The sequence below is a fragment of the Allobosea sp. RIT-PG3_2 genome (genome assembly GCF_057321085.1).
The window spans coordinates 282,418-338,318 of the sequence record NZ_JBXWCA010000004.1; the positions used below are offsets into that span (position 1 = coordinate 282,418).

Annotated in this window: 51 protein-coding genes, 1 tRNA gene and 1 pseudogene (1 of these 53 running past the window's edge); 17 read left to right on the top strand and 36 right to left on the bottom strand. The window is 66.9% G+C overall.

Annotated features, from left to right (window positions below):
- Positions 1-23 precede the first annotated feature (23 nt).
- From AC2FAN_RS14610 to AC2FAN_RS14625, 4 genes are all read left to right on the top strand, one after another.
- Positions 24-584 carry a glyoxalase superfamily protein gene (locus tag AC2FAN_RS14610; protein WP_485174979.1) on the top strand — a complete coding sequence of 187 codons (561 nt, stop codon included), beginning with the start codon at positions 24-26 and terminating at the stop codon, positions 582-584.
- Between the two features lie 572 nt (positions 585-1,156).
- Complete coding sequence (locus AC2FAN_RS14615) at positions 1,157-2,302, top strand: type III PLP-dependent enzyme (protein WP_485174981.1); 1,146 nt, start codon at positions 1,157-1,159, stop codon at positions 2,300-2,302.
- A gap of 282 nt (positions 2,303-2,584) precedes the next feature.
- On the top strand, positions 2,585-3,121 hold the full coding sequence (locus tag AC2FAN_RS14620) for a GNAT family N-acetyltransferase (protein ID WP_485174983.1): 537 nt from the start codon (positions 2,585-2,587) through the stop codon (positions 3,119-3,121).
- A 145-nt stretch (positions 3,122-3,266) separates the two neighbouring features.
- Complete coding sequence (locus AC2FAN_RS14625; protein ID WP_485174985.1) at positions 3,267-4,703, top strand: homospermidine synthase; 1,437 nt, start codon at positions 3,267-3,269, stop codon at positions 4,701-4,703.
- A 62-nt stretch (positions 4,704-4,765) separates the two neighbouring features.
- Here AC2FAN_RS14625 and AC2FAN_RS14630 read toward each other — a convergent pair whose 3' ends face one another.
- The 4 genes from AC2FAN_RS14630 to AC2FAN_RS14645 form a co-directional block, all read right to left on the bottom strand.
- On the bottom strand, positions 4,766-6,169 hold the full coding sequence (locus tag AC2FAN_RS14630) for an MFS transporter (protein ID WP_485174987.1): 1,404 nt from the start codon (positions 6,167-6,169) through the stop codon (positions 4,766-4,768).
- Positions 6,166-6,837 carry an LON peptidase substrate-binding domain-containing protein gene (locus AC2FAN_RS14635; protein WP_485174989.1) on the bottom strand — a complete coding sequence of 224 codons (672 nt, stop codon included), beginning with the start codon at positions 6,835-6,837 and terminating at the stop codon, positions 6,166-6,168. Before AC2FAN_RS14635 ends, AC2FAN_RS14630 begins: the two co-directional genes overlap by 4 nt.
- A 23-nt stretch (positions 6,838-6,860) precedes the next feature.
- Positions 6,861-7,760 (bottom strand): thioredoxin, encoded by a 900-nt coding sequence (gene trxA, locus AC2FAN_RS14640; RefSeq protein WP_485175248.1) that lies wholly within the window; start codon positions 7,758-7,760, stop codon positions 6,861-6,863.
- Between the two features lie 79 nt (positions 7,761-7,839).
- The gene (locus AC2FAN_RS14645) at positions 7,840-8,418 is read right to left on the bottom strand and encodes a prolyl-tRNA synthetase associated domain-containing protein (protein WP_485174991.1); all 579 of its coding nucleotides are present in this window, start codon (positions 8,416-8,418) and stop codon (positions 7,840-7,842) included.
- Positions 8,419-8,621: 203 nt separating this feature from the next.
- Here AC2FAN_RS14645 and AC2FAN_RS14650 point away from each other — a divergent pair.
- Positions 8,622-8,696: transfer RNA gene (locus tag AC2FAN_RS14650), tRNA-Gly, on the top strand.
- 182 nt (positions 8,697-8,878) lie between these two features.
- Here AC2FAN_RS14650 and AC2FAN_RS14655 read toward each other — a convergent pair.
- The 9 genes and pseudogenes from AC2FAN_RS14655 to AC2FAN_RS14695 form a co-directional block, all read right to left on the bottom strand.
- A pseudogene (locus AC2FAN_RS14655) lies at positions 8,879-9,000 on the bottom strand (HNH endonuclease); the annotation flags it as partial.
- A gap of 150 nt (positions 9,001-9,150) precedes the next feature.
- Positions 9,151-9,936, bottom strand: coding sequence for an SDR family oxidoreductase (locus AC2FAN_RS14660; protein WP_485174993.1), 786 nt, complete (start codon positions 9,934-9,936; stop codon positions 9,151-9,153).
- A complete protein-coding gene (locus tag AC2FAN_RS14665; protein WP_476806533.1) occupies positions 9,936-10,865 on the bottom strand; it encodes a dihydrodipicolinate synthase family protein in 930 nt (309 codons plus the stop codon). The genes AC2FAN_RS14660 and AC2FAN_RS14665 overlap by 1 nt, the downstream gene beginning before the upstream one ends.
- Before the next feature lie 8 nt (positions 10,866-10,873).
- On the bottom strand, positions 10,874-12,298 hold the full coding sequence (locus tag AC2FAN_RS14670) for an FAD-binding oxidoreductase (RefSeq protein WP_485174995.1): 1,425 nt from the start codon (positions 12,296-12,298) through the stop codon (positions 10,874-10,876).
- 3 nt (positions 12,299-12,301) lie between these two features.
- Positions 12,302-12,985: an aspartate/glutamate racemase family protein gene (locus tag AC2FAN_RS14675; RefSeq protein WP_485174997.1), complete on the bottom strand. Its 684-nt coding sequence runs from the start codon at positions 12,983-12,985 to the stop codon at positions 12,302-12,304.
- Positions 12,982-13,650, bottom strand: coding sequence for a flavin reductase family protein (locus tag AC2FAN_RS14680; RefSeq protein WP_476806536.1), 669 nt, complete (start codon positions 13,648-13,650; stop codon positions 12,982-12,984). The genes AC2FAN_RS14675 and AC2FAN_RS14680 overlap by 4 nt, the downstream gene beginning before the upstream one ends.
- 4 nt (positions 13,651-13,654) lie before the next feature.
- Positions 13,655-14,899, bottom strand: coding sequence for a hydantoinase/carbamoylase family amidase (locus AC2FAN_RS14685; RefSeq protein WP_485174999.1), 1,245 nt, complete (start codon positions 14,897-14,899; stop codon positions 13,655-13,657).
- Between the two features lie 7 nt (positions 14,900-14,906).
- Positions 14,907-16,256 (bottom strand): dihydroorotase, encoded by a 1,350-nt coding sequence (locus tag AC2FAN_RS14690; RefSeq protein ID WP_485175001.1) that lies wholly within the window; start codon positions 16,254-16,256, stop codon positions 14,907-14,909.
- 48 nt (positions 16,257-16,304) lie between these two features.
- On the bottom strand, positions 16,305-17,402 hold the full coding sequence (locus AC2FAN_RS14695) for an S-methyl thiohydantoin desulfurase family protein (RefSeq protein WP_485175003.1): 1,098 nt from the start codon (positions 17,400-17,402) through the stop codon (positions 16,305-16,307).
- A gap of 118 nt (positions 17,403-17,520) precedes the next feature.
- Between AC2FAN_RS14695 and AC2FAN_RS14700 the strand changes: the two genes are divergently transcribed.
- The 5 genes from AC2FAN_RS14700 to AC2FAN_RS14720 all read left to right on the top strand — a co-directional run bounded on the left by AC2FAN_RS14700 (position 17,521) and on the right by AC2FAN_RS14720 (position 21,588).
- Positions 17,521-18,447 carry a LysR family transcriptional regulator gene (locus AC2FAN_RS14700; protein ID WP_476806539.1) on the top strand — a complete coding sequence of 309 codons (927 nt, stop codon included), beginning with the start codon at positions 17,521-17,523 and terminating at the stop codon, positions 18,445-18,447.
- Between the two features lie 143 nt (positions 18,448-18,590).
- The gene (locus AC2FAN_RS14705; RefSeq protein WP_265050577.1) at positions 18,591-19,466 is read left to right on the top strand and encodes a substrate-binding periplasmic protein; all 876 of its coding nucleotides are present in this window, start codon (positions 18,591-18,593) and stop codon (positions 19,464-19,466) included.
- A gap of 14 nt (positions 19,467-19,480) precedes the next feature.
- Positions 19,481-20,230: an amino acid ABC transporter ATP-binding protein gene (locus AC2FAN_RS14710; protein ID WP_485175250.1), complete on the top strand. Its 750-nt coding sequence runs from the start codon at positions 19,481-19,483 to the stop codon at positions 20,228-20,230.
- A gap of 9 nt (positions 20,231-20,239) precedes the next feature.
- Positions 20,240-20,914 carry an amino acid ABC transporter permease gene (locus AC2FAN_RS14715; RefSeq protein WP_265050575.1) on the top strand — a complete coding sequence of 225 codons (675 nt, stop codon included), beginning with the start codon at positions 20,240-20,242 and terminating at the stop codon, positions 20,912-20,914.
- On the top strand, positions 20,914-21,588 hold the full coding sequence (locus tag AC2FAN_RS14720; protein ID WP_265050574.1) for an amino acid ABC transporter permease: 675 nt from the start codon (positions 20,914-20,916) through the stop codon (positions 21,586-21,588). The genes AC2FAN_RS14715 and AC2FAN_RS14720 overlap by 1 nt, the downstream gene beginning before the upstream one ends.
- A 176-nt stretch (positions 21,589-21,764) precedes the next feature.
- Here AC2FAN_RS14720 and AC2FAN_RS14725 read toward each other — a convergent pair whose 3' ends face one another.
- Entirely contained in the window at positions 21,765-22,616 is an 852-nt protein-coding gene (locus tag AC2FAN_RS14725; protein WP_485175006.1) for an NHL repeat-containing protein, read from the bottom strand.
- A 74-nt stretch (positions 22,617-22,690) separates the two neighbouring features.
- Between AC2FAN_RS14725 and hydA the strand changes: the two genes are divergently transcribed.
- A complete protein-coding gene (gene hydA / locus AC2FAN_RS14730) occupies positions 22,691-24,133 on the top strand; it encodes a dihydropyrimidinase (protein ID WP_485175008.1) in 1,443 nt (480 codons plus the stop codon).
- Between the two features lie 18 nt (positions 24,134-24,151).
- Here the strand turns inward: hydA and AC2FAN_RS14735 are convergent, their stop codons facing one another.
- Positions 24,152-25,099, bottom strand: a complete 948-nt coding sequence (locus AC2FAN_RS14735) for an N-carbamoyl-D-amino-acid hydrolase (RefSeq protein WP_485175010.1) — start codon at positions 25,097-25,099, stop codon at positions 24,152-24,154.
- A gap of 340 nt (positions 25,100-25,439) precedes the next feature.
- On the opposite strand from AC2FAN_RS14735, the gene AC2FAN_RS14740 reads away from it, so the two are divergent.
- Positions 25,440-26,387 carry a sugar-binding transcriptional regulator gene (locus AC2FAN_RS14740; protein ID WP_485175012.1) on the top strand — a complete coding sequence of 316 codons (948 nt, stop codon included), beginning with the start codon at positions 25,440-25,442 and terminating at the stop codon, positions 26,385-26,387.
- A 53-nt stretch (positions 26,388-26,440) separates the two neighbouring features.
- On the opposite strand, the gene AC2FAN_RS14745 is transcribed toward AC2FAN_RS14740, so the two are convergent.
- The 8 genes from AC2FAN_RS14745 to AC2FAN_RS14780 all read right to left on the bottom strand — a co-directional run bounded on the left by AC2FAN_RS14745 (position 26,441) and on the right by AC2FAN_RS14780 (position 34,828).
- On the bottom strand, positions 26,441-27,232 hold the full coding sequence (locus AC2FAN_RS14745) for an inositol monophosphatase family protein (RefSeq protein ID WP_485175014.1): 792 nt from the start codon (positions 27,230-27,232) through the stop codon (positions 26,441-26,443).
- Entirely contained in the window at positions 27,225-28,070 is an 846-nt protein-coding gene (locus AC2FAN_RS14750; RefSeq protein ID WP_485175016.1) for a phosphodiesterase, read from the bottom strand. The genes AC2FAN_RS14745 and AC2FAN_RS14750 overlap by 8 nt, the downstream gene beginning before the upstream one ends.
- 81 nt (positions 28,071-28,151) lie before the next feature.
- A complete protein-coding gene (locus tag AC2FAN_RS14755; protein WP_485175018.1) occupies positions 28,152-29,423 on the bottom strand; it encodes an extracellular solute-binding protein in 1,272 nt (423 codons plus the stop codon).
- Between the two features lie 98 nt (positions 29,424-29,521).
- Positions 29,522-30,400, bottom strand: coding sequence for a carbohydrate ABC transporter permease (locus AC2FAN_RS14760; protein WP_485175020.1), 879 nt, complete (start codon positions 30,398-30,400; stop codon positions 29,522-29,524).
- The gene (locus tag AC2FAN_RS14765) at positions 30,400-31,323 is read right to left on the bottom strand and encodes a carbohydrate ABC transporter permease (RefSeq protein ID WP_265050565.1); all 924 of its coding nucleotides are present in this window, start codon (positions 31,321-31,323) and stop codon (positions 30,400-30,402) included. The genes AC2FAN_RS14760 and AC2FAN_RS14765 overlap by 1 nt, the downstream gene beginning before the upstream one ends.
- Positions 31,324-31,325: 2 nt before the next feature.
- A complete protein-coding gene (locus AC2FAN_RS14770) occupies positions 31,326-32,510 on the bottom strand; it encodes an ABC transporter ATP-binding protein (protein WP_485175022.1) in 1,185 nt (394 codons plus the stop codon).
- 80 nt (positions 32,511-32,590) lie between these two features.
- Entirely contained in the window at positions 32,591-33,412 is an 822-nt protein-coding gene (locus AC2FAN_RS14775; RefSeq protein WP_485175024.1) for a metallophosphoesterase family protein, read from the bottom strand.
- Positions 33,413-33,586: 174 nt separating this feature from the next.
- Positions 33,587-34,828, bottom strand: coding sequence for an MFS transporter (locus AC2FAN_RS14780; protein ID WP_265050562.1), 1,242 nt, complete (start codon positions 34,826-34,828; stop codon positions 33,587-33,589).
- Between the two features lie 382 nt (positions 34,829-35,210).
- Between AC2FAN_RS14780 and AC2FAN_RS14785 the strand changes: the two genes are divergently transcribed.
- Both AC2FAN_RS14785 and AC2FAN_RS14790 read left to right on the top strand, forming a co-directional pair.
- Complete coding sequence (locus AC2FAN_RS14785; protein WP_265050561.1) at positions 35,211-35,921, top strand: orotate phosphoribosyltransferase; 711 nt, start codon at positions 35,211-35,213, stop codon at positions 35,919-35,921.
- Positions 35,922-35,925: 4 nt separating this feature from the next.
- A complete protein-coding gene (locus AC2FAN_RS14790; RefSeq protein WP_485175026.1) occupies positions 35,926-36,561 on the top strand; it encodes a TIGR00725 family protein in 636 nt (211 codons plus the stop codon).
- 36 nt (positions 36,562-36,597) lie between these two features.
- Here AC2FAN_RS14790 and AC2FAN_RS14795 read toward each other — a convergent pair whose 3' ends face one another.
- Positions 36,598-37,092 carry a MarR family winged helix-turn-helix transcriptional regulator gene (locus tag AC2FAN_RS14795; protein WP_485175028.1) on the bottom strand — a complete coding sequence of 165 codons (495 nt, stop codon included), beginning with the start codon at positions 37,090-37,092 and terminating at the stop codon, positions 36,598-36,600.
- 45 nt (positions 37,093-37,137) lie between these two features.
- On the opposite strand from AC2FAN_RS14795, the gene AC2FAN_RS14800 reads away from it, so the two are divergent.
- Complete coding sequence (locus AC2FAN_RS14800; RefSeq protein ID WP_476806549.1) at positions 37,138-38,028, top strand: alpha/beta fold hydrolase; 891 nt, start codon at positions 37,138-37,140, stop codon at positions 38,026-38,028.
- A gap of 189 nt (positions 38,029-38,217) precedes the next feature.
- Here AC2FAN_RS14800 and hemH read toward each other — a convergent pair whose 3' ends face one another.
- A complete protein-coding gene (gene hemH, locus AC2FAN_RS14805) occupies positions 38,218-39,282 on the bottom strand; it encodes a ferrochelatase (RefSeq protein WP_485175031.1) in 1,065 nt (354 codons plus the stop codon).
- A 175-nt stretch (positions 39,283-39,457) separates the two neighbouring features.
- Between hemH and AC2FAN_RS14810 the strand changes: the two genes are divergently transcribed.
- Together AC2FAN_RS14810 and ung are read left to right on the top strand one after the other, a co-directional pair.
- Positions 39,458-40,978, top strand: a complete 1,521-nt coding sequence (locus AC2FAN_RS14810; RefSeq protein ID WP_485175033.1) for a bifunctional metallophosphatase/5'-nucleotidase — start codon at positions 39,458-39,460, stop codon at positions 40,976-40,978.
- The gene (gene ung, locus AC2FAN_RS14815) at positions 40,975-41,673 is read left to right on the top strand and encodes a uracil-DNA glycosylase (protein ID WP_485175035.1); all 699 of its coding nucleotides are present in this window, start codon (positions 40,975-40,977) and stop codon (positions 41,671-41,673) included. The genes AC2FAN_RS14810 and ung overlap by 4 nt, the downstream gene beginning before the upstream one ends.
- A 115-nt stretch (positions 41,674-41,788) precedes the next feature.
- Here the strand turns inward: ung and AC2FAN_RS14820 are convergent, their stop codons facing one another.
- The 11 genes from AC2FAN_RS14820 to AC2FAN_RS14870 all read right to left on the bottom strand — a co-directional run.
- Positions 41,789-43,021, bottom strand: coding sequence for a phenylacetate--CoA ligase family protein (locus AC2FAN_RS14820; protein WP_265050554.1), 1,233 nt, complete (start codon positions 43,019-43,021; stop codon positions 41,789-41,791).
- Between the two features lie 170 nt (positions 43,022-43,191).
- Positions 43,192-44,037: an ABC transporter ATP-binding protein gene (locus AC2FAN_RS14825; RefSeq protein ID WP_265050553.1), complete on the bottom strand. Its 846-nt coding sequence runs from the start codon at positions 44,035-44,037 to the stop codon at positions 43,192-43,194.
- Positions 44,038-44,226: 189 nt separating this feature from the next.
- Positions 44,227-45,558, bottom strand: a complete 1,332-nt coding sequence (locus tag AC2FAN_RS14830; protein ID WP_476806554.1) for an ABC transporter substrate-binding protein — start codon at positions 45,556-45,558, stop codon at positions 44,227-44,229.
- A 124-nt stretch (positions 45,559-45,682) separates the two neighbouring features.
- The gene (locus AC2FAN_RS14835; RefSeq protein ID WP_485175038.1) at positions 45,683-46,762 is read right to left on the bottom strand and encodes a branched-chain amino acid ABC transporter permease; all 1,080 of its coding nucleotides are present in this window, start codon (positions 46,760-46,762) and stop codon (positions 45,683-45,685) included.
- A 166-nt stretch (positions 46,763-46,928) separates the two neighbouring features.
- Entirely contained in the window at positions 46,929-47,843 is a 915-nt protein-coding gene (locus AC2FAN_RS14840) for a branched-chain amino acid ABC transporter permease (RefSeq protein ID WP_265054933.1), read from the bottom strand.
- 337 nt (positions 47,844-48,180) lie between these two features.
- Positions 48,181-48,981: an ABC transporter ATP-binding protein gene (locus AC2FAN_RS14845; protein ID WP_442865039.1), complete on the bottom strand. Its 801-nt coding sequence runs from the start codon at positions 48,979-48,981 to the stop codon at positions 48,181-48,183.
- An 11-nt stretch (positions 48,982-48,992) separates the two neighbouring features.
- Positions 48,993-50,978: an AMP-dependent synthetase/ligase gene (locus AC2FAN_RS14850; RefSeq protein WP_485175253.1), complete on the bottom strand. Its 1,986-nt coding sequence runs from the start codon at positions 50,976-50,978 to the stop codon at positions 48,993-48,995.
- A gap of 329 nt (positions 50,979-51,307) precedes the next feature.
- Positions 51,308-51,613 carry a hypothetical protein gene (locus tag AC2FAN_RS14855; RefSeq protein ID WP_265050549.1) on the bottom strand — a complete coding sequence of 102 codons (306 nt, stop codon included), beginning with the start codon at positions 51,611-51,613 and terminating at the stop codon, positions 51,308-51,310.
- A gap of 79 nt (positions 51,614-51,692) precedes the next feature.
- Complete coding sequence (locus AC2FAN_RS14860; protein ID WP_265050548.1) at positions 51,693-51,902, bottom strand: hypothetical protein; 210 nt, start codon at positions 51,900-51,902, stop codon at positions 51,693-51,695.
- A gap of 79 nt (positions 51,903-51,981) precedes the next feature.
- Positions 51,982-52,656: a Crp/Fnr family transcriptional regulator gene (locus tag AC2FAN_RS14865; RefSeq protein ID WP_485175041.1), complete on the bottom strand. Its 675-nt coding sequence runs from the start codon at positions 52,654-52,656 to the stop codon at positions 51,982-51,984.
- Between the two features lie 186 nt (positions 52,657-52,842).
- Positions 52,843-55,901: the 3' portion of an indolepyruvate ferredoxin oxidoreductase family protein gene (locus AC2FAN_RS14870; protein WP_485175042.1), read on the bottom strand. 499 nt of this gene lie beyond the right edge of the window; only the last 3,059 of its 3,558 coding nucleotides appear in the window; its start codon lies beyond the right edge, outside the window; its stop codon occupies positions 52,843-52,845.

Here is a 55,901-nt window from a genome sequence, read left to right on the forward strand (position 1 = left end):
TCCGAGCGAGAAGGATCACGACGATGCGTAGCTTCCGCGATGCGAAGCAGATGGCGAAAAGCCTGCGCGAGACCATGGCCGCAAGGCAGGTTCCGCTGTCCCACTCCGAAACCCTCGAGATCGTCGCCCGCCAGTTCGGCTATGACGACTGGAACGTGCTGGCGGCGAAGATCGGCGAGTCCGGGCTAGGAGCACCGGAGGATCAGCCCAATGAAGCCGTCCGGCTTCAGATGGGCATTCCGATCCTCAGGATCTTCGACGAGGCCAAGGCGAAGGAGTTCTATCTCGATTTCCTCGGCTTCACGATGGACTGGGACCACCGCTTCGGGCCGAACATGCCGCTCTACATGCAGGTTTCGCGGTCGGGCCTGCAGCTTCATCTCTCGGAGCATCATGGCGACGCCAGCCCGGGCTCGACCGTCTTCGTCTGGATGCAGGGGGTCGACGCCTTCCGCGCCGAGCTCATCGGCAAGCGCTATACCTATTCGAAACCCGGCATCCAGGAGGAGGGGCCGGGCGGGCGGACACTCGAGGTTCCCGACCCGTTCGGCAACCGGATTCGCTTCTGCGAGAAGCGCAGCTAACCCATAGCCGGCGAAGCGCTTTCCGCCGTCAACCCGCTTCCGGATAAGCGCAGATCGGCCCTGCAAAAAAATGCGGCTCCGGACTCACAAAACACTTGTGGTCCGGGGTCTGCATCCGTATATCGCGTTCACCCAATTCGCACGTGCCTGTGGCCGCGTGCTGGTCGGTGGGCATCCGGACAAGAGGCCGGACAGCCGCCAGGGGTTGGAGGACGGATGGAGGGGATGGACATCCCTCAAATCACGCCTCCCAGTCTCCGCAAGGAGATTGTTCCCCGACACAGACCAGCAGCCGGAGGCAAAACCGGCGAACCCCGAATCTCCACGGGGGACGCAGCTTAAAGCAACGACGGAGCGGGCTTTTTTGGTCTCGCCGGCTTTCCACAGGCCGGCACCGAAGAGGCTTGTCCTTCATTGCCGGCCGTGCGGGGTCTTCCCCAATCGAACGGTGTTTCGGGTCCGGACGGTTCGTCCGCTGGAGCAGGCGTCTCCAAAGCGCCTCGCGACTGCGACGATTCATTCCGGCGATACATCGCATCGACGCCGCTTGCGTCGAAGGGGAGTCGCGTCTCATGACCGACCGCATCCGTGAGTTTCTTCGTACCCGCCGCGAGGACGGGCCCTGCGTCGTCATCGACACCGATGTCGTGCGCGAGAACTATCATGCCTTCGCCCGCGCTCTGCCCGACACCCGCGTGTTCTACGCGGTGAAGGCGAACCCGGCGCCGGAGGTGCTCGCGCTGCTGGCCAAGCTCGGCTCCTGCTTCGATTGCGCCTCGGTCGTCGAGATCGAGCTCGCGCTCGCTGCCGGCGCCACTGCCGACCGCATCTCCTTCGGCAACACCATCAAGAAGGAGCGCGACGTCGTGCGCGCCATGGAGCTCGGCGTGCGCCTCTTCGCCGTCGACTGCACGGCCGAGGTCGAGAAGGTCGCCCGCTCGGCGGACAAGACCGGCACGAAGGACGCGCGCATCTTCTGCCGCATCCTCTGCGACGGCGCCGGCGCCGACTGGCCGCTTTCGCGCAAGTTCGGCTGCGTGCCCGAGATGGCCGCGGACGTGCTCGAGCACGGCTATCGCCTGGGGCTGACCGCCTATGGCATCTCGTTCCATGTCGGTTCGCAGCAGGCGAACGTGAACGCCTGGGATTCGGCGCTCGCTTCGGCTTCGGCGATCTTCAAGGAGTGCGCCACCCGCGGCATCTCGCTATCGATGGTCAATCTCGGCGGCGGCTTCCCGGCGCGCTACCTGAAGCCGATTCCGGGCGTGCCGTCCTATGGCGACGCGATCTTCCGGGCGCTGTCGAAGCATTTCGGCAACCAGCTGCCCGAGACGATCATCGAGCCGGGCCGCGGCATGGTCGGCGAGGCCGGCCTGATCGAGGCCGAGGTCGTGCTGATCTCGAAGAAGGCCGAGAGCGACGAGGTGCGCTGGGTCTATCTCGACATCGGCAAGTTCAACGGTCTCGCCGAGACCATGGACGAGGCGATCCGCTATCCCATCCGCACCGCCCATGATGGCGATGCGACCGTCCCGTGCGTGCTCGCCGGCCCGACCTGCGACTCGGTCGACGTCATGTACGAGAAGACCCCGTACATGCTGCCCTTCTCGCTGGAGATCGGCGACAAGGTGCTGATCGAGGGCACGGGCGCCTATACGACGACCTATTCGGCCGTCGCCTTCAACGGCTTCCCGCCGCTGAAGCAGTACGTCATCTGACGTCGGAAGGGGCGAGAGCCCCTTCCCAACCCATCGGGTCCGGCGAAGCGCCCTGCCAGAATTCGGCAGGCTGCCCGGCGAAATCCGGGCGGAGCGTGCGCATCTCCAAGAATGGAGCATGCGGGCGTGGCTCCCGCCGGACCCCCTTCCACACAACCCATCCGCTTGTGGCCGCGCTTGCGCGGCGCCGGGAAGGTTCGTCGGTTTCTTGCGCGAATTCTGATCGCCGGCCGTTCCGGCCGGCGGAAAGCGCGAGGCGAACGCTCCGGCAGGAGGTACGTCATGATCACGATCCGCGACGAGATCGCCACCGATATCCCCGCCCGCGAGGCGCTGCTCGACCGTTGCCTCGGCGAGCGCCGCACCGCGAAGTCGAGCGAGCGCCTGCGCGAGGGCCGGATCCCGGCCGAAGGCCTGGCGCTCACGGCCGAGCGTGACGGCGACGTGCTGGCGACGGTTCGTCTCTGGCATGTCGAGGCGAACGGGGTGCCCGCGCTGCTGCTCGGCCCGCTGGCGGTCAAGCCCGAGCTGCAGGGCGAGGGCCTCGGCAAGGCGATGATGCGCGAGGCGCTCTGGCGCGCCGCCTGCCGCGGCCATGGTGCCGTCATCCTCGTCGGCGATGCGCCTTACTATGCCCGCTTCGGTTTCGATCCGGCGCTGACGCGCGATCTCGCCATGCCCGGCCCGGTCGAGCGCGAACGCTTCCTCGCCATCGAGCTGCGCGATGGCGCGCTCGACGGCGCTGAGGGCGTGCTGGCCGCCGCCGGCGCGCCGATCCCGGCCACCGCCGAGGCGGCGGAGGTGGCGCAGGCCGCCTGACATTCACGACCCGTCATCGCGCCGTCATCGCCCGGCGCTTTCCATGCGATGGCCGCGTGGAGAGCGCCGCGGCGATTGACGGCGCGATTTTGCGCCCATACGACCCTTTTTACCGCTTTCCCCACGAACCCAGGAGTTTGGAAGAATGACGAATTGGCCCGTCTACGGCGAGATCACCGGCCCGATCGTGATGATCGGTTTCGGCTCGATCGGCCGCGGTACGCTGCCGCTGCTCGAACGGCACTTCAAGTTCGACAAGAGCCGCTTCGTCGTCATTGCTCCAGATGATTCCAATCGCCACCTGCTCGACGAACGCGGCATCCGCTTCGTCCAGGAAGCGCTGACGCCGGCAAACTACAAGGACATCTTGGAGCCGTTGCTGACCGCCGGCGGCGGGCAGGGCTTCTGCGTGAACCTGTCCTGCGACACCGGCTCGCGCGACCTGATGGAATTCGTCTCCAGCCTCGGTGCCCTCTATATCGACACGGTCAACGAGCCCTGGCTCGGCTTCTATTTCGACGACAGCAAGGGCGCGGCCGAGCGTTCGAACTACGCGCTGCGCGAGATGACGCTGGCGGCCAAGCGCGCTCGTGCGCCGGGCTCGCCGACGGCCATCTCCTGCTGCGGCGCCAATCCCGGCATGGCCTCCTGGCTGGTGAAGCAGGCGCTGATGAACATCGCCGGCGAGATGCGCCTCAACGCGCCGGAGCCGACCACCCGCGCCGAATGGGCGGGGCTGATGCAGCGCGTCGGCGTCAAGGGCATCCATATCGCCGAGCGGGACACGCAGCGCTCGCGCAACCCCAAGCCGCCGGGCGTCTTCGTCAACACCTGGTCGGTCGAGGGCTTCATCGCCGAAGCCGTGCAGCCTGCCGAGCTCGGCTGGGGCACGCATGAACGCTGGATGCCGGCGAATGCCCATACGCATGAGGTGGGCTCGCAGGCCGCGATCTATCTGATGCAGGCCGGCGCCGAGACCAAGGTGCGCAGCTGGTGCCCGACGCCGGGACCCCAATACGGCTTCCTGGTGACGCATAACGAGTCGATCTCGCTCGCCGACTACTTCACCGTGCGCGACGAGAGCGGCAAGGCGGTCTATCGCCCGACCTGCCACTACGCCTATCATCCGACGAACGATGCGGTGCTCTCGCTGCACGAGATGTTCGGCAATGTCGGCCGCCCGCAAAGCGAGCATCACATCCTCGAGGAGGGCGAGATCGTCGACGGCATCGACGAGCTCGGCGTGCTGCTCTACGGCCACGAGAAGGGCGCCTACTGGTACGGCTCGCAGCTCTCGATCGAGGAAGCGCGCCAGCTCGCGCCCTATCAGAGCGCGACCGGCCTGCAGGTGACGTCTTCCGTGCTCGCCGGCATGGTCTGGGCGCTGGAGAACCCGCGCGCCGGCATCGTCGAGGTCGAGGAGATCGACTTCAACCGCTGCCTCGAAATCCAGCAGCCCTATCTCGGGCCGGTGAAGGGCTACTACACCGACTGGACGCCGCTCGACGGTCGCCCGGGGCTGTTCCCGGAAGACATCGACACCAGCGATCCCTGGCAGTTCCGGAACATTCTGGTGCGGTGAACGAGGGCGTCATCCCGTGCGCGCTGCGGCATGCAATGCCGCGGCGCGTGCGGGGTGACACGCTACATCCGGCGGACGACCTTCACGCCCGCCAGCAGCCACGCCCCGGCCAGGAAGAAGACGATCAGCACCGCGAGCCCCGCGCGCTGGCTGGCGAAAGCGGTCGTCGCCAGCGCGACCAGCGTCGGGCCCATGAACGACGTCACCTTCCCCGACAGGGCGAACAGCCCGAAGAACTCGCCGATGCGTCCCTCCGGCGCCAGCCGCGCCATCAGGCTGCGCGAGGCCGCCTGCAACGGGCCGGCGACGAGGCCGATCAGAAGGCCGAGCCCGAGATAGACCCGCTCCGGCATCGAGGCGAACAGCCCGTCGCCGGGTGTGGCCGGCGTCGCGGGGATAAAGAAGAACACATGGTCGGCACCGAGCGAGAGGATGCCGAGGCAGGCGAAGAGCAGGCAGGCGATCGAGCCGAGCACCACCGGCTTGCCGCCGATGGCATCGTCGAGCTTGCCGCCGAGCCAGGCGCCGAGCGTGCCGGTGACGGTGAGCAGGATGCCGAAGACGCCGAGCTCGATGGTCTGCCAGCCGAAGACGCCGGCCGCATAGATGCCGCCGAAGGCGAAGAGCGCGACCAGCGCATCCTGATAGATCATGTTGGCGAGCAGGAAGCGGCCGAGCGACGGCAGCTTCGGCAATTCGGCCAGCGTGTCCTTCAGCCGCCCGACGCCGCCCTTGGCAGCCTCGGCGAGGCGCATGCCGGTCGGGGTCGAATCCGGCGTGAACAGGAACATCGGCGTCACGAAGACGATGAACCAGAGCGCCGTGAGCGGGCCGGAGAAGCGGTCGCCCTCGCGTGCGGCGGCATCGAGCCCGAAGATCGGCGCGATGCCCGCCAGCGTCCTGCCGGTCTGCGGGTCGGCCGCCAGCAGGCCCAGCGTGATCGCCAGCGAGAGCAGTCCGCCGAGATAGCCGATCGCCCAGCCGGTGCCAGAGAGCCAGCCGAGCCGCTCGGGCGGCACGAGCCGCGTCATCATGGCGTTGTTGAAGGTGGTGGCGAATTCGGCGCCGATCGTCGCGATGATGAAGCCGGCCAGTGCGATAGGCACGGCCAGCGTGGAACCCGGCACGGAAAACCAGAGCAGCCCCGAGCCGATGACGAGCAGCGCTCCGAACGCGGCGATCCATGGCTTGCGCGGCCCTGTCCGGTCGGCGATGCCGCCGAGCAATGGCGAGAGCAGCGCGATGCACAAGCCCGCAAAGCCGGTGGCATAGCCCCAGAGCGCCTGGCCCTCGGTCGCGTCCCGCGCCAGCGCCGAGGCGAAGAAGGGGGCGAAGACGAAGGTGGTGATCAGCGTGAAGAAGGGCTGCGCCGCCCAGTCGAAGAACAGCCAGGCCGTGACCGCACGGCGCGGCGGATAGCCGGCGGATGGGGCCGCCGGCGCAATGGCGGGAGCGGCGGAATTCACTGGAGCGTCGTATCCGGATCGCCGCCACCGCGGGCGAGCTCGATCTCGGTGATCGCGACCAGAACCTCGGCGCGATCCTTCAGCGTCTGCGCCTCCAGCAGGGCCTGCTTCTCGCGCGGCCCGAACGGGCACATCATCGAGAGCGCGTTGACCAGAGCCTCGTTGGGCGCCTCGTTGACGCCCTTCCAGTCGATCTTGAGATCGTTGGCCTTGGCGAAGTCGCGGAGCGCCTTGAGCAGGCCCTTGCGGTCGACCTCATCCTCGCCGGTGCGGGCGACGAAATCCGTCGCGAAAACCTCGTAATCGACCCGGGCCTGCCGATAGGCCGTCATCGCCGAAAGCTCATCGAGCAGCCGAAACCGGCTGATCCCGGTCAGGGTGACGATGTAGCGGCCATCGCCGGTCTCCGAGAACTGGGTGATGCGCCCGAGGCAGCCGACCTTCAGCAGCGGCGGGATCTCCGGCTGGCGGCCGGTCTCCGGTTCGGGCTGGATCATGCCGATGACGCGCTCCGTCTTCAGCGCGTCGTCGATCATGGCGAGATAGCGCGGCTCGAAGATGTTCAGCGGCATCTGGCCGCGCGGCAGGAGCAGGGCGCCGCTCAAGGGGAAGAGCGGGATCACCTCGGGGCAATCCTTGGCGCTTCCATAGACGGCGTTCATGCCCATCAGCGCTTCCGTCCTCTCGGTGGTCAGGAGAACAACAGGGTCGACAGCTTGCGGCGGCCGGCGACGCTCGCCTCGTCCATCGGGCCCCAGGCTTCGAAGAACTGCAGGAGCTGCTTGCGCGCGCCGTCGTCGTTCCACGTCCTGTCGGCCCTGATGATGGCGATCAGATGGTCGACCGCCTCGTCGCGCCGGTCGCGGGCATTGAGCGCCAGCGCGAGATCAAAGCGGGCCTGATGATCCTTCGGGTCGGCGGCGACCTTCGCTTCCAGTTCGGCGGTGTCGCCGAGCGAGGCGGCCTGCTCGGCCAGATCGATCGCGGCGCGCACGGCCGCGATCGTCGGATCGCCGGCCTTGTCCTCCGGCACCATGGCGAGAATGCCCTTGGCGCCCTCGATATCGCCGGTATCGAGATGCAGCCGCGCCAGCCCGGCGATGGCGGCGAGATTTTCGGGCTCCAGCTGGAGCACGCCGGCATAGAGCTCGCTGGCGCCGGCTGCGTCGCCCGCCTCGGCGGCGGCCTGCGCCTCCGCGATCAGCTCCTCGGTGGCGCCCGGCCCCATCGGCCCGACCAGGCGCTCGATGAAGGCCTTCACCTGGCTTTCCGGCTGGGCGCCCATGAAGCCGTCGATCGGCTGGCCCTGCTTGAAGGCGATGACGGCCGGAATCGACTGGATGCCGAGCTGGCCGGGAATCTGCGGGTGATCGTCGATGTTCATCTTGACGAGCTTGACCTTGCCGCCGGCCGCCTTGACCACCTTCTCGATGACCGGCGTGAGCTGCTTGCACGGGCCGCACCAGGGCGCCCAGAAATCGACCAGCACCGGCTGCTTCATCGATTCAGCCACCACGTCGTCGCGGAACCCCTGCGTCGTGGTGTCCTTGATCAGGCCGGGTTGCCCGGCTGCCTCGCCATTGACCAGCATGGGTCGTCCTTCGTGATGCTCGCTGTGACGCCCGCGTGCCATGTGGCCGCCGGCGCAGTCGCGTCATAGATGGGATGCTTCAGCCGTTCTGTCCATCGGGCGGGACCGGCAAATCGACGATCAGCGGCTCATGGCCGGTCCCCCGGAAGAAGGCGAGGAGATCGTCGCGGCTGACCCGCAGCGTCGCGGTGTTGATCAGCGGGTGGAAATTGACGTCCTCGCCCGTCGCCAGATTGGCGTCGAGGATCATGGTCACGGCCTTCTCCCGATCGTTGATGACGGCGAAGGCGGTGACGGAGCCCGGCGTCACGCCGAGCCTTTCCATCAGCAGCTCGGCAGAGCCGAAGGACAGCCTGCCGCTGGCGCCGATGCGCTCGTGCAGGCGCTTGAGGTCGATCCGCGCGTCGGCTTCGGCGGAGACGAGGAACAGCCGGCCCTTCTTGTCCTTCAGGAAGAGGTTCTTGGTGTGCAGCCCCTGCAGCGGCTCGCGATGGGCTGTCGATTCGGCGACGGTGAAGACCGCCGGATGATCGATGCGATGGAAGGCGATACCCTGCGCGGTGAGATGATCGCAGAGCGCTTCGGGGGTCACGGGGGTGTTCATGGCGAGACGGTCGATGATCGCGGAGGGGCGGCAAACGGTGGGGTCGGTCAGCATGGCGCGATGCCCGGCCTCGATCGGCTGATCGGGCCCGCATGCATGCCACCCCCAATGCCTAGCTTCCCGCAAAGCCGGCGGCAAGGTGTCGCCGAGGCTGCGGTTTCATCAACCGCCGGCAAAAAACTTTCGACAGGCGCTTGCACTCCGACGCGCTTTGGGGCAATAACCCGACCGCGCCGCACGGCGCGACTGTCTCGGATGCGGGTGTAGCTCAGGGGTAGAGCACAACCTTGCCAAGGTTGGGGTCGAGGGTTCGAATCCCTTCGCCCGCTCCAGACAATCTCAAGGCTTGAGAAGCATGCAAGCGTCGGGTTTCCCGGCGCTTTTTGCTTTTTCGGCTCGGATAATTCGCCGCCATTTCTGAAAGTGCCAGAAAGCCCGTGGTTACCCGCGGGTTACAAGTTCTCTCCGGCGCGATTCACACAGCTCACTGTTTGAAGCATTTCTCTCGGTGCCAGGGACGGATGTGAGCTGCAGCGACTTCAGCCCCGCCGCCACTGATCGGCTTTATATCGCGCAGCGTTCGTCGTAAGCGCGCAGGACGATGCGGCGAAGAACGCGATCGAGGACAATCCGGGAAGTCAGAGTGACAGGCAGCGGCGAGGGGCGCCATCGGCGCTTCTCGGAGGCGCTGCCTTACGCCGTTACTTCCTCGCCGCTTCCAGTCTCGATCAAGCTGGCGGAATGCCTGCGCCAACCGCGAGCGAGCTGGCGCAGGCGGATTTGCGCTCAGATGCCCCTGATCAGACCGCCGTCGATCCGGATCTTGGCGCCCGTCACATAGCTCGCCCGCTCGCTGGCGAGGAAGGCGACGACATCGGCGAATTCCTGCGGCTTGCCGTAGCGGCCGGCCGGGATCGCCGCCATCGAGGCTTTCGCCACCGCGTCGCGCGTGCCGCCGCTGCGGGCCGCCGCGGCGTCGTCGAGCTGGTCGACGCGGTCGGTGTGGATGCGGCCGGGCAGGACGACATTGACCGTCACGCCGCTGCCCGCGACCTCCGAGGCCAGCGTCTTCGACCAGCCGATGACGGCGGCGCGGATGCCGTTGGAGAGGGCGAGGCGCGGAATCGGCTGCTCGACGCCGGAGGAGGCGATGGTAACGATGCGGCCGAAGCCACGCTGCGTCATGCCGGGCAGGAGCTGCTGCGCCAGATGGAAGAGATTGGCGGCCATGCCCTCGAAATGAACGAGCCAGTCGGCCCGCTTGGCGTCACGGGCCTCGCCGGGCGGCGGGCCGCCGGAGTTGCCGATGAGGATGTCGACGCCGCCTTCCGCGACGAGACGCTCCGCGAGCGCATCGACCGAGGCGAGATCGGCAAGGTCGAGCTTCGCGGCGCTGACGCGGGCGCGCTGCTCCGCAGGCAGGGCGGCGATCCAGCTTTCCGTGACATCGGTGCTGCGGGCGGCGGCGATGACGGTCGCGCCCTCCGTGGCGAGCGCCTGCGCGATCGCCGCGCCGAGCCCGCGGCTCGCGCCCAATACGAGCGCGCGCTTTCCAACAAGTCCCAGATCCATCAGCCGATCTCCTTCAGGCGCTGTTCCTGCCGCGCGATGAGCCGTTCGATATCGGCGATATCCGCCTTGGACAATGCTCCGCCCGGCTTGCGCAAAGCGCCGGAGGCGATGGCGCCGCGCTTCGCCAGGATATGCTTGCGGATGGCGAGGCCGAGGCCGGGCTGCTGCTCGTAGCGGGCGAGCGGCAGATAGGCGTCGAACAGGTTATGCGCGCGCTCGACATTGCCGGCGGCATGGGCCTTCCAGACATCCACCATCATCTCGGGATAGGCGAAGCCGGTCATGGCGCCATCGGCGCCGCGCGAGAGCTCTTCCGGCAGGAACATGCCGCCATTGCCGACGAGGATCGAGATGCGGCGGCCGCCCTGGTCACTTGCCGCGCGCAGCGCCGAGATCTTGGCGAGTCCCGGCCAGTCCTCATGCTTGAGCATGACGCAGCTCGGATGGGCGGCGACGATCTTGAGGATCACGGCCGGGGTGATCTGCACCTGCGTGACCAATGGGAAATCCTGCAGCACGAACGGCGTCTTCGGGCCCAGCGTCTCGGCCACCATCGCGTAGTAGGAGGTGATCTGGTCGTCGGTGCGCAGGTTGGAGGGCGGCGCGACCATGACGCCGGCGGCGCCGTCGCCCATCACGCTCTCGCTGAGCTCGCGCATAGCGGCGAAGCCGGCTGCGGAGACGCCGGCAACGACCGGAACGCGGCCCTGCACGCGCGCCAGCACGCGGCGTACGAAGATGCGGGATTCATCCGCCGTCAGCTTGGGCGCCTCGCCCATCATGCCGAGCACGGTGAGGCCGGTCGCGCCCTTCTCCAGATAGAAATCGACCATCCGGTCGGTGCTTTCGAGATCGAGCGCGCCGGTCTCGGTGAAGGGTGTCACCGCGATGACGTAGACACCCTCAGCGGTTTCATCGAGCAGAGCCATGATCGTCCTCAGTTGGTGGGGGAAGCGGGCAGGAGCTTGCCCGGGTTCAGCAGGCCTGCCGGATCGAGCAGGTGCTTGAGCTGGTGCATCAGTTCGAGTTCGAGCGGCGCCTTGCGCAGGGGCATCTCGCCGACGCGCAACTGGCCGATGCCGTGCTCGGCGCTGATCGAGCCGCGCCGGCGGCCGATCTCGTCATGGACGATGCGGGTGAGGCCCGGCGCGATCGCCGCGAAATCGGCCGGGGCCTGTCCCTCAGCCGGCAGCAGGTTGTAATGCAGGTTGCCGTCGCCGAGATGGCCGAAGACGATCGGCCTGATGCCGGGCGCTGCAGCCCGTACGGCCGCGTCGGTCGCCGTGACGAAATCGGCCATGGCCGAGACCGGCATCGAGACGTCGTGCTTGGCCGCCTTGCCCTCCCGCACCAGCGCCTCGGAGACGCCTTCGCGGATGCGCCAGAAGGCCTTGGCCTGGGTCCCGTCCTGCGCGACGGCCGCGTCGAGCACGAGGCCGGCTTCGACGCTATCGATCAGCCCGGCTTCGAGGCGCTCGCGCAGTCCGGGTTCGTCGTCCTGGTCCGACAGCTCGATCAGAACCGCGGCGGGCGGCATCGCGGCAAGCGGCAGGCGGGCGTCGCCGATATGGCGCAGGATCAGCGCCAGGCACTCGCCCGTCATGAACTCGAAGGCGGTCAGCCGGTCGCCGCAACGATCACGGACCGCCGAGAGCAGGGCGAGCGCGGCCGCCGCATCCTGAACCGCGACGAAGGCGGTGGCGCGGGCATGGGGCCGGGCGAAGAGCTTGAGCACCGCGCCGGTGATGATGCCGAGCGTGCCTTCCGAGCCGATGAAAAGGTCGCGCAGGGCGTAGCCGGTATTGTCCTTGCGCAGCGCCGTCAGCCCGTCCCAGATGCGCCCATCGGCGAGCACGACCTCGAGGCCGAGGGTGAGTTCGCGCATGGTGCCGTAGCGAAGCACCGCGACGCCGCCGGCATTGGCCGCGAGATTGCCGCCGATGGTGCAGCTGCCTTCGGCGCCGAGGCTGAGCGGGAAGAAGCGTCCGGCCTGCTGCGCGGCTTGTTGCACCTTCGCGAGCACGACGCCCGCATCCACGGCGATGGTGTTGCCGATGATGTCGATATTGCGAATGCTATTCAGTCTCATAAGCGACAAGACGATGGCATCGCCGGTCTTATCCGGTGTTGCACCGCCGGACATGCTGGTGTTGCCGCCCTGCGGGACGACAGGAATTCTGTGACGCGCGCAGATCCGCATCACGGCCGCGACCTCCGTGGTCGAACCCGGCCGGACGACGGCTCGCGCGGCACCGCGATACTTGCCGAGCCAGTCGGTCAGGAAGGGGGCCTGGTCCTGCCCGGAGACGAGGACATTTGCCTCGCCGAGAGCCCCGGCGAGTTCGGCGATCAGATCATCCATGGTTCAGCCTTTGCGGAGGGGGCGCCCGCCCCAGCCCAGCCGGACGCGCCCGATCGCCATCGTCACGGCAGCCTGCGTCGGTTCCACGATCGGGATGCCGAGTTCCCGTTCCAGCGGCTCGCGGAAGCGCGCCATGCCGGCGCAGCCCATGACCAGCACATCGGCATGGTGCGTGTCGCGCAGCGTGCGGCCGACGCCGATCATGCGGCCCAGTGTCAGTTCATCGTCGGCCATCTCGGCGATGGTGAGATTCACCGGCAGGTCGCCGGCGAAGCGATCCATCATTCCCATCGCGCCGAGATAGCGCAGATGGCGCGGGATCGAGTTCTGCAGCATCGCGACGATGCCGAAGCGATGGCCCAGCGTCAGCGCCGTCAGCGCGCCGGTTTCGGCGATGCCGAGCACGGGCTTCTTGCTCTGCTCGCGCAGGGAGTGCATGCCGGGGTCCGAGAAGCAGGCGATGACGAAGGCTGCGGCTTCATTTTCGAGGCCGGCCGCGCGCTTCAGCAGGGCCGGGATCAGCCCGTCGACATCGCGTTGCGACTGGATCCCGGGCGGGCCATCGGCCAGCGTCAGGCATTCGATCGCGGGGCCGCCGGCCATGCGCAGCGGCGCGACCGCGACATCGATCTCCTTGGTCACGCGCTCGGTCGAGTTGGGATTGATGACGTAGATCGTACCGCTCACGATGCCTCTCCTTCAGCCGCAGCAGCCGCCTTTTGGCGCTCGCGCCAGCCATCGAGCGTCTGGCGCGGCGCCTGGAAGCGGTCGCGCAATGTGACGTACCAGTCGGCGCCGTGCAGGCGGCCGACGAGATCGAGCTTGTCGATATCAACGTGCAGGCGCTCGTCGACTATGCCGTCGCGGATATGGATGTGCTGGATTTCGCCGACGACGAGATTGCGATGCCGGGTGCCGAGCGAGAGCGAGACCGTCTCGCGGCATTCGAGCTGGACGGGGGAAGCGGCGAGCCTCGGCGCCGCGATCGAAACACTCGCAGCCGTCTCAAGTCCGGCCGCCTCGATCTCGTCGATGTCGCCGGGGAAATCGATCGCGCAGACCTGCATCGCCTCGACCAGCGCCCGGTCGACGAGATTGACGACGAAGCCGCCGGTCTCGCGGATGTTGCGCATCGTGTCCTTCAGCGGCGAAGGCGCCTTGTCGCGTCCTTCGATGCCCAGCACGACCAGTGGCGGTGCATGGCTGAAGACGTTGAAGAAGCTGAAGGGTGCGGCGTTCGCGCGCCCCTGCGCATCAACCGTGGTGACGAGCGCGATCGGGCGCGGCAGCACGGTGTTGACGAGGAGCTTGTAGAGGTCGCGTTCCGGAAGGTCGCCCGCTGCCCAATCCATCGGCTCAGCCCAGGCTCACATCGAGCAGGCGAACGGTCTCAGCCAGCACGCGGGCGCCGTCTCCGGCTTGCTCGGACGTGATCGATTCCTCCGGCGCATGGCTGCGCCCGTCGAGGCATGGCACGAAGATCATGCCGATCGGGCCGGTCTGCGCGACGAAGACGCCGTCATGGCCGGCGCCGCTCGGCAGGTCGCGCGTGGCGAGGCCGAGCGAGGTGGACGCATTGGCGATCGCCGATCGGATTTCCGGCGCGCAGGCCGTCGGCGCGACATGGCTGATCGGCTCGACGGCGATGGAGAGCCTGAGGTCTTCGAGCGCGGGGCGCAGATCGCGCACCAGAGCTTCGCCGAAGGCTTTGACCGCGGCCTCGTTGCCGGAGCGCACCTCGAGCGTCAGCACGGCCTCGCCCGGCACGGCATTGGCCGCGTTGGGGCTGACCTCGATGCGGCCGAAGGTGGCGACCAGGGGCTGGTTGTCACGGGCGGTCGCGAGTGCCCGCTTGTAGGCGGCCTCGACCAGCTTCGCGGCGCCGACCAGCGCATCGGCGCGCAGCGGCATCGGTGTTGCGCCGGCATGGTCGGCGCGACCGGTCACGGTGATGCGCTCGCGGCGGATGCCGACGATGTCGGTGACGATGCCGATCGGGATGCGCTCGTTCTCGAGCACGCGACCCTGCTCGATATGGACCTCGACATAAGCAGCGACGCTTCCGGCGGGGCGCTTGACCGCAGCCAGCTCCTCGGGCCGGCCGCCGACGAAGGCGATGCCTTCGCGCAGCGTCATGCCGTCGGGGCGGGTCAGCGCAAGGTGATGCTCGCCCAGGGCTCCGGCGAGAGCGCGGCTGCCGATGCAGGAGAGACCGAACTCGCTCGGCTCTTCGGCGAGGAAGTCGACGACCTCAAGCGTATGGCGCAAACGGTCGCCGCGCTCGCTGAAGCTCTGCGCGACTTCCAGTGCGGCGAGCACGCCGAGGATGCCGTCATAGCGGCCGCCGGAAGGCACGGTGTCGGAATGCGAGCCGATGAGGATCGGCTTCAGCGCCTGATCGGCCCCGGCGAGACGGCCGATCAGGTTGCCGGCCGCGTCGAGTTCCGTTTCAAGCCCGGCGTCGCGAAACTGCGCCGCCAGCCATTCGCGGCCTTCGAGGAAGCGCGGCGTGAAGGAGCGGCGCGTCCACGGGCGCTCCGGGTCGGTGATCCCGGAGAGCGCCTCGATCCTCCGCCAGAGCCGGTCCTGATCGATCGACATGATGCGCTTACGCCGCCGGACGCAGGAAGCGGCCGTCGCCCGCCTTGTTGCGGATCTCGGTGCCGTCCCAGGCGAGCTGGCCGCGGACGTAAGTGGCCGCGACGCGGACCCGGAACTCGCGCCCTTCCATCGAGCTCCACTTCACGGCCGACAGGCTCTTGCTGGGGTCGTGGATGAAGCGGCCGGGTTCCAGCACGGTGATGTCGGCATCGGCGCCGGCTTCGAGCCGGCCCTTGTCGGCAAGCAGGAAGGCCTTGGCCGGCCCCTCGCAGAGCTGCTTCACCACGATGGTCGGCGACAGCCCGTGCTCCTCGCAGCCGGTCCAGAGCGCCGGCAGCAGCGTCTCGATGCCCGGCCCGCCCGAGGTGTTCTTGAAGACCATCGGATCGCCCTTCTTCTCCAACCCCCAGGAGACGTGATCGGACGAGATGAAGTCGCAATGGCCGGCGGCGAGATGGCTCCAGAGCAGGTCGCTCTCGGCCTTCGGGCGGATCGGCGGGTAGTGCTTCACCTTCGCGCCGAAGCGCGGCACATGCTCCTCGGCGTTGAGCATGAAGTACTGCACGCAGCTCTCGACCGTCGCCTTGTAGCCGGCGCGCTTGTACATGTTGCAGATCTCGAAGCCGCGCGAGGTCGAGACGTGGACGGCATGGGCACGTGCGCCCGTCTCGGCGCCGATCTCGTAGATGCGGGCGGTGGCGAGGTTCTCGATCAGCGGGGTGTGGGCGCGCAGGAAGGCGTCCGGGCCGGTATCGCCGGCTTCGATCAGCCTGGCGATATTGCGCCGGGTCATCTCCTGGTCCTGGTTATGGACGCCGCAAAGCAGGCCGGTCGGCTCGATCAGCTTGAAGGCTTCGTAGAGCGTGTCGTCGCCGATGCGCGGAAAGCGCGTCGGATTGGCCTCGAAGGTCGAGAACTTGAAGGCGCAGGCGCCGGCCTCGACGAGGCCCGGAATGGCATGAAGCCCGTTCTCGATCGTGATCGTGGCATAGAGCGCGACATCGACATGGGCGTCGCGTTCGACCACCGCGACCTTCTCGTTGAAGAGCTCGGCGCTGGTGACGGGCTCCGGCTCGTCATAGGGCATGTCGACCATGACGGTGACGCCACCGGCCGCCGCGGCGCGCGAGCACATGCCGATGCCCTCGTGATTGGCCTGGCTGCCGGAATGGACCTGCCCGTCGATGACGCCCGGAATGATCCATTGGCCACGGAAATCCTGCGTCTCCCGGGCCGAAGGTGGCGTGCCCTGGCCGACCTTGCCGACCTTGCCGCCGGTGACGGCGACATAGCCGTCCTCGATGATCCGGTCGGACAACACGATGTTGCCGCGGAGGACGAGATCGAAATCGCTCATGGTCGGGGTATCCGGTTGATCCTGCGGGGGCGTTAGGGCGGGCGCGGACTAGTCTTCGCGGCCGAGCGCGTATTCGGTGAAGTTCATGCCGAGCGCCTTCTCGACGATCGGATAGACGCTCGGATCGGTCACGCTGGAGCTCAGCGGAATCTTGCTCTTGGGTACGCGCAGTACCGAAAGCTCCATGCCTTCGCGGATATGGCCGGCGCTGACCGGCTGGCCGTCGGTGTCGAGCGTGGTGATCACATCCGGGAAACAGGCGTGGCGGGCGCCGTCGAGATCGGTGACGGCCATGTACTCGTTCATGACGTGGATGACGCGCGCGGCCTTGCCGGTCCCGACCTGGATCGTGCCGATATCGAAGGCCTCGTTGGTGTAGCGGACATCCTTCTTGGCGACTGTGCCGCGCGCGATGATCGAGCCGCCGGTCTGGTCGCAGATCGCGTCGATCACGGCCGTGCCGCCCTTCGGCTTGGCGTCGAGGATGCGCTCGCCCAGTGCCAGCGCCATCGAGATGCCGCCGAGCGCCGCGTTCTTGCGGACATAGGCGGCCGAGACCGGGTTGCGGCAGGAGGCGATGAAGCCGCCCGACATGTCCGAGGCCGTCCGCAGGATCGGCGAAACCTTGGCCGTGGCGCCGCGCGTCACCAGCTCGATATACTGGTTCTTGGCGCGATTGCCGCCGACGGCGACCTGGATCGTCGCTTCCGGGCTGTTGGCGAGGCCGATCGACCCCATGTCGCCGGTGGGATGGGCGCGGATGTCGCCGACCGCGTCGACCACCTTGACGCCGAGGATGGCGCTGGGCAGCCAGGCGTTCAGCGTGCTCGACATGCCGTTCTGGCCGATGATCAGGCCGTAGATCGGCTTGCCCAGCGCCTCCTGCAGCAGCTGGACGGCCTTGACGTAGTCGATGCCCCACATCTCCCATTCGGTCGTGCCGGCGGGAGCGCCGATGGCGGCGGCCGTCGCGATGATCGCGTCGTCGGGGATTTCGTCCATGGTGACGAGCTCGGGCTTGCCGGTGTTGACGGCTGCGGTGCCGAGCATGCGGCCGTGATCGGCCCAGCCGCCACCACCCGCCGCGAAGACCGAACCGCCGGCCACGGCGGCCTCGACATCCCTCGTCGTCAGAAAGCGTCTCATCGGCCGGCCTCGTCCCGTGACATTGCCGGTCGTTGCCGGCGCGGGCCGAGCTTAGAGCGCTATTGCGCGAAATGAATCATGCTTATTATGCGGCAGACCATAATCGGATGTTATCGCCATGCGCCTCAACCTCAGGCAGATCGAAGTCTTCCGGGCCATCATGATCACCGGCTCGATCAGTGGCGCGGCCCGGCTGCTTGCGGTCTCGCAACCGGCGATCAGCCGCCTGCTGGCCTATACCGAGGACAGGCTGGCGCTGCGCCTGTTCGAGCGCGTGCGCGGCCGGGTGCAGCCGACCCCGGAGGCCCGCCGACTGTTCCAGGAAGTCGACCAGGTCCACCAGGGCGTGGTCCGGGTCAACGAACTGGCCGAGGAACTTCGCGAGCGCGGCACGGGCTCGGTGCGGATCGTCGCGAGCCCGAGCGTCGGGCAGGCATTGGTGCCCGACGCCATCGCCCGGCTGCGCGAACGCTTCCCGGATCTGCGCGTCGAGTTCGAGGTGCTGACGCTGCTCGAGATCGTCGCCAAGATCGTCAGCGGCCGGGCCGATCTCGGCGTCTCCATCCTGCCGATCGACGAGCCCACGCTCGACATGGAAATCCTGACCGAAGGGCGCCTGATGGTCATCATGCCGCGCGACCATGTCCTCGCGCGGCTGCGCGTCATCCGGCCGGCCGATCTCGCGCCCTATCCGCTGATCGGCTTCGGGCCGCAGACGCCCTATGGCGATGTCGTCGGGCGCGCACTCGCGCTGAAATCGGCGCCGCTCAGGATCAGCACCGTCGTGCGCTTCACGCCGGTCGCCTGCGCGATGGTGCGGGCCGGGGCCGGCATCGCGGTCGTCGACGAGTTCGTGCTGCGCGGGCGCACCTGGCCGGAGCTGGTCTCACGCCCGCTCGCGCCCAAGACGCGGGTGCGCGCGCATCTGCTGACACCGCGCTTCGAGCCGCTCTCGCGGACGGCGAACGCTTTCGTCGATATCCTGCGCGGATTGGTGCCGCCCCCGCCGAAGGACAAGGAGGCGGACACGATCGAAAGCGCTTAACATCATGTTATGGAAACCCGACAACAAATGATTGGCAGGGCATGATTTCGCCCTGTTAGCTTCGCTCCAGACGTGGCCGGATTGTTGCAAGAACAGGGGCGCAACGATCGCGGCATGGCCGTCGCACAACGGGAGCGGGAAGCATGAAGCTGAATTCGATCAGGATGGCGCGCGCCGCCATCAGGGGCGTGGCGCTGGCCGCGCTCATCGCCATGCCGGCCATGGCTGACGATGCCGACCATCCGCAGAACGAGAAGCTGAAGGTGGCCTGCGATCTCGGCTTCGCGCCGTTCTGCTTCAAGACGCCGACGGGCGAGACCACCGGCTTCACCTACGACATGTCGGTGGCGCTGGCCGAGAAGCTCGGCCGCCCGGGCGTCGAGGTGACGGATTCGAACTTCTCGGCGATCTTCGCCGGGCTGTTCTCCAAGCGCTACGAGATGATCCCGGCGCCGACCAACATCACGCCCGAGCGCGCCGCGCAGATGCTGTTCAGCGAGCCCTATATGCCGACGGGCCTCGGCTTCCTCGTCAAGAAGGGCGGCAAGATCGCCAATCTCGACGACCTGAAGGGCAAGGCCCTGTCCGTCAACAACGGCTCGATCTCGGACAAGTGGCTGACCGACAACGAGGCGAAGTACGGCTACACGATCCAGCGCTACAACAAGAACGCAGACGCCGTGCAGGCGGTCATGATCGGCCGTGCCTTCGCCAATGTCGCCGATGCGCCGGTCTCACGCTATGTCGCGACGCAGACGCCGATGGCGGAAGTGCCCTTCGTGCTCGACGGCGGCCGCAATTTCGGCATCGCCTTCCGCAAGGAGGATGCCGCTTTCCGCGCCCAGGTCGAGGTCGCGCTGGAATGCATCAAGACCGATGGGACGCTGGCCAAGATCCATGAGAAATGGTTCGGCGTGAAGCCGGAGACGGCCTCCTCGACCGCGACGGTCTATCCGGGCACGGGCGCGCCGGGCTTCGAGGGCTACGACACGACCGAGCACAAGGCCGCCTGCAAGTGACCTCGCAGCCCGCCATGACGGCCGCGCCGCCCGAGACGATCGTTTCGATCGAGGGGCTGCGCAAGAGCTTCGGCAATGTCGAGGTCTTGTGCGGTGTCGATCTCAAGGTCGGCAAGGGCGAGGCCGTCGTGATCGTCGGCTCCTCCGGTTCGGGCAAGAGCACCTGCCTGCGCTGCATCAACCGGCTGGAGGAACCGACGGCGGGCGCGATCCGCGTCGGCGGGCAGGAGATCACCGGTCCGAAGGTGGACCTCAACCTCCTGCGCCGCCGGATCGGCATGGTCTTCCAGGGCATCCACCTCTATCCGCACAAGACGGCGCTGGGGAACGTGATGCTGGCGCTGCGCAAGGTCGTGGGCTTAAGCAAGGAGGAGGCGGAGCGCAAGGCACGGCACCATCTCGAGGTCGTCGGCCTCGCCCACAAGGCCGATGCCTATCCGGCCGAGCTGTCCGGCGGCCAGCAGCAGCGCGTCGGCATCGCCCGCGCCATGGCGCTGGAGCCGCAGGTCATGCTCTTCGACGAGCCGACCTCGGCGCTCGACCCCGAGCTCGTGGGCGAGGTGCTCAACGTCATGGTCCGCACCAAGGAAATGGGCATGACCATGATCGTGGTGACGCATGAGATGAAGTTCGCGCGCGATGTCGCCGACCGCGTCGTCTTCATGGACCATGGCGCGATCCTGGCCGAGGGCACGCCGCAGGAGATCCTGATCAACCCGCAGCACCAGCGCATCCGCGACTTCGTGATGCGCTCGCACGGCTGACGGGCACCCATGGACCAGATCGTCCGCTACTTCTTCGATTTCGGGCTGTTGTCGGCCTATTGGCCCGACATCCTGCGCGGCTTCCTCATCACCGTCGAAATGTCGATCCTGACGGTGCTGATCGGCATCCCGCTCGGCCTCGCGCTGGCGGTGCTGCGGCTCTACGGCATCCGGCCGTTGAACTGGCTGATCATCTTCTACATCGACTTCTTCCGCTCGATCCCGCAGCTCGTGCTGATCGTGCTCGCCTATTTCGCGCTGCCCTATTTCGGGCTGGTGCTGGAGCCGTTCACGGCGACGGTGCTGGCGCTCGCGATCGTGCTCTCGGCCTTCGCCGAGGAGATCTTCTGGGCCGGCATCAACGCGGTCTCGAAGGGGCAGTGGGAAGCGGGGCGCTCGACGGGCCTCGGCTTCACCCAGACGCTTGCCTACATCATCCTGCCGCAGGTGGTGCGGATGTCGATCCCGCCGCTGACCAACCGCGCCATTGGGATCAGCAAGGGCACGACGCTGGGCTCGGTCGTGGCCGTGCCCGAATTGCTCAACGTGACCTCCAGCATCCAGTCCAACGTCGCCAATCCGACCGCGCTGACCGTCGGCGCGCTGCTCTTCCTGCTGCTGTTCCTGCCCTTCGTGCGCTTCACGCGCTGGCTGGAACATGTCTACGCGCATCCGAGGTCATGATGGACGAGCTCGTCACGACCTTCTTCAACTTCGACGTTCTCCGCCAAGTCTGGCCGCTGCTGCTGCAGGGCTTCTGGATGACGCTGGCACTGGCCGTGGTCGCCGTGCCGCTCTCGGTGCTCTCAGGCATCGCCATCGCCATGGCGCAGGACGTGCCGAGCAAGCTGCTGCGCTTCCTGCTGATCGCCTATGTCGATGTGATGCGCGCCATCCCGCCCCTGGTGCTGCTGATCTTCATCTTCTTCGGCCTGCCTTTCCTCGGCCTGAAGCTCAACGAATTCACGGCGGCCGTGCTGGCGCTGACGCTGAACGGCTCCAGCTACTTCGCCGAGATCTTCCGCGCCGGCATCGAATCCGTGCCGAAGGGCCAGCGCGAGGCGGCGCGCTCGACCGGGCTGAGCTGGTACCAGAGCATGGTCCATGTCGTGGTGCCGCAGGGCACACGCAACGTGCTGCCGGACCTGATCAGCAACACGGTCGAGCTGGTGAAGCAGACCTCGATCGCCTCGGCGGTCGCGCTGCAGGAGCTGCTGCGTTCGGCCCAGCTTGCCCAGGGCCTGCTCTACAACCCGACGCCATTGATCGCGGTAGCGATCGTCTACTTCCTGATGTTCTGGCCCTTCGTGCGGCTGGTCTCGCGGCTGCAGAACCGCACGGCCATGTCGGCTGCGTGAGTGGCCGCTGAATTGGCGCCGGGCTTGACCCGGGAGCGTCATTCTCGGGCGGAGCGAAGCGCAGACCCGAGAATCTCCTGGGAGAGATGCTCGGGTCAAGCCCGAGCATGACGGTTAAGCGCGCCCGCAATGGCGGCGGCTGTGCGACAAGGTCGCGGCGCCCAATGTTAGGCTGCTTAAGCCGTCATCGGGAAAAGCCGCGTGATGCGGTTCGGGTTGGTCTCCGCGAGGAAGATGTCGCCGGACGGCCCGAGCCAGAGGCCATGGGCGCCGTTGAGGACCGGGCGGCAGCGGCCGAGCAGGGTGCCATCCGCCGAGAGCAGGCTCAGCGTCGGGATCGAATCGCAGACATGAATCCGGTCTTCTGCATCGGCAACGACATCCTGGGGACGCAGGAAGGCGTCCCACACCGCCAGCAATTCACCGTCCGCCGTGAAGCTCTGCACGCGGCTGTTCTCGCGATCGGCGACGATGACGCGCCCGTCGCTGAGCACGCAGATGCCGTGCGGCGTCAGGAAGGCGCCCGGCGCCGTGCCGACCGAGCCCCAGCTCGTGATCGGGGCGCCATCGGCGTCGAAGCGATGGATGCGGCCATTGCCATAGCCGTCCGCGACGTAGAAGCCCCCATCGGGCGCGAAGGCGATGTCGCTGGGATGGTTGAAGGGCTGGCCAGGACGGCGGCTCTCGCCGATCTGTCGCCGCACCTGGCCTTCGACATCGCAGAACAGGATGCGATGCGCATCGCGATCGACGATGGCGAGGCCGCCGCCGGGTATCGCCGCGATCTTGTGGGCATCGAGGCAGAGTGCCTCGCCCCAGCTCCGGCGAAAGCTGCCATCGGCCGCGAGCGTGACGACGCAAGGCCCCTCCGGATCGACGGCGCTGTCGCGGCGCAGCAGGACATGCACGAAGCCGGCCTCGTCGATTGCGAGATCGGTGATCCGGCCCGGCGTCGAGGGCAGGGCGCCCCAGGGTCGCTCGATGCCGAACAGTCTGTCGCCGAGCGCAACGCGCAATTCCGTTTTCATCCTGACCTCGTCGCCGTTTCGCGTGCTGTGAGCTGCCATCGCCTCGATGGCCCGGCCGCCCCGGGAGTAAGACCATGAGCGATTTCGATCTCGTCATCCGCGGTGGAACCGCGGTGACCGCTTCCGATATCGGGCCGTTCGATATCGGCATTGCCAATGGCGTCATCGCAGCGATCGGCGCGGGTCTGCCGCGCGGCCGGGAAGAGGTGGACGCGCGGGATCTGCTCGTCCTGCCTGGCGGCGTCGATGCCCACGTCCATCTCGACCAGCCGTTCTCGTCGGGGGCGGAGATCGCCGATGGTTTCGACAGCGGCACGGCCTCGGCCGCAGCGGGCGGGACGACCACGGTCGTCTGCCATGCGCCGCAAATCCGCGGCGGCTCGCTGGCCGGTGCGGTCGTCGCCTATGCCGAGAAGGCGAAGCAGGCGCGGATCGACCATGCCTTCCATCTGCTGGTCAACGACCCGACGCCGGAGGTGCTGGAGCGCGAGCTGCCGGCGCTGGTCGAGGCGGGGCACCGCTCGGTCAAGATCTTCATGACCTATGACAGCAACCGCCTCGGCGATGCGCAGATACTGCAGACGCTCGCCGCCGCGCGTCGTGCCGGCGCGCTCGTCTGCGTGCATGCCGAGCATCACGAACTGATCGGCTGGCTGACGCAGGCGCTGCTTGCGGCCGGCCTGACGGCGCCGCGCCATCTCGCCTGGGCCAAGCCCATGGTGGTCGAGCGCGAGGCGACGCATCGCATCCTGGCGCTGGCCGAGGCGCTGGATATGCCGATCCAGATCTTCCACGTCTCGGGCGCGCAATCGGGCGAGGAGGTCGAGCGGGCCCAAATGCGCGGGCAGAAGGCCTGGGCCGAGACCTGCACGCAATATCTCGTACTGGACGAGGCCGACATGGACCGGCCGGGCTTCGAGGGCGCGAAATTCATGATCTCGCCGGCGCTGCGCTCGGGTGCCGATCGCGAGGCGCTCTGGCAGTTCCTCCGTGACGGCGTCATCGACATCGTCTCGTCCGACCATTCGCCGCTGCGCTACGACGATCCGCGCGGCAAGAAGCAGCACGGCGAGAACGCGCCCTTCAACAAGATCCCGAACGGCGTGCCCGGTCTCGCGGCCCGGTTGCCCATTCTCTATTCGGAGGGCGTCGCAAAGGGCCGCATCGACCTGCGCCGCTTCGTCGATCTCGTCGCGACCAATCCGGCCCGGCGTTTCGGGCTGGCGCCGCGCAAAGGCGCCATCGCCGTCGGGGCGGACGCCGATATCGTGCTGTTCGATCCGAACCGCCGCGTCACGCTCACCAACGACATGCAGCATCACGGCAGCGATTACACGCCCTATGAAGGCATGGAGCTGCAGGGCTATCCGGCCGCCACCTACCAGCGTGGCCGCCTCGTCTTCGACGGCAAGCGCGTACTGGCGCAGCCGGGGCAGGGGCAGTTGCTGGCGCGCGGCCCCTATGCCGAGATCGTGCCGACGGGCCGTTTCCCGACGCCTTTCGATCCGTTCCGCTGAGGCGGCCAAGGAGGGCGCTCAGGCGCCCTCCGGCCTTCCGAGCGGGGCGCCGACGCCGGTGCGCTCGGTGAGCAGGCCATAGTGCTCGACGCGGCGATGGCGGGCGAAATCGAAGATCGTCGCCTTGCCGAAACGGGTGTCGTCGAGGTCGCAGGCATGGACGAGCACGCCGTCCTCCTCATGAGCGAGCTCGCCGACGATCTTGCCGTCGGGCGCCGCGATCAGCGTGCCGCCGAAGAGATGGTGACCATCCTCGCTACCGGCCTTGGCGACGGCCACGACCCAGGTCGAGTTCTGATAGGCGCCGGCCTGCACCGACAGGCGGTGGTGGAAGAGGCGATCGGCCGCCGTCTCGTTCGGGGATTGCGAGTTGACTGACGGGGTGTTGTAGCCGAGCACGACCATCTCGACGCCCTGCAACCCCATGACCCGGTAGGTCTCCGGCCAGCGCCGGTCGTTGCAGATCGCCATGCCGAACAGACCGCCCTCGAACTCCCAGACGGGGAAGCCGAGATCGCCGGGCTCGAAATAGCGCTTCTCGAGATGCTGATGCGCCCGCTCCGGATCGAATTCGACATGGCCCGGCAGATGGATCTTCCGGTACTTGCCGACGATGAGCCCCGTCCGGTCGACCAGGATCGAGCTGTTGAAGTGGCGCCCCTCCGGGGTGAGCTCGGCATAACCGAAGCTCATGGCCAGCCCCAGCTGCTTCGCCTTGTCGAAGAGCGGCTGCGTCTCCGCACCCGGCATCGCACGCTCGAACCAGTGATCGGCCTCGGCGCGGTCCTCGCTGTACCAGCGCGGGAAGAAGGTCGTCAGCGCCAGCTCGGGATAGACGATGAAGGTCGCGCCCTGCGCCTTGGCCGCTTCCATCAGCGCGACCATCCGGTCGACGACTTGCCTGCGGCTTTCGGCCCGTTGAATCGGACCCAGTTGAGCGGCAGCGACGGTGACGAGACGTGGCACGAGGCGTTCCCCGATCAGATGATGGTTGCGGATCGCCCGATGGGTCTCAAGCCAGGCCCGCGAAGGCCGATGCGTCGCATTCGAGCGTGGCTTTTGCCAAGGCGGACCTTTGATTGTTGGACCATGCCCAGCCTTAAAGCGTCGCCTTCCATTCTTCATATGCTTTGTTTGGGAGCAGCTATAAGCCGGTGTTATGCTTTCTGGCGCCCGCGGAGCGGGAAGGCGGATCGGGCATGCGCCGCAAACGGCAAGTCCGGGTGCCGCGACGTTGCAACAGATGTATCAATCATAGTTACATTGGTTGTGTTCGCATGCCGCGGACAGCCGACAGGATGCCGTGATGCCGGAGGATTCGCAGACCCAGGTCAGAGCAGCCTGGCTCTATTACAGGGAGGGTCTGACCCAGGCGGAGATCGCCGCTCGCCTGAAGATGACGCGGCTCAGGGTCAACCGCCTGCTGGTCGAGGCGCGCAGCAGCGGCCTCGTCAACATCACGATTAATTCGCGGCTGGAAAGCTGCGTGCGGCTGGAGCACGCCCTGGTCGAGACTTTCGGTCTCAAGGAGGCGATCGTCTTGCCCGCTCCCGATGATGTCGAGCAAGTCGCGGCGCAGATCGGCAAGGCTGCGGGCGAGCTCCTTTCGCGCATCGTCGAGGAGAAGCCTTCCGGCATCGTCGGCGTCGGCTGGGGCGGGACCCTGCGCGAGACCACCCGGCATGTCAGGGCCGGACAGTATCGAGATCTCACGGTCAGCTCGATGATGGGCGGGCTGACCTACGGCATCGAGCTCAACACCTTCGAGATCGCCGGCCGCTTCGCCCAGCTTTGGCAGGCGGAATGCCACTACCTCGCGGCACCGATCTATGCGGGCACGCCGCAATCGCGCGACACCATCCTGGCGCAGGACGTGTTCGAAGCCGCTTTCGCGCGCATCCGGGCCACCGACGTCGCCATCCTCAGCGCCGGCGACCTGAGCGAGCGTTCCTTTCTCGTGCGCTACGGGCTTCCGCGCGACGTCAGCCCGGCGGACTTGGCGGCGCATGGCGCCGTCGGGGACATGCTCGGGCAATTCATCGACAGCCGCGGCGATCCGATCGACCATTCGATCAACCGCCGGGCCATCGCACTGCCGCTCGAGGGGCTGCGCCGCATTCCCACCGTGATCCTGGCCTCCGGCGGCAAGAACAAGGCCGCGGTGATCGCGGCGGCGCTGCGCGCCAGACTGGCTTCGGTCCTGGTCACGGATGAAGACGCCGCAGCAGCAGCGCTGGCGCTGCATCGGGGCTGAAGCTGCGAGGTTCGCGCGAGACCCGGCCAGAGACCGTGGGCCGAGGGTTTCGGTCAAGCGCTTCGGATCGCCTCCAGAAGCTCCTCGTGGATCAAGCCGTTCGAGACGATCTTCTCCAGGTCTTCGTCGCGTGAATCGATGCCCGCAACCGTCGTCACCCTGCCGCCCGCTGCGCGAACCAGCGGCATGGCGGCGGCGTGCGAGACGATGTCGGCCTTGAGCCCGATGAAGGCATCGAGCTGGCCCGCCGCCACCAGCGACATCTCCAAGCCCCCGGAGACGATCACCCGCACGCCGCGGCACAGCCCTGCCAGCCGCCGGATCACGGCGCAGGTCCGTTCCGAATCCTCGGGCGAATAATGCGAGGTCAGGCAGATCGAGATGACGGCGTCGGCGAGGCTCGTCGTTCCGGAGACCGCGACCGGGCGCTCGTTGACGGTTGACGGGCCGCCCTCGACATAGCGCGCTACGAGGCCGGCGAGCGGCGCATGCGTCAGGCCGAGCAGGGTGCGCCCCTGTTCCTGATAGGCCATGGTCACGGAAAACCAGGGCAGGCCGCTGGCGTAATTCACCGTGCCGTCGAGCGGGTCGACGATCCAGCGCGGCGCGTCGTGTGCACCGGAGAAGCCGGCTTCCTCCGACAGGATCGCTGCTCCAGGCGTCAATCGCGTCAGGCCGTCGATGACGAGTCGTTCGGCCGCGAGGTCCGCGGCAGTGACGACATCCCGAAATTCCTTGCGGCTGATGGCGAGCTGTTCGCCTTGCATGCGGACGAGCAGCTCGGCCGCCTGCCGCGCGAGGGCGCCGGCTTCATCCAGCAATGAGAGAAGGCGGGTGTCAGGCATCCGCAGGAGCCGCCTGCTGCTTGCCGGGATAGGCGGGGTCGAGCAGGAAGGGCCGGCGCGGGCCGTAATCCCCGATCGGCTGGAGATGGCTGACGATGCCCGTCCCGGGCTTCCAGACATGGATTGCGATGGCGGGCGGCTCCATGACGAACATGTTCTCGGTGCCGGCGCGCAGATCCAGCGCCACCTGATGGGCCGTTCCCGGCACGACATAGCCGATCGTGCCGGCGAAGCGCAGCTGGATCGGCCGGTGATAATGCCCGCAGAGAATGCGCTCGATCTCCGGGTGGCGGGCGATCAGCTCGACGAAGCCGGGCGAGACGCGGCAGGGCATGATGTCCATGCCGTCGACGCCGACGGCGAAGGGCGGATGGTGCGTGAAGATCAGGGTCGGGCGCCCCCGGCCCTCGGCGAGGCGCTCGGCCAGCCAGGCTTCGCGCCCGGCGCAGATCTCGCCGCCATCCTCGCCGGCGATCACGGTGTCGAGCCCGATCAGCCGGACCGGGAAGTCCTCGACCGTGTAATGCAGAAATCCGCTCTTCGGCAGATAGGGAAGGTCCTGCCCGAGCTCCGCCGCGAAGCTTTCCCGCCGATCGTGATTGCCGGGCACGACATAGACCGGCATCGGCAGCCGGGCGAGCTGCTCGCGAACGATGCCGTATTCCTCCGCCAGGCCGCAATCCGACAGGTCGCCGGTCACCAGCACGCAATCCGGCCGGGGCTCCATCGCCAGCACGGCGTCGATGGCCTCCCGGATCGCCGCATTGGTATCGACGACGCCGTAGGCGGGCCGGCCATGCGGCCGGGCATGGAAGTCGCTGAGCTGGGCGATGATCATCGGAAGGCGTCCCGCATATGGAAGAGAGCGTGACCGCCCGGCCCGAAGCCGAGCGGTCGTATCGTCAGCCGAAATCGCGGCTCACTTCATCAGGGCTTCGGTCTCGGAGACGATGCGCTCGATGCCGGCCTTGGGCTGGATCTCGCCGCGCATCACGCCGGCGACGACCTCGCGCTGCTGGCGCCAGATGCGCACCGAATTGCCGCCCGGATAGCCTTCCCACGGCGCAGCGCGCGAAACCTGGCCGTTGATCGTGCGGAAATTGGCGTTCTCCTTGTAGAACGGGCCGAGGAACGCATCGTCGCCGGCGCGCAGATTGGTCGGCATGTAGCCGGCGGTCTCGACCACGATCTTCTGGGCCTCAGGTCCGGTCACGAACTTGATGAACTCCCAGGCCGCCTTCTGCTTGGCAGCGTCCTTGGCGGTGATCAGCGCGGCGTTGCCGCCGGTCGGCAGCTTGCCCTTGGCCTTGTCGTCGACCGGGAAGAGCGCGGTCTTCAGCGTGAAGCGGTCGCCGATCAGGTCGGTGACCTGGCGCAGCCGGGCGGGGGTGTCGAAGAAGATGCCGATCTTGCCGGCGATGAACTGCTGGCGTGACTGGTCCCAGTCGATCAGCGGCATGCCGCCTTCCGTGACGAAGCTGCGCAGCGTCGCCAGCGTCTTCTCGCCGACATCGCCGCCGAAGGCGACCTTCTTGCCATCGGCCGACAGCATGGAATGCCCGCCCTGCAGGATGATGCCGCGCCAGAGCCAGTCATCCGGCCAGTCATGGATGTTGTAGGCGAGGCCGGCGGTGTCGCCGCTGCGGATCTTCTTGGCGAGCGCGACGAGATCGGCCCAGTTGTCAGGCATCTTCTCGGGATCGCCGCCGGCCTTCTTCACCAGCTCGGCGTTGAAATACATCAGCGGCGTCGAGGCATTGAAGGCGAGGCCGGCCTGCTTGCCGGCGACCTGGCCGAGCGAGAGCAGCGCGTCGGAATAGTTGGCCTTGCGCCAGGCTTCGGGCTCGGCCTTGAGCAGGGGGCCGAGATCGACGATCTGCTTGCGCTTGTCGAGGGATTCGACCAGCTCGGTCAGCAGGTGGAAGCCGGAATAATAGACGTCTGGCAACTGGTTGGTGACGGACTGACGGAGCATCGCCTGATGCCCCTCGTCATAGCTCGCCGCAGGCGCCCGGAAATTGATCTTGATGTCCGGGTTCTTCTTCATGAATTCCGCGGCGATCGGCTCATGGAACTTGGCGAAGGCCGGGAAGGCGTAGAGCACGTCGAGCGTGACTTGCTCGGCCCTGGCCGCCGTCGAGGCGAGGAGGGCGAGTGCTGCCGCGGCAAATGCTTTGCCGAGAGGTTTCATGCGTGATCTCCTTGGCATGACAGCGGTGCTGTCGGGGTTGGACGATGCTTCAGGCCTGAACGTCTTGCGGGGGGCGCGGCCGGGTCATGCGGCGCCGGCTACTTCACCCCGGTCATGGTGATGCCGTCGATGAACCGGCGCCTGGCGACGAGGAAGGCGATGACGAGCGGCGCGGTCAGGATCGTCGCCGCCGCCGTGAGCGCGCCGTAGTTCGATCCGGTCTCGGCATCGGCGAAGAACATCATGCCGAGCGGCGGCGGCGCGAGCCTGGTGTCGGAGATGACGATCAGCGGCCAGTAGAGGTCGTTCCAGTGTGCCACTGCCGAGAACACCGAGAAGGCGGCGATGGCGGGCCAGGCGCTTGGCGTCACGATGCGCCAGACGATCTCGAACTCGCTCATGCCGTCGAGCCGGGCGGCGTTGATGATGTCGTCGGGGAAGCTGCGAAAGAACTGGCGGAACAGGAAGATGGCGAAGACCGAGAGGAAGAATGGCACCATCATCGCGAAATAGGTGTTGAGCAGGCCGAGCTGGGCGAGCGCGATATAAAGCGGCATCGCCGGCACCTGCACGGGGATGCAGAGCCCGAGCAGCACCAGCACGAACAGCGCGTTGCGGCCGGGGAAGTTCAGCTTCGCCAGCGCGTAGGCGCAGGGGATGGCGACCAGGAGCTGCACGACCAGGATGCCGCCGCAGAGGATGACACCGTTCAGCGCGAAGCGCAGCAGCGGCGCTTTCTCCAGGGCGAAGCCGTAATTCTGTATGCCGTAGAACTGCTTCGGCCAGAGCGAGATCTCGGCGTTGAAGATCTCGGCCGGCGGCTTGATCGAGGTCACCAGCATCCAGATGAAGGGCGCCAGCATGAAGATCGCCCCGGCGATCAGGACGCCATGGATCAGCACGAGCGAGAGGAAGCGACGCAGCACCGAATGGGCGGGCGTGACCGGGCCGGCGGCAGCGAGCGTGAGATCGGCCATCAGTAATGCACCTTCTTGTCGAGGGCGAAGGTCTGCGCGGCCGAGAAGACGAGGATGAAGGCGAGGAAGATGAAGGTCAGCGCTGCGGCGTAGCCGGTGTGGAAGTACTGAAAGCCTTCGAGATAGATGTTGTAGAGCAGCACCTCGGTCGAGCCGACCGGACCGCCGCGCGTCATCACCGCCACCGTGTCGAAGATCTTGAAGGCGGTGATCATCGTGGTGACCAGCACGAACATCGTCGTCGGGCCGAGCAGCGGCCAGGTGATGGTCAGGAAGCGGTCGATGCCGCTGGAGCAGCCGTCGATATCGGCGGCTTCGTAGAGATCGCGCGGGATCGCGGTCAGCCCGGCGAGGAACAGGATCATGTTGAAGCCGAGCAACTGCCAGATCCCGATCACGGCGAGCGTCGCCAGCGCCGTCGAGGGCTCGCTGAGGAAGGCGACCGGACTGAAGCCCAGCCATTTCAGCAAGCCGTTGACCGGGCCGAGCGAGGGATGGAGCAGGAACTGCCAGACGGTCGCCATGGCGATCAGGGTCGAGGTCACCGGCAGGAAGTAGATCACCTCGTAGAAGGAGCGGCTGCGATGGCGCCGATGCACGAGCACCGCGATCAGCAAGGCACCGAACACCCCGCCGGGCACGACGATCGCGACATAGAGCAGCGTGTTGACGAGCGAGCGCCGGATGATCGGATCGGCCAGCGCCTTCTGGAAGTTGGCGAGGCCGACCCAATCCATGTCGACGCCGCCGAATTCGTAGTTCGTGAGGCTGAGCAGCAGCAGGACCGCGAGCGGGATCAGGATGGTCAGCAACAGCAGGACGAAGGCCGGCAGGGCGAAGCCGAGCCCGGTGAAGCGCTCGATACGAAGCCTGCGGCGGGCGACCGGGGCAAAGTCTGCGGGGGATGCGAGGGCGAGCGTCATGCTCAGGCCCTCAGCGGGATGACGGAGCCGGTGGCGACGCCCTGGCCGCGCGGCTCGATGCGATCGCCATCGGCTCCGAAGATATGGGCCGCGGCCTCGTCGAAACCGAGCGTGACTTCGCTGGCCTCGTTCACGCCGGCTGCGATCGCGGGCGAGGTGCGCATGGTCACGCCCTCGGCATCGCGCCCGGCGAGATCGAAATGCAGGATGTATTCGGAGCCGAGATTCTCCTTGCGCCGCAGCCGCGCCGAGAACCAGGCGCGTCCAGGCCCGGGCTCGCCATGGACGAGCGTCAGCGCCTCCGAGCGGATGCCGAGCGTGATCGCCTGACCCTGCGCCTCGGTGACCGCGAGCGACATCGGCCGGCCGAAGAGCTCGAGGCGCCCGGAGGTTCCGACGGTCGCGGGCAGGAGGTTGATCGCCGGGCTGCCGATGAATTGCGCGACCTTCAGCGAGGCCGGTTTCTCATAGAGCTGCGAGGGCGTGCCGAGCTGCAGGATCGAGCCCGAATCCATCATGGCGACGCGGTCCGACATCGTCATCGCCTCGACCTGGTCGTGGGTGACGTAGATGAAGGTGGCGCCCAGCCGCTTGTGCAGCTCGGCCAGCTCGGTGCGCATATGGACGCGTAGCTTGGCGTCGAGATTGGAAAGCGGCTCGTCCATCAGGAAGACGTCGGGGCTGCGCACCATCGCGCGGCCGAGCGCGACGCGCTGGCGCTGGCCGCCGGAAAGCTGCGCCGGCTTGCGGTCGAGCAGATGCTCGAGCTGGAGCTGCGCCGCAACCGCCCCGACATCGGCCTCGATGCCGCGCATGACCTCGCGCCGTCGCGGCGACAGCCATTTAAGGAGCGGCAGGCGCTGCCTGAGCTTCAGCCGCGACATCGTCAGCGGCAGCGCGATGTTCGCCCGCACGCTCATATGCGGATAGAGCGCGTAGGACTGGAACACCATCGCCACGCGCCGCTCATGCGGCCGCAAATGGTCGACGCGATTGCCGCCGATGGCGACGCTGCCGCCGTCCTGATGCTCGAGCCCGGCGATGATCCGGATCAGGGTCGATTTCCCGCAGCCGGAGGGGCCGACCAGCGTCAGGAACTCGCCATCGGCGATGTCGAGATCGACGCCGCCGAGAACCTTCGTCGAGCCGAAGGATTTCGCGATGGAGGACAGTGCGACTTTGGCCATCTCGTTTCGCCTCTTTTTGGGCCCTAGGGCTCTTCGGTGGGCGTGTCGTGCTCGGCCGCTGGAGGCGGCCGGGCGGAGCGTCAGGCGGCGCGGGGCGGGTAGACCTCCTGGATCACATCATCGATCCAGAGCGTCTTCAGCGCGGCGATCTCGTGAATCTCGGCGGAGAAATCCCGGCCGTCGAAATCATAGGAGACTGCGCCGAGGGTGGTCGTTCCGGCCATGCCGGGCTGCAGCTCCGGGCCGACGACGAAGCCGGAGGAAGGCCCCCAGATGTAACGCGTGCCTTCGACCGTGAAATCATGGGCGCGGTGCAGATGGCCGCTGGCGACGAAGGCGACGTCGTGGCGACGAACGAGATCGAGCAGATGCGCGCGCGGCTGCGGCGGCACGCTCCAATAGCCCCGGTCGCCCTCGTCCGGCGCCTCGACGAAGAGCGGGCGATGCAGGAACCAGCCAAGCCTGCGTCCTTGGGCCTCGGCAATCTGGCGGTCGAGCCAGGCGAGCTGGCGCTGCTCCTCCGCCTCGTCGCTGCCGAACAGCATGGAGTTGAGGCCGATCAGCCGCCAGTTTTCGAGGTCATGAACCCAGAAATCCTCGCCGATATGGTCGCGCCAGCGGGCGAGCCTCCGGTCGTTGACCGGCTGGTGCGGGTGATGTGCTTCGCCGATATCGTGGTTGCCGGGGATGCTGAGCACCGGCACGCCAAGCGTGTCGAGCAGCGTACGGCAATGGCGCATGTCCTCTTCGACATCCGCGCCGTCGACCGTCACATCGCCGGTGTGGATGACGAGATCAGGCGCTTGCGCCGTCAGCCATGCTGTCAGCGGCTCCCAGTTGCAGGCGAAATGCCGCTTGGCCGGGCTGAGATGGGTGTCGGAAATCTGCACGACCCGCTGCATGGCTTCCCTCCGGAACACGCTGCCCGAGCGGGCAACGTTCTGCCTCCGTGACGTGCGGGGCAGCGGTTTTGCCATGGATCATACAAATGAATGTTTGATGACACAAATGTATTATTGAGGCGAAGCCAACTTGCCTGCCTTGGTTGGCAGGGTCTCCAGACGTGAGGCCAACGCCTACTGCAATTCCTCGCCGCGTCGCTCCGGAATCAGGAACCACATGGCGACGATGTCGAGCAGATAGAGGGTCGCCAGCAGCGCGATCGCGGTCTGAAAGCCGTAGGCCGCAGCGATGGCGCCGACGACGACGGGCCCGAAGCCGCCGACGCCGCGACCGATGTTGAACAGGACGTTCTGGGCCGTGGCACGAGCGGATGTCGGAAAGAGCTCGCTGATCAGCGCGCCGTAGCCGCCGAGCATGCCATTGACGAAGAAGCCCATCACCGCACCCGCGACCAGGAGCTGCATCGGGTCGGTCAGGCGCGAATAGACGACGACCATCACGGCCGCGCCGAGCATGTAGCCGAAGAAGGCCGGGCGCCGGCCGATGCGGTCGGCGATATGGCCGAAGGCGAAGATGCCGAGCGCCATGCCGGCGATGGTGACGGCCGTCCACACCGCCGATTGGGTGAGCGCGAAGCCGAAGCGGGTCGCCAGATAATTCGGCAACCAGATCATCACGCCATAATAGCCGAAGTTCTGGACCGAGCAGAGGACGACCATGCCGAGGCTGAGCTTGGTGGTCTCCCAGTCCTTGACCAGCAGGCGCAGCGCCGATTCCTTCGGGCGGTCCTTGCTGCGGGCGACGAAGACCTCGGGCTCGTGCAGGGAATGGCGGATGAAATAGGCGGCGACTGCCGGCAGGATGCCGATGGCGAACATGCCGCGCCAGCCGATCGTCGGCAGCAGGATCGGCGTGGCGATGGCGGCGGCGAGCACGCCGACCTGCCAGCCGAGGCCGACATAGGACGAGGCGCGCGCCCGCTTCGAGGCCGGCCAGGCCTCGGCGACCAGGGCCATGCCGATGCCGAACTCGCCGCCGAGGCCGAGGCCGGCGATGGTGCGGTAGACCAGCAGGTCCCAATAGCCCTGGGCCAGCGCGCACATCCCGGTGAAGACGGCGAAGAGCACGATGGTCCAGGTCAACACGCGGACGCGGCCGATGCGGTCCGAGAGCATGCCGAAGCCGATGCCGCCGAGCACGGCGCCGATCAACGTCGCCGTCACCAGCGAGGCGGCCTGTGCCTGGCTGAGCTGGAGATCGGCCGAGATCGCCCGGAGCATGAAGCCGAGGATCAGGAGATCGAAGCCGTCCATCGCATAACCGATGGCCGCGCCCCACAGCGCCTTGCGAGCTTTAGAGTCGACGCTGATCGGCGCCGATGGTGCAGCCGCAGATGCCACCAGACGATCGTTCATGACTTCAGCCTCTCGTTCCCGTTACGCCGAAGCGATGCCGAGTCGCATGCCCAAGTCGGGGCGCGCGCAAATTTGCGATACCGGCCCGCCTTGTCACGCTGCCGGAGCCGGCGCAACGATCGATACGGTTTCTGCCTGTGGATGTGTCCGGAAATGGCTGTTCAAGCCGCGTCGTTCGCCGTCCGAGCCGCGGCGCTCGGGCCCGCATTTCCTGGCCACCGAGGAAGAAAGGCGCCGCCTCGCGCGTCGCGGTGGAAATGACGGCGCGGGGATTGACCTGCCGGGCGCGGGCGATCAGAAGGGGCCGTTTGCCAATTCGACCTGCCCCTGCGCCCTTGCCGTCCCCGGCGAGCGGCGTCGCTCAGCCTGGAGAGACCGCGCCATGCCCAACCTGTTCACCCCCACCGACAGGACCGTGATCGCGCGCGAAGCGGCCAAGATGCTGCTCGAGATCAAGGCGGTCCATTTCTACAGCGACAAGCCGTTCTTCTTCACCTCGGGCTGGGCGAGCCCGGTCTATATCGACTGCCGCAAGATCATCTCCTATCCGCGCCTGCGCTCGACGCTGATCGATTTCGCCGCCACCACGATCGTGCGCGACATCGGCTACGAGTCGCTCGACACCATCGCAGGCGGCGAGACGGCGGGCATCCCCTTCGCGGCCTGGATTTCCGACCGTCTTTCGCTGCCGATGCAGTATGTCCGCAAGAAGCCGAAGGGCTTCGGCCGCAACGCCCAGATCGAGGGCTCTGTCGTCGAGGGCGCGCGCACGCTTCTGGTCGAGGATCTCGCGACGGACGGGCGCAGCAAGGTGAATTTCTGCGAGGCCCTGCGCAATGCGGGCGCCGACGTCCAGCACTGCTTCGTGCTGTTCTACTACGACATCTTCCCCAAGAGCCGCGAGCTGATGACCGAGATCGGCATCAACCTGCACTATCTCACGACGTGGTGGGATGTGCTGGCGGTCGCGAAGGACAGCGGCCATTTCGAGCCGAAGGTGCTCGCCGAGGTCGAGAGCTTCCTGAACGATCCGGCTAGCTGGTCGGCCAAGCATGGCGGCATCTCGGCCTTCGGCGAAGAAAAGCCGGCCTGAGCCGGTGCTGCAGCTTCCGCAACTGCGCCTCGATATCGAGGGTGGGCGGCTGCGCGATGCTGATGGCCGGGCGTTCGACCTGGCCATGCGGCAATGGCGCGACGCGGCGGATAGCCCGGGCGGAGAGCCGGTCTCGGCTGCCCGCGCCTTGCGCTGGCTGCAACGCGAAAGCGGGACGCCGCTGCGCACGCCTGTCGCCGTGATCGGGACGCGCACGCCGACCCCTTCCCAATCCGTTGCGGCGGAGAGGATGGGCCGGCTGCTCGCGGAGCATGGCGTCACCGTGCTCTGCGGCGGCCGCTCCGGCGTGATGGAAGAGGTCTGCCGCGGCGTCGCGCAGGCGGGCGGGCTGTCGATCGGCCTGCTTCCCGATGACGAGCCCGAGGCGGCCAACCCTTATGTCACCGTTCCCCTCGCGACCGGCATCGGCGTGGCGCGGAATGCCCTGATCGCCCGGGCGGCCTGCTGCCTCGTCGCGATCGGCGGCGGCTACGGGACGTTGTCCGAGATCGCCTTCGCCTTGCAGTTCAAGCGGCCGGTCTTCCTGCTGGACGGCGCGCCCACCGTCGACGGCGCGCTGGCCTGCTCCGATGCGGAGGCGGCACTGGATGCCGTCGCAGGCGTGATCCTCGCGCTCTGAGCGGGGCGTCGGTTTCAGGCCGTCGAGGTCAGCCGGTCAGCGGCCCGCGCCGGTGCGGGCCTCGAGAGCCTTGGCGACACGGCGCATCGACTCGCCGACGGCACTGCACTCTTCGTCGCTCAGCACCGTCATCATGGCCTCGATCTCGGCGACATGGATCGCCATGGCCTTGCGCGTCAATGCCTCGCCCTGGGCTGTCAGCCAGAGCCGGCGCAGGCGCCGGTCGGCCTCGTCGTTGCGTCGTTCGATCAGGCCGCGCCGCTCCAGCACGGGCAGCAGCATGCTCATGGCGCTGCGCCCGACCAGGAGCTTCTCGGCGAGGGCCTGCTGGGTCAGGCCCGGCGTGTGGAAGATGTTGGCCAGCACGTCGTAATGCGCGAGCTGGATGTCCAGCGGTGCCAGCGCTTCGGTGAAGACCTTCTCCCAGACGCTGTGCACGCGGGCGACGGCGAGCCAGTTGCGGAAGCGCGGAAGATCCCAGGGTAGGAGCTGCGCTTGTGTCGCAGCGGAAAGGTCTTGCTTTTTGTTCATGGCTGAACATACTTGTTCATCGTTGAACAAAATCGAGACGTTCCCATGGCCGCTTCCGCGCTCCGTTACATGCGCCCGCTGGTCCGGGCCGCGAGCTTCGTGGCTCCTTCGGCAGCCGGTCGACTGGCCTTCAGATTGTTCTGTACCCCGCCAAGGCCGCCGAGGCGAAGCGGAAACGGCAAGCCGGCTGCGTCCGCCGCCAGCATCAAGCTGCAGCACGCCGCCCAGCGCGCCATTCCATTCCCTTGCGGGAGCGTGCAGGCCTATGTCTTCGAGCCTGAAACGACTGGCCCGGCGCGGACGGTTCTGCTGATCCATGGCTGGACGGGAGAGGCGGCCTCGATGGCCGGCTTCGTCGATCCGCTGCTGGCGGCAGGTTTCCGCGTCGTCGCCTTCGACCTACCGGGCCATGGCGCCTCGACCGGGCGGGAACTGAACATCCCGCTCGGCGTGGCCAGCCTCGCGGCGGTGGCACGGGTCTTCGAGCCGCTGCATGCGATCGTCACCCACTCCTTCGGGGGCGCGATCGCGCTCGCCGCGTTGGCGGGCTCGGTCAGGGCGCACCCCCTGGTCAGCGCCGACCGGCTCGTGCTGATCTCGGCGCCGTCCTCGATCACCGAGATCACTCGCCAGTTCGGCACGGCCTTCGGCCTCGGCCGCCGTGGGCAGGCGGCGCTGGAGCGGCGCATCCACATCGTCGCGGGCAATCCGATCGAGGTCTTCGAGGGGCCGGCGCAACTGGCGGCGATCGGCTTGCGGACGCTGGTGATTCACGACCGGGAGGATCGCGAGCTCGGCTTCCAGCATGCGCAGGCGCTGGCGGAGGCCGGTCCCTTCGTCACGCTGGAGGTGACGGAGGGGCTCGGCCACCGCCGCATTCTGAAGGCGCGGCCGGTGGCGGAGAGCGTCGCGCGCTTCGTTGCTGGGGCAGGGTAACGCGCCGTCATTCCGGGGCTTCGCGTAGCGAAGAGCCCGGAACCCAGAACTGAAGGCTTTTCCACGAAAGGCGCGGGGGCGAGCTGAGGCCTGGCTTCATGTCGGCATCGGTTCTAGGTTCCGGGCTCAGGCCTGCGGCCTGCCCCGGAATGACGGCGCGCCTTTTTTGAACCGCAGCCTGAGCTTAGCTCAGAGCCAGCCCATCAATTCGCGCTGCACGACTTCGGCGATGACGTCGATGCCTTCGGCGGAGTCGTTCAGGCAGGGCAGATAAGCGAATTTCTCGCCGCCATTGTGCAGGAAGATCTCGCGGTTCTCGCCGTCGAGCTCTTCCAGCGTCTCAAGGCAATCGGCCGAGAAGCCCGGCGCGACGATGGCCATCGACTTCCTGCCGGCCAGCGCCAGGGCCTTCACCGTCTCGTCGGTATAGGGCTGCAGCCATTCATCCGGGCCGAAGCGCGACTGGAAGGTCAGCGGGAAGCGCTCTTCGGACAATCCGAGCTCGGCGCGCAGCAGGCGCCAGGTCTTGACGCACTGGCAATAATAGGGGTCGCCCTTTAGCAGATACTCCTTCGGCATGCCGTGCAAGGAGCAGAGGATGACCTCCGGCTCGAAATCGAGCTTCGCCAGCGAGGCGCGCATCGAGCGGGCGAGCGCGCCGATATAGACGGGATCGTCGTGATAGGGCGGGGCGACGCGCACCGAGGGCTGCCAGCGCATCTGCATCAGGGCGCGAAAGGCCTGGTCGCAGGCGGTGGCCGAGGTCGGCGCGGCATATTGCGGGTAGAGCGGCACCAGCAGGATGCGGTCGCAGCCCTGGTCGAGCAAGGCCTTCAGCCGGCTCTGCACATCGGGAAAGCCGTAGCGCATCGCCCAGTCGAAGACGACGCGCTCGCCCGCCAGAGGCTTCAGCCGCTCGGCGAGCTGCTCGGTCTGCGAACGGGTGATGGTCTTGAGCGGGCCCTCGTTGCGCTGGTTGTTCCAGATGGAGGCGTAGTCCTTGCCCTTCCGGCCGGGGCGCGTCGACAGGATGATGAGGTTGAGGATCGGCCACCATTTCCAGCGGGGCTCCTCGATGACGCGCTGGTCGGAGAGGAATTCCTTGAGATAGGCGCGCATCGGCCAATAGCCGGTGCCCTCGGGCGTGCCGAGATTCATCAGGAGGACGCCGATGCGCCCATATTGCACCTTGGGATGATCGGGCGGCAGGGCGGCGGCCTCGCGGCCCGGCGCAGCGGCGATGTCAGCAGTCATGAGCGCATGCTCTCCTTGCCCCCGTGATTTAGACGAGTTCGCGCTTTCGTCCAGCCTTGAAGCTTCTCGAAAACCCGGGTGCGACACTGCTGACCTTGCGATGGAGATGCTCTGGTCAGCGCGGCCCGACCTTTGCTAGTCTGGAGCCGTTCTCAAGACGTGAAGGGCACCCGCCATGACGAAGCTCACCCGCCGCAAGGCTCTCGGGGTCCTGGCGGCGCCGGCGACGCTCGCCGCAACAGCGCCGGTCGCCATGGCGCAGCAGCCGGCGCCGAGCTTCACGCTGCTGCTGCTCAACGACATCTACAAGATGAGCGACGACAAGGGGCGTGGCGGCTTCGCGCGCGCGGCCGGCATCGCCAAGGCCGAGCGGGCCAAGGGCGTGCCGGTGCTGTTCTGCCATGCCGGCGACTGCTACTCGCCCTCGCTGATGTCGGGCTTCGACCAGGGCGCGCATATCGTCGCGATGCAGAACAAGATGGGCATCGACGTCTTCGTGCCCGGCAATCACGAGTTCGACTTCGGCAAGGAGAACTATCTCAAGCTGACCGCAGCCCAGAACTACCCGACTTTCGCGGCGAACCTGCGCGACGCCGCCGGCAACACCCTGGCGCACCACAAGGATTCGCAGATCTTCGAGCTCGGTGGCATCAAGGTCGGCGTCATCGGCACGACCTTCGATCCGACCCCGCAGCTCTCCAATCCCGGCGATCTGAAGTTCTCCTCGACGATGGAGGCGCTGCGTCGGGAGGCGAGGGCGCTGAAGGGGCAGGGCGCCGACATCCTCGTCGCCGTCGTCCATGCCGACCGCGCCACGGACTACGAGATCGTGCGCTCGCGCGTGGTCGACATCGTGCTCACCGGCCACGACCACGATCTCGCCATCGCCTATGACGGCAAGGTCGTGATGGTCGAGTCGAACGAGGAGGGCAACTACGTCACCGCCATCGACATCGCCGTCAGCGTTCGGGGCGAGGGCGCCGCGCGGCAGGTGACGTGGACGCCGACCTTCCGCGTCAACGATTCCCGCTCGGCCACGCCGGACCCTGACGTCGCTGCGATCGTGAAGGGCTACGAGTCGGAGCTGTCGAAGGAACTCGACGTCGACATCGCCACGCTCGCCGCGCCGCTCGATTCCCGCACCGGCGTCATCCGCACGCAGGAGACGGCGATCGGCAACCTGATCGCCGACGCGATCCGCGCCGCGACCGGCGCGCAGCTTGCGATCACCAATGCCGGCGGCATTCGCGCCAACAAGCAATATACCGCCGGGCAGAAGCTGACGCGCCGTGACGTGCTGAGCGAACTGCCCTTCGGCAATGCCACCGTCATGGTCGAGATCACCGGCAAGGACGTGAAGGACGCGATCGAGAACGGTTTGCGCGACGCGCCGCAGGGCGCCGGCCGCTTCCCCGTGGTCTCCGGCCTGAGCTTCGAGGCAGACCTCAAGCAGCTACAGGGCTCGCGCGTCACTGCGGTCACGGTCGACGGCAAGCCGATCGACCCGGCCGGCAAATACACGGTCGCCTCCAACAATTTCATGCTGGAAGGCGGCGACGGCTACACGGCGCTCGGCCGCGGCCGGACGCTGATCGGCCTCACCGACGGCAAGCTGATGGCGAACGAGGTGATGGTCTATGTCCGCCGGCTCGGTACGGTGGACGCCAAGGTCGAGGGCAGGGCTGTCCTGAAGTGAGCTGCACCGACGCGCTCGCGGCCTTCCTGGCGAGCGGGACTTCCACCGGCTGGCGCGGCCTGCCGGTCTTTGCCGCGGGTGGAGCCGCTGCTCGCGCCTGCGCCGCGGTCGATGCCGAGCGGGCGGCCGGGCATGTCGTGGCCCCTGTGCCGGAGCGGGTCTTCGCGGCGCTCGCGCTGACGCCGCTCGATGCGGTCCGTGCCGTCATCCTCGGGCAGGACCCCTATCCGACGCCGGGCCATGCCAACGGGCTCGCCTTTTCCTATGTCGGCCCGCCGCCGCTGCCGCGCTCGCTCGTCAACATCTACAAGGAGCGAGCCGAGGATCTGGGCCAACCCGCGCCTGTCGATGGCGACCTGACGCGCTGGGCGAAACAGGGCGTGCTGCTGCTCAACACGGCGCTGACGGTGCGGGAGGGGGCGAGCAAGGCCGGCTCGCATCTCTCGCTGGGCTGGGGGGCGATCACGGATGCGATCATCGCAGCGGTGTCGCGCGAGCAAGAGCACGTCGTCTTCCTGCTGTGGGGCAACCCGGCGCAGGCCAAGCGAAACTTGATCGACGAGAGCCGGCATCTCGTCATTGCCAGCGTGCATCCCTCGCCGCTTTCGGCAAGGCGCGGCTTCTTCGGATCGAAACCGTTCAGCCGAGCTAATGCGTGGCTCGAAGGGCAGGGGGAAAAGGCGATCGCTTGGTGAGTGACTTGCCGTCATGCTCGGGCTTGACCCGAGCATCTCGTGCAAGAAAAGGCGCCTCGTCCGGCGAGAGATTCTCGGGTCGAACCTGCGCTTCGCCCGAGAATGACGGCCGAGTTCACCCCACCGGGCGCTCATCGGCGATGACCTTGCCGTCGTTCGGCAGGGCGCCGAGCGGCAGGACTTCCACAGTTCCCTTCAGTTTGGTGACCTGCTGCAGCGTCGACGAGACCGCGTCGATCAAACCTTTCGGCTCGGCGTAGATCTCGGCCTTGAGGGTCATGGTGTCGACTTCGTTGGCGCGGCCGACGACGAGCCTGAGCTTGGCGATCTCGGCGTGGCGCTTGGCGATTTCGGCGACCTGCTCGGGGCGCACGAACATGCCCTTGATCTTGGCGGTCTGGTCGGCGCGGCCCATCCAGCCCTTGATGCGCGTGTTGCTACGCCCGCATGCGCTCAGCCCGGGCAGGACGGCAGTGAGGTCACCGACGGCGAGCCTGATCTGCGGGTGATGCGGGTCGAGATTGGTGATGACGACCTCGCCGACCTCGCCCTCCGGAACCGGATCGCCGGTGCCGGGGCGGACGATCTCGACGATCAGGTTCTCGTTCAGCACCATGCCTTCGCGTGCCGGGGTTTCGTAGGCGATGACGCCGACATCGGCGGTGGCATAGATCTGATAGGCTTCGATGCCACGCTCCCTGACCCAGGCCTGCAGCGAGGGCGGGAAGGCGGCGCCTGAGACGACGGCGCGCCTGATCGAGGAGATGTCGACGCCGCGCGCATCCGCCGCCTCGATCAGGATCTTGAGGAAGTCGGGCGTGCCGGTATAAGCGCTCGGGCGGTAGGCGGAGATCACTTCCACCTGCTGCTCGGTGTTGCCGGGCCCGGCCGGGATCACGGCGCAGCCGACGGCGCGGGCGGCGGAATCCATGATGAATCCGCCCGGCGTCAGGTGATAGCTCAGCGTGTTCAACACGATGTCGCCCGGCCGGAACCCGGCGGCATGGAGACCGCGCGCGGCATTCCAGGCGTCGGCGGCAGTGCCCTCGGGCTCGAAGATCGGGCCGGGCGAGGTGAAGAGCCGGCCGAAGGAGCCGGGCGAGGCCGCGACGAGGCCGCCGAAAGGCAGCGCCTCCTTCTGAAGCGCGGGCAGATCGGACTTGCGCAGCACGGGCAGGCGCGCCAGTGCCTTGCGGTCGGTGATGGAGGAGGGGTCGACGCCGCGCAGGCGCTCGGCATAGGCCGGAGCGTCGATGGCGGCGGCGATCAGCTTCGGCAGCCGCGCGAAGAGATCGGCCTCGCGTTCGTCCGCCGAGCGGGTTTCGAGCGCGTCGTAATGCTCGGTCATCGAAGCGTCCTCAGATCAACTATGAACCAGCGTGGTCATCCCGGGCGAAGCGAAGCGTAAACCTGGGATCCATGCCTGAACTCTTTTCAGCAATGCTCCGGCATGGATCCCGGATCGGCGCGGCTTCGCCGCTTGTCCGGGATGACATGGTCCAGGAGACATGCGGCCGGTCACGAGAGCCAGCGCTTGCGGCGCTTGTAGCTCTTCACCTCGCGGAAGGACTTCTTGTTGCCCTCGGCGACGCCAAGGTAGAATTCCTTCACGTCCTCGTTCTCGCGCAGCATCTTGGCCTCGCCGTCCATGACGACGCGGCCGGTCTCCATGATGTAGCCATAGGTGGCGTAGCGCAGCGCCATGTTGGTGTTCTGCTCGGCGACGAGAAAGGAGACGCCGTCCTCGGCGTTGAGGCGGCGCACGATCTCGAAGATCTCCTCGACGATCTGCGGGGCGAGCCCCATCGAGGGCTCGTCGAGCAGGATCATCTTCGGCTTCGACATCATGGCGCGGCCGACCGCGCACATCTGCTGCTCGCCGCCGGAGGTGTAGCCGGCCTGCGAATTGCGCCGCTGCTTGAGGCGCGGGAACAGCTCGTAGATCTTCTCGAGGTCGCGCTTGATCGCGGCGTTGCCGTCGCGGCGTGTGAAGGCGCCGGTCAGCAGGTTTTCCTCGATCGAGAGATGGCCGAAGCAGTGCCGGCCTTCCATCACCTGGATGCAGCCTCGCTTGACGAGCTCGTTCGGCGACAGCTTGTCGACGCGCTCGCCGTCGAACACGATTGAGCCCTTGGTGACCTCGCCGCGCTCGGCCTTGAGCAGGTTGGAGATTGCCTTCAGCGTCGTGGTCTTGCCGGCGCCGTTGGCACCGAGGATCGCGACGATGCCCTGGCGCGGCACGGTGAGCGAGACGCCCTTCAGCACCAGCACGACATGGTCGTAGATGACCTCGATATTGTTGAGCGACAGGATGGTGTCGCTCGCGGTCGCAGCGGCGGGTTTTTCGAGGGTGGCGGTGGACATCGCAGCTCCTCCCCTTCTTCCCTTGCGGGAGAAGGTGGCGCGCAGCGCCGGATGAGGGGTCGCGCTGCGCGTCGGGATTTCTCGTGGAGAGTCGCAAACGTCCAAGGACGCGCGACCCCTCATCCGTCTCGGCTTCGCCGAGCTCTCTTCTCCCGCAAGGGGAGAAGGGAGCCGCGGCGCCTCGTCAGATCAGGATGACTTCTCGCAGGACTCGGTCCGCTTCGGCCAGGTGCCGGCCTTTTCGGTGTAGTCCTTGGCGTTGGCCTCGATCAGCGGCCGGACCTCCTCCTTGAGGGGTTCGAGCCAGTCGCCCTTCTTGGTCCATTTCGTACCGTCCCACTCCGCGACATAGGCCTTGCTGTGGCCGGAATGGTCGGTGCAGGAGATCGTGGTCGGCGTGGCGAAGCCTTCCATGCCGATTTCCTTCAGCCTGGCCTCGGTGATGTTGAGGGTTTCCAGGCCGCGGCGCATGTCCTCTGAGGTGACGACCTTCTTGCCGGTCAGCTTCTGGGCATTGCGCATCGCCTCGACCACGAGCATCGAGTTGTAGACGCCGCGGTTATAGAGGTTCTCGCCGACCTTATCCTTCGGCGCGAGGCTCTTGCCCTTCTCCACGACATACTTCTGGATGTCCTGAATCACCGGGAAATTGGTGCCGGCCGCATTCAGGTTGAGCGACTTGTAGCCCTTCGCCTCCGGCCCGCCGGCGCGCGCGTCGTCGTCACCGCCGGCCCACCAGACGCCGACCAGCTTGTTGATCGGGAAGTTGTTTTTGATCGCCTCCTTGACCGCGGTCGGGTTCATCGCGCCCCAGCCCTGGTTGTAGAGGTAGTCGGGCCGGTCGCGGCGGATCGAGAGCCAAAGCGAGCCCTGGTTCTGCATGTCGGCGGCGGCAACCGGATAGAGCTTGACCTCGAACCCGTACTTCTTGGCGAGGTTCTCGAGCACCGGGATAGGCTCCTTGCCGAAGGGCGCATCGAGATGGATCAGGCCGAGCTTCTTGCCCTTGAGCTTGTCCATGCCGCCGAGTTCGGCGGCCATGTGCTTCACCATCAGCGAAGCGCCGTCCCAATAAGTGAAGGGCGGAATGAACACCCAGGGGAAGGCGGTACCATCCGCCGAAGCCGAAAGGCCATAGGCCATCGACAGGATCGGGATCTTGTCGACATGGGCGCGCGGGATCGCGGCGAGCGTAGCCCCGGTCGACCAGGGCGAGTAGACGATCGTGTTCTTCGATTTGGCCTGCTCGTAGCACTCGATCGACTTCTTGGTGTCGTAGCCGGTCTCGCACTCCTCGTAGACGATCTTGACGCCGTTCACGCCGCCGTCGCGCTCATTGATCATGGTGATGTAGTCACGCATGCCGTCGCCGATCGGGATGCCGGAACCCGAGAAGGGGCCGGTGCGATAGGCGTTGTTGGCGAAGTAGACGCTGTCCTGCGCCGCAGCCGGGGCGACCGCGCCGGCCGCCGCGAGCAGGGCTCCGAATGCCGCGCCCTTCATCAGATTGCTGGTCTTCATGGACTTCCTCCGTTCGTTTCCTCCCGACCAGACTGCTGTCGGATCGGTCTTTATGCGCCGGCGCTTCGATGTCGCCGGTCGTTTCTTGGGCCTTCCCTTGAGCCTCAATAGGGCAAGGGCCGATTCAGTAAGGGAAGGGCCATGTGCGCGATTTCTGCTTCCCGATCTGCCAGAGCCGGGCGAGGCCGTGCGGCTCGACGATCAGGAAGAGGATGATCAGCGCGCCGACCACCATGAAGGTGACATGCTCGGCGGCGGCGCCCGCGATCGGGACACCGAGCGCCGGCAGGCCGAATTTCAGCGCCGTCGGCAGGATCGAGAGGAAGGCCGCGCCGAAGAAGGAGCCGATCAGCGAGCCCAGGCCGCCGATGATGACCATGAACAGGATGTTGAAGGAGAGGCGGATCGAGAACACGTCCGCCGCCTCGCCGCCGCCGTACCAGAGGAAGATCATCATCGCCCCGGCGACGCCGGCGAAATAGGACGAGACGGCGAAGGCCATCAGCTTGGCGTTGAGCAGCTTGATGCCCATCAGCTCGGCGGCGATGTCCATGTCGCGCACGGCCATCCATGACCGGCCCAGCTTGCCATGCACCAGGTTCGAGGCGAACCAGGTCAGCACCACGACGAGGCCGAGGCAGACGAAATAGCGCGTCTCGGGCGTGGCGGAGGCGCCGGTGAGCGGGATGCCGAAGAGCGTGCGCTGCGGCACCTCGATGGCGCCGGAGGCATTGTAGTTGAACAGCCAGGGCACGCGCACGAAGGCCCATTGCAGGAAGAACTGCGCGGCGAGCGTCGCGACGGCGAGATAGAAGCCCTTGATGCGCAGCGAGGGCAGGCCGAAGAGCACGCCGATGCCGGCAGAGAACAGCCCGGAGACGAGAATCAGGACGATGATGTTCACGTTCGGGAAGACGGTCGTCAGCTTGTAGCAGGCATAGGCGCCGACACCCATGAAGGCGGCGGTGCCGAGCGAGATCAGCCCGGTATAGCCGGTGAGGATGTTGAGCCCGATCGCGGCGAGCGAGAAGACCAGGAAGGGGATCATCACCGAGGCGATGAAGAAGTCGCTGCCGAAGAAGGGGATCGCGACGAGCGCGATCGCCAGGATGATGCCGAGCCCGATCCGGTCTTCCCGCAGGGGGAAGACGGCCATGTCGGCGGAATAGGTCGATTTGTACTGGCCGGCCTCGCGGTAGAGCATGGTTACACCGTCATTCCGGGGCGACGCGAAGCGCCGAGCCTGGAATCCATGAACATTGTCGGCTGCGAGGAGGTCGCGCCTTTGCCGGCGCCACCTGCGTTTATGGGTTCCGGGCTCGATCCTGCGGATCGCCCTGGAATGACGGAGAGGTTCGTCCGCATCGCCGTCAGATCCTCTCGATGATCTTGTCGCCGAACAGGCCCTGAGGCCTGAACAGCAGGAAGCCCAGCGCAATGAAATAGGCGAGCCAGCTCTCGATGCCGCCGCCGATCAGCGGGCCCCAGTAGAACTCGCCGAGCTTCTCGCCGATGCCGATGATGAGCCCGCCGACGATGGCGCCCGGGATTGAGGTGAAGCCGCCGAGGATCAGCACCGGCAGCGCCTTCAGCGCGACGATCTCGAGCGCGAAGGAGACGTCCGAGCGCGCGCCCCACATGATGCCGGTGATCAGCGCCACGATGCCGGCGGTGAACCAGACGATGACCCAGATCTGGTTGAGCGAAATGCCGACCGAGAGCGCCGCCTTGTGGCTGTCGGCGACGGCCCGCAGCGCGCGCCCGATGCGGGTGTACTGGAAGAAGGCGGCAAGCGCAGCGATCATCAGCGAGGCGATGATCGCGGCGGCGATGTCGATCTTCTGCAGCGAGACCAGTCCGCCCAGAATCTGCAGATCGAGCGCGCCCTTGGGCAGATAAAGCTGGTCGGCGATCATCTGCTTGGGATTGCCGCCAAACAGGGCTTCGCCGAAGCCGATCAGGAAATAGGTGATGCCGAAGGTCGCCATGAACAGGATGATGTCGGGCTGGTTGACCAGGGGCCGCAGCACCACGCGCTCGATGGTGACGGCCAGCGCGAACATGACGCCGAGCGTGATGATGACGGCAAGGAAGGCCGGCACGCCCTTCTCGTAGAGGCCGACCAGCGTCAGCGCCGCGAACACCACCATGATGCCCTGGGCGAAGTTGAACACGCCCGACGCCTTGAAGATCAGGACGAAGCCGAGCGCGATCAGGGCGTAGAGCACGCCGGAGACGAGGCCCTCCCAGATCGTCTGCACGAGCAGGTCGGGCGCCTGCGCCATCTGCTGGAACGGATCGACGAAGATGGCATGAAGCGTGCCGGAGCCGTCGAGCCGCGCGCCGACGATCGCGGCGATCACGATGGCGGCGAGGATCAGGCCGGCCTTGATCCAGGGATTGGCAAGAAGGCTCGGCGCGGGGCGGGTGGCGACGTCGCTCATGGCTGCGCCTTCCAGATTATCGGCAACACAAACGAGCCCTCATCCTGAGGAGCCGCGAAGCGGCGTCTCGAAGGATGGTTCAGCTCGCGCGGGAAGAGCCCACTGGAGCATCCTTCGAGACGCGCTCCTGCGGAGCGCTCCTCAGGATGAGGGCTGAGAAAGAGGGGGAGAGCTGTCATCAGTGCGCCACTCCCAGATAGGCGTCGATGACGCGCTGGTTGGCCTTGACCTCGTCGGGTGTGCCGTCGGCGATCTTGCGGCCGTATTCGAGCACGACGACGCGGTCGGAGAGGTCCATGACCACGCCCATATCGTGCTCGATCAGCGCAATCGTCGTGCCGAACTGGTTGTTCACGTCGAGGATGAAGCGGCACATGTCCTCCTTCTCCTCGAGGTTCATGCCGGCCATCGGCTCGTCGAGCAGAAGCAACTCGGGCTCCATCGCCAGCGCGCGGCCGAGCTCGACGCGCTTCTGCAGGCCGTAGGGCAGCTTGCCGACCGGCAGCTTGCGGATGTGCTCGATCTGCAGGAAGTCGATGATGTCCTCGACGACGCGGCGATGCTCGATCTCCTCCTGCATCGCCGGGCCGTGGCGCAAAGCCTGCCAGAAGAAGCCCTTCTTCATCTTGAGGGTGCGGCCGGTCATGATGTTGTCGAGCGTCGACATGCCCTTGAACAGCGCGACGTTCTGGAAGGTGCGGGCGATGCCGCCGGCGGCGGCGCGATGCGGGCGCATCTTGGCACGGCGCTCGCCCTTGAAGACGATCTGGCCTTCCTGCGGCTGGTAGAAGCCGTTGATGCAGTTGAGCATCGAGGTCTTGCCGGCGCCGTTGGGGCCGATGATGGCCCGGATCTCGCCCTTGCGGATGTCGAAGGAGACGTCGGTGATCGCCTTCACGCCGCCGAAGCGCAGCGAGATGTTCTCGACCGAGAGCAGGGTTTCGCCCTTGGCGCTGATGGGGGTGCCCGTCACGTTCATCGGCTCCGCGTTCATGCCGCCTTCGCCGCTGCCGGCGCCTCCTGCGGAGCCACCGGATAGAGAGTGGCGTCGCGCACCTTGACGCGGGCCGAGATGGCACCCTTGCGGCCGTCCTCGAAGGTCACTTCCGTCGAGATATCCGCCGCTTCCGATCCGTCATAGAGCGCGGCAACCAGCGGCGCGTAGCGCTCGGCGATGAAGCCGCGGCGGACCTTCTGGGTGCGGGTCAATTCGCCGTCGTCGGCATCGAGTTCCTTGTGCAGGATGAGGAAGCGCTTGATCTGAGCGCCGCCCATCATCGGCTCGCCGGCAAGCGAGCGGTTCACCTCGTCGACGTGCTTGGCGATCATGTCGTAGACGAGATCGTGGCCGGCCAATTCCTGATAGGAGGCATAGACCACGTTGTTGCGCTCGGCCCAGTTGCCGACGGCGGTGAGGTCGATGTTGAGCGCGACGGTGGCATAGTCGCGGCCCTGGCCGAAGGCCACGACCTCCTTGATGTTCGGATAGAACTTCAGCTTGTTCTCGATGTATTTCGGCGGGAAGAGGTCGCCGCTGTTGAGCTTGCCGACATCCTTGGCGCGGTCGATGATCTTGAGGTGGCCGCCCTCGTCGAAGAAGCCGGCATCGCCGGAGCGGACATAGCCGTCGGCCGTCATCGTCTCGGCGGTCTTGTCCGGGTCCTTGTAGTAGCCGCCGAAGATCGAGGGCGAGCGGTAGAGCACCTCGCCATTGTCGTCGATGCGGATCTCGACCAGCGGCGCCGGCTTGCCGACCGTGTCGGCCTTGATCTCGCCGTTGGGCTGCATGGTGATGTACACCCCGGCCTCGGTCTGGCCGTAGAGCTGTTTCAGGTTGACGCCGATCGAGCGGTAGAAGCGGAAGAGTTCGGGGCCGATCGCCTCGCCGGCCGTGTAGCCGACCTTGATGTTGGTCAGGCCGAAGCGATTGCGCAGCGGGCCGTAGACCAGCATGTCGCCGAGCTTGTAGAGCAGCCGGCCCTTCAGCGGCACGCTCTCGCCGTTCAGGATCTTTTCGCCGTATTGCTTGGCGACGCCGAGGAAGTAGTGGAACGCCTTGCGCTTCAGGGCGCTCGCATCCTCCATACGCACCATGGTGAGGGTCAGCATGTTCTCGAAGACGCGCGGTGGGGCGAAGGCATAGGTGGTGCCGACCTCGCGGCGGTCGTCGATGACGGTGTCCGGGCTTTCCGGGCAGTTGACGCAGAAACCGGCCAGCATCGCCTGCGCGTAGGAGAAGATGTGGTCGCCGACCCAGGCGATCGGCAGATAGGCGATGACCTCGTCGCTCTCGTTCAGCCCATCGAAGCCGCAGCCGATCTCGGCGGCGACGATGACGTTGTAGTGGCTGAGCATCACGCCCTTGGGGCGCCCGGTGGTGCCGGAGGTGTAGAGGATGATGCCGAGGTCGGAGCCCTTGCCCTGCTCCATCTCGCGGGCGAGCGTGGCCTCGGCCTGCTGGTCCTGAAGCGCCTTCGCGCCGGCCTGGATCACCATCTCGATGGCGTGAAGCTTGGTGTGGTCGTAGTCGCGCAGGCCGCGCGGCTCGTCATAGAGCATGTGCCTGAGATGCGGCAGCCGGTCGGCGATGGAGAGCAGCTTGTCGACCTGCTCCTGGTCCTGCACCACGGCGAAGACGGCCTCGGCATGGTCGAGGACATAGGCCATCTCCTCGGCGACGCCATCGGCGTAGACCGGCACGGGGATGGCGCCGATCCACTGCGCCGCGCACATCGACCAGTACAGCCGCGGCCGGTTGTAGCCGATGATCGCGACCTTCTCGCCGCGCTTCAGCCCGAGATCCTGCAGCCCCTTGGCGAAATTGCGGACGTGCTCAGCCACCTCGGCCCAGTTCCAGGACTGCCAGATCCCGAGATCCTTGTGACGAAACGCGACCCGCGAGGCGCGCTCCCTGGCATTGCGCAACAGCAATTTCGGAAAGGTATCCGCCTGGCCGGCGGTGCCGCTTGCCACGATTGCGTTCTCCCCTGACGAGCCGCCATGCGTCGTGGCAGCTTCCTGTGAGCCGGTTTCCGGTCTCGTTGTCATGCAAGACTTGCAGGCGGCCATCATCTTCGCAAGGACCCGCTTGACAGACAATTCGTCTTTTGGTGACTATTGTCCCGCCGAAGTCTGCTCAGCGACTGCTGCCACGAGTTTCGCCCCAGATCTCGTTCAATTTACCGTGATTTCTGGCGCTGCCGGCAGGGCGGCGGCACGTCGCTATTGCGTGCAACGAAAGTCTTACGCAAAAAAACCGCCCGCAGCTCGGACGAACTGCGGGCGGGCCGGGACGGCGGCGAGGGTCAGTAACGCTCGTAATAGTTCCGGCGGTAGCCATAGGCCGGAGCATGCGGCGGCGGACCGCCATAGCGGCGCTCATAGCCGTAGCCGCGGTCATAGCCACGGCCTTGACGATAGTAGTCACGGCGCTGCTGCCGCTCCATGTTGTGCTGGATTTCCCACTCGCGGTGCTCGCGGGTGTGGCGAGTATATTCGGCGGGCAGCCTGTCCAGCGCTTCGGTCTGTGCAATGGACGGGGTCGTCGCGCCGGCTGGCGTTGCCGCGATCGCGGCGAGGGCGAGGCCGGCGGCCATCAGGAAGCTACGCATGGTCGTCTCCTTCGGTTGATGAACCCGATCAGACCAGTCCTCGGCCCAACAAAGCCTGAACGGCTGGGTTGGCTGCCGTTCAGAAAGACCGGCCGCCCCGCGCTGCGGGTTCGCTGCGGGATGCCTTGCCACGCATCGGGCGCTCGGCAGTGACCTTTGCCGGTTGAAGGACATGGAAGGGGTCGAACCAACCTTCCCATGCGCGGCTCGCGACCTTCGACTGGGCGGCGGCGTATTCGGCGGCCTGGTCGTTGACCCGTTTCATGAGCGTGTCGAAGAAGCCAAACATCGCGTCGTTCCTTTACTCAGCTCGGGGCTGTTCGAGAAAGGCAACGCGCGAAGTGCGGATTGGTGCCGTGAAGGACGTCTCAACCTTCGTAGCGGGTCAGCTTGTTGAGGTCGCGGATGGTGATGCTGCCATGGCCGATCTCGATCATGCCGAGATCGGCGAGCTTCGCCAGACCCTGATTGGCCATCTGCCTGGAGATGCCGGCGAGCATGCCGAGCTCCTCCTGCGATATCGCCAGGGTGCGGCCGAGATCGGGGTAGAGGGTCGGGTTGAACAGCCAGGCGAGATTGCGGGCGAGGCGGCCGGTGGAATCGAGCGTGCGCTCGGTCTCGGCGAGCGAGATGAACTGGGCGAGGCGCTCGTTGAACTGGTGGACGAGGAAGCGGTTGAAGGCCGCCGAATGCTCGAACAGCCAGAGGAAGGTCGAGCGGCGCATCAGGGCGATCCGCGACTCGCGCAGCGCCACCAATTCGTAGCGTCGCGGCTCGGCCTTGATCACGGTGCCCTCGCCGAACCAGGCGCCGGCGCGCAGGCCGGCGAGCGTTGCCGATTTCCCGGCCTTGGACGTGGTCGCCATCTTGACCAGCCCCTCGGCGACGCCGGTCCAGGATTCCAACCGGTCGCCGACATGGCAGATCGAGGCGCCCTTGCCGTAGCTCTTGAAGGAAATGCCGCGCCGCGCCTCCTCGAACTCGTCGTCGGACAGGTCGCGGGACCAGGAGGCGATGGCGCGCAGTTCCTCGGGGGTGATCAAGATGGCGGCTGTCCGGGTTTGCAAGGGGCAGGCTTCGGGCGGCGTGGCGTCATTCTCGGGCGAAGCGGAGCGTAGACTCGAGAATCTCCTTCAGGAAGAGGCTCCGGATTCAGGAAGAGGCTCCGGAGCCTCCTTGTCACGAGATGCTCGGGTCAAGTCCGAGCATGACGATGCGGAACGGCGGGGCTATTCCGCAGCCTGCGGCAGGGCCAATGTGCTGTTTCCCTCGCGCAACTGGGTCAGCAACTCCGCCTCCTCGGCCTTCGCGGCGTTCAGATGCCGCTCCTTGACGTAGCCGAAGCCGCGGATCTTCTCCGGGATCGCGGCGAGCGCGACGCAGAGGGCATGGTTCTCCGGGGAAAGCCGTGTCAGCAGCTCGCTCAGCAGGGTTTCGTAGTCCGTGATCAGGCTGCGTTCCGTGCGGCGCTCCTGCGTGTAGCCGAAGGGATCCAGGGCGGTGCCGCGCAGGCCCTTGAGCCTTGCCAGAAGCCCGAAGGCGCCCATCATCCACGGGCCGAAGCTGATCTTGCGCGGCAGGCCGGTGTTCGGATCGCGCCTGCCCAGCAGCGGCGGCGCGAGATGGAACTCGTAGCGCAGCGGCTTGCCGTCCGCGCCATCGGCCTCGAAGGTCGCTGCGACCTGCCTACGGAAGGCGCCGTCGCTGTAGAGGCGGGCGACTTCGTACTCGTCCTTGTAGGCCATCAGCTTGAAGAGGTAGCGCGCGACCGTTTCGCCGAGCGCGGACTGGCCGGGCGCCATCGCAGCCTCCCGCGTCTGCACGCGGGCGACGAGATGGCGGTAGCGCGCCGCATAGGCGGGATTCTGATAGGCGGTGAGATGGGCGACGCGGCGGGCGATGATCTCTTCGAGCGTGTGCGAAAGCTCGCGGGCGGGCGTCGCCGCCCGGTTCGGCGCCAGCAATTCCATCAGCGCGTCCGGATCATGCGCGGCGCGGCGGCCGAGCTCGAAGGCCTGCCGGTTCATGGCGACGGCCTCGCCGTTGAGTTCGATCGCCCTAAGCAACGACTCGCGGGAGAGGGGGACCGTACCGAGCTGCCAGGCATGGCCGAGCATGAACATGTTGGCGGCGATGGCATTGCCGAGGAACGCGACTGCAGCTGCCGTGGCATCGAGGAAATGGGTCCGGTCGCGCCCGGCTGCCGAGAGGATGGCGCGTTTCAGCCGTTCGGTCGGCAACGAGAAATCGGCGTTGCGGGTGAAATCGCCGGGCAGGCTCTCGGCGGTGTTGACGATGACCATGCCGCGCTCCGGCCGGATCGCGCCGAGCACCTTCTTCGAGCCGGTGACGGTGAGGTCGCAGCCTAGGACGAGGTCGGCCTGCCCGGCGGCGACGCGGATCGCATGAATGTCTTCCGGCCGGGGCGCTAGCTTGACGTGGCTGAAGACGGCGCCGCCTTTCTGGGCGAGGCCGGCCATGTCGATCATGCCGCAGCCCTTGCCTTCGAGATGCGCGGCCATGCCGAGGATGGCGCCGATGGTGACGACGCCGGTGCCGCCGACGCCGGTGACGATCACCGCGAAGCTGCGGTCGAGCGCCGGCACGACGGGTTCCGGCAGATCGTCCTGGCCGAGCATGCCGGCATCGAGCTTGAGCGGATCGGCCTTCTTCGGCCGCGCGCCGTGCACAGTCACGAAGGACGGGCAGAAGCCCTTGAGGCAGGAGAAATCCTTGTTGCAGTTCGACTGGTCGATCTGGCGCTTGCGGCCGAACTCGGTCTCGAGCGGCTGCACCGAGACGCAGTTCGACTGCACGCCGCAATCGCCACAGCCTTCGCAGACCAGCTCGTTGATGAGGACGCGCTTGTCGGGATCGGGATAGGCGCCGCGCTTGCGCCGCCGCCGCTTCTCGGTGGCGCAGGTCTGGTCGTAGAGCAAAAGCGAGACGCCAGACGTCGCCGCCAATTCGCGCTGGACGGCGTCGAGCTCGTCGCGGTGGTGCAGCGTCGTGCCGGCCGGCCATTGCGTGCCGGGCGGGTATTTGCCGGGGTCGTCGCTGACGACGGCGATGCGCTGCACGCCCTCGGCCGCGACCTGCCGCGCCATCTGGTCGGGAGAGAGATGGCCTTCGGCCTGCTGGCCGCCGGTCATGGCGACGGCGTCGTTGTAGAGCAGCTTGTAGGTGATGGTGACGCCGCTCGCGACCGCCCAGCGGATCGCGAGCGAGCCGGAATGGGTATAGGTGCCGTCGCCGAGATTCTGGAAGACATGGCTGCGGGTCGAGAACGGGGCTTCGCCGACCCAGTTCGCGCCTTCGCCGCCCATCTGGGTGAAGCCGGCGGTGTCGCGGTCCATCCACTGCACCATGTAGTGGCAGCCGATGCCGGCATAGGCGCGCGAGCCCTCGGGCACGACGGTCGAGGAGTTGTGCGGGCAGCCCGAGCAGAAATAGGGCGTGCGCTTCGCGATCTCCTGCGCCTCGGCGAGGCGGCCTTGCGCCTGGGCGATCTCCTCCAGCCGGGCGCGCAGGGCGGGATCGTCGCGGTATTGCAGGATGCGACCACCGAGCGCGATGGCGATGTCGTTCGGGTCGAGTGCGCCATGGATGGGGAAGAGCCAGTCGCCCTTCTCGTCCTTCTTGCCGATCACCATCGGCTGGTGCCTGGCGCCGTAAAGCTCTTCGCGGACCTGCACCTCGATCAGCGAGCGCTTCTCCTCGACCACCATGATGAGGTCCAGGCCTTTGGCGAAGGCCTTCAGCTCGGCCGGGTCGATCGGCCAGGGGCAGGCGAGCTTGAACAAGCGGATGCCGAGATCGTTGGCGCGGACCTCGTCGATGCCGAGATCCTCCATGGCCTGGCGCACGTCGAGATAGGATTTGCCGACCGTGGCGATGCCGATGCGGGGCTTTTTCCCGCCATGGGTGACGATGCGGTTCAGCTTGTTGGCGCGCAGATAGGCCAGCATCGCGTCGCGCTTGTAGAGATGGAGCCGGCGCTCCTGCTCGACGAAATCGAGCTCGCGGCGGATGGCGAGGCCGCCCGGCGGCGGGACGAAATCCGTCGGCGCGACGATCGTGACGCGGTCGAGCGAGCCATCGATCGAGGCCGTCGATTCGATGTTGTCCTTGACGCATTTGATGCCGACCCAGACCGAGGCGAAGCGTGAGAGCGCGATGCCGTGCAGGCTGTAGTCGATGATCTCCTGCACCCCGGCCGGGTTGAGGATCGGCATCATCCGGTCGACGAGGACGAATTCGGTCTGGTGGGCGTTGGTCGAGGATTCGG

Coding starts and splice junctions, on each gene's coding strand:
- hemH (WP_485175031.1), bottom strand. CDS start 39,282: ATGACTGCTGACATCGCCGCTGCGCCGGGCCGCGAGGCCGCCGCCCTG.
- AC2FAN_RS14760 (WP_485175020.1), bottom strand. CDS start 30,400: ATGGCCGATCTCACGCTCGCTGCCGCCGGCCCGGTCACGCCCGCCCAT.
- AC2FAN_RS14795 (WP_485175028.1), bottom strand. CDS start 37,092: ATGAACAAAAAGCAAGACCTTTCCGCTGCGACACAAGCGCAGCTCCTA.
- AC2FAN_RS14755 (WP_485175018.1), bottom strand. CDS start 29,423: ATGAAACCTCTCGGCAAAGCATTTGCCGCGGCAGCACTCGCCCTCCTC.
- AC2FAN_RS14830 (WP_476806554.1), bottom strand. CDS start 45,558: ATGAAGACCAGCAATCTGATGAAGGGCGCGGCATTCGGAGCCCTGCTC.
- AC2FAN_RS14700 (WP_476806539.1), top strand. CDS start 17,521: ATGCGCCTCAACCTCAGGCAGATCGAAGTCTTCCGGGCCATCATGATC.
- AC2FAN_RS14750 (WP_485175016.1), bottom strand. CDS start 28,070: ATGATCATCGCCCAGCTCAGCGACTTCCATGCCCGGCCGCATGGCCGG.
- AC2FAN_RS14800 (WP_476806549.1), top strand. CDS start 37,138: ATGGCCGCTTCCGCGCTCCGTTACATGCGCCCGCTGGTCCGGGCCGCG.
- AC2FAN_RS14670 (WP_485174995.1), bottom strand. CDS start 12,298: ATGGATGATCTGATCGCCGAACTCGCCGGGGCTCTCGGCGAGGCAAAT.
- AC2FAN_RS14705 (WP_265050577.1), top strand. CDS start 18,591: ATGAAGCTGAATTCGATCAGGATGGCGCGCGCCGCCATCAGGGGCGTG.
- AC2FAN_RS14680 (WP_476806536.1), bottom strand. CDS start 13,650: ATGGATTGGGCAGCGGGCGACCTTCCGGAACGCGACCTCTACAAGCTC.
- AC2FAN_RS14845 (WP_442865039.1), bottom strand. CDS start 48,981: ATGAACGTGACGGGCACCCCCATCAGCGCCAAGGGCGAAACCCTGCTC.
- AC2FAN_RS14635 (WP_485174989.1), bottom strand. CDS start 6,837: ATGGGCATGAACGCCGTCTATGGAAGCGCCAAGGATTGCCCCGAGGTG.
- AC2FAN_RS14840 (WP_265054933.1), bottom strand. CDS start 47,843: ATGGCGCAGGCGCCCGACCTGCTCGTGCAGACGATCTGGGAGGGCCTC.
- AC2FAN_RS14610 (WP_485174979.1), top strand. CDS start 24: ATGCGTAGCTTCCGCGATGCGAAGCAGATGGCGAAAAGCCTGCGCGAG.
- hydA (WP_485175008.1), top strand. CDS start 22,691: ATGAGCGATTTCGATCTCGTCATCCGCGGTGGAACCGCGGTGACCGCT.
- AC2FAN_RS14745 (WP_485175014.1), bottom strand. CDS start 27,232: ATGCCTGACACCCGCCTTCTCTCATTGCTGGATGAAGCCGGCGCCCTC.
- AC2FAN_RS14810 (WP_485175033.1), top strand. CDS start 39,458: ATGACGAAGCTCACCCGCCGCAAGGCTCTCGGGGTCCTGGCGGCGCCG.
- AC2FAN_RS14690 (WP_485175001.1), bottom strand. CDS start 16,256: ATGAGCGATTTCGATCTCGTCCTCCGCGGCAACATCGTGTTGTCCGAC.
- AC2FAN_RS14725 (WP_485175006.1), bottom strand. CDS start 22,616: ATGAAAACGGAATTGCGCGTTGCGCTCGGCGACAGACTGTTCGGCATC.
- AC2FAN_RS14715 (WP_265050575.1), top strand. CDS start 20,240: ATGGACCAGATCGTCCGCTACTTCTTCGATTTCGGGCTGTTGTCGGCC.
- AC2FAN_RS14660 (WP_485174993.1), bottom strand. CDS start 9,936: ATGGATCTGGGACTTGTTGGAAAGCGCGCGCTCGTATTGGGCGCGAGC.
- AC2FAN_RS14775 (WP_485175024.1), bottom strand. CDS start 33,412: ATGCAGCGGGTCGTGCAGATTTCCGACACCCATCTCAGCCCGGCCAAG.
- AC2FAN_RS14695 (WP_485175003.1), bottom strand. CDS start 17,402: ATGAGACGCTTTCTGACGACGAGGGATGTCGAGGCCGCCGTGGCCGGC.
- AC2FAN_RS14710 (WP_485175250.1), top strand. CDS start 19,481: ATGACGGCCGCGCCGCCCGAGACGATCGTTTCGATCGAGGGGCTGCGC.
- AC2FAN_RS14825 (WP_265050553.1), bottom strand. CDS start 44,037: ATGTCCACCGCCACCCTCGAAAAACCCGCCGCTGCGACCGCGAGCGAC.
- AC2FAN_RS14645 (WP_485174991.1), bottom strand. CDS start 8,418: ATGCTGACCGACCCCACCGTTTGCCGCCCCTCCGCGATCATCGACCGT.
- AC2FAN_RS14835 (WP_485175038.1), bottom strand. CDS start 46,762: ATGCTCTACCGCGAGGCCGGCCAGTACAAATCGACCTATTCCGCCGAC.
- AC2FAN_RS14780 (WP_265050562.1), bottom strand. CDS start 34,828: ATGAACGATCGTCTGGTGGCATCTGCGGCTGCACCATCGGCGCCGATC.
- trxA (WP_485175248.1), bottom strand. CDS start 7,760: ATGCTGGTCAATGGCGAGGCAGCCGGGCAACCCGGCCTGATCAAGGAC.
- AC2FAN_RS14685 (WP_485174999.1), bottom strand. CDS start 14,899: ATGTCGATCGATCAGGACCGGCTCTGGCGGAGGATCGAGGCGCTCTCC.
- AC2FAN_RS14615 (WP_485174981.1), top strand. CDS start 1,157: ATGACCGACCGCATCCGTGAGTTTCTTCGTACCCGCCGCGAGGACGGG.
- AC2FAN_RS14860 (WP_265050548.1), bottom strand. CDS start 51,902: ATGTTTGGCTTCTTCGACACGCTCATGAAACGGGTCAACGACCAGGCC.
- AC2FAN_RS14770 (WP_485175022.1), bottom strand. CDS start 32,510: ATGGCCAAAGTCGCACTGTCCTCCATCGCGAAATCCTTCGGCTCGACG.
- AC2FAN_RS14620 (WP_485174983.1), top strand. CDS start 2,585: ATGATCACGATCCGCGACGAGATCGCCACCGATATCCCCGCCCGCGAG.
- AC2FAN_RS14720 (WP_265050574.1), top strand. CDS start 20,914: ATGGACGAGCTCGTCACGACCTTCTTCAACTTCGACGTTCTCCGCCAA.
- AC2FAN_RS14740 (WP_485175012.1), top strand. CDS start 25,440: ATGCCGGAGGATTCGCAGACCCAGGTCAGAGCAGCCTGGCTCTATTAC.
- AC2FAN_RS14625 (WP_485174985.1), top strand. CDS start 3,267: ATGACGAATTGGCCCGTCTACGGCGAGATCACCGGCCCGATCGTGATG.
- AC2FAN_RS14785 (WP_265050561.1), top strand. CDS start 35,211: ATGCCCAACCTGTTCACCCCCACCGACAGGACCGTGATCGCGCGCGAA.
- AC2FAN_RS14665 (WP_476806533.1), bottom strand. CDS start 10,865: ATGGCTCTGCTCGATGAAACCGCTGAGGGTGTCTACGTCATCGCGGTG.
- AC2FAN_RS14765 (WP_265050565.1), bottom strand. CDS start 31,323: ATGACGCTCGCCCTCGCATCCCCCGCAGACTTTGCCCCGGTCGCCCGC.
- AC2FAN_RS14820 (WP_265050554.1), bottom strand. CDS start 43,021: ATGACCGAGCATTACGACGCGCTCGAAACCCGCTCGGCGGACGAACGC.
- AC2FAN_RS14855 (WP_265050549.1), bottom strand. CDS start 51,613: ATGCGTAGCTTCCTGATGGCCGCCGGCCTCGCCCTCGCCGCGATCGCG.